The 56,863-nt window shown below is 65.0% G+C and carries 48 protein-coding genes and 1 riboswitch (2 of these 49 running past the window's edge); of the genes, 25 read left to right on the plus strand and 23 right to left on the minus strand.

The annotated features are described in order from the left end of the window. A protein-coding gene (locus PSEST_RS16965; RefSeq protein ID WP_015278202.1) for a type IV pili methyl-accepting chemotaxis transducer N-terminal domain-containing protein crosses the window boundary here: on the plus strand, positions 1-208 show its final stretch. The gene continues 578 nt to the left of window position 1, outside the view; 208 of the gene's 786 nt are visible here — the last part of the coding sequence; its start codon lies off the left edge, out of view; its stop codon occupies positions 206-208. A gap of 102 nt (positions 209-310) precedes the next feature. After that, on the plus strand, positions 311-1,000 hold the full coding sequence (locus tag PSEST_RS16970) for a Crp/Fnr family transcriptional regulator (protein WP_015278203.1): 690 nt from the start codon (positions 311-313) through the stop codon (positions 998-1,000). A gap of 4 nt (positions 1,001-1,004) precedes the next feature. On the opposite strand, the gene PSEST_RS16975 is transcribed toward PSEST_RS16970, so the two are convergent. Then, on the minus strand, positions 1,005-1,544 hold the full coding sequence (locus tag PSEST_RS16975) for a DUF4345 domain-containing protein (protein ID WP_015278204.1): 540 nt from the start codon (positions 1,542-1,544) through the stop codon (positions 1,005-1,007). Between the two features lie 212 nt (positions 1,545-1,756). On the opposite strand from PSEST_RS16975, the gene PSEST_RS16980 reads away from it, so the two are divergent. From PSEST_RS16980 to PSEST_RS16990, 3 genes are all read left to right on the plus strand, one after another. Further along, complete coding sequence (locus tag PSEST_RS16980; RefSeq protein WP_015278205.1) at positions 1,757-2,500, plus strand: Crp/Fnr family transcriptional regulator; 744 nt, start codon at positions 1,757-1,759, stop codon at positions 2,498-2,500. 117 nt (positions 2,501-2,617) lie between these two features. Then, entirely contained in the window at positions 2,618-3,052 is a 435-nt protein-coding gene (locus PSEST_RS16985) for a DUF411 domain-containing protein (RefSeq protein WP_015278206.1), read from the plus strand. Between the two features lie 129 nt (positions 3,053-3,181). Beyond that, on the plus strand, positions 3,182-4,039 hold the full coding sequence (locus PSEST_RS16990; protein WP_015278207.1) for a neutral zinc metallopeptidase: 858 nt from the start codon (positions 3,182-3,184) through the stop codon (positions 4,037-4,039). Between the two features lie 105 nt (positions 4,040-4,144). Here the strand turns inward: PSEST_RS16990 and PSEST_RS16995 are convergent, their stop codons facing one another. The 3 genes from PSEST_RS16995 to PSEST_RS17005 all read right to left on the minus strand — a co-directional run bounded on the left by PSEST_RS16995 (position 4,145) and on the right by PSEST_RS17005 (position 6,242). After that, the gene (locus PSEST_RS16995) at positions 4,145-4,747 is read right to left on the minus strand and encodes an HAD family hydrolase (protein ID WP_015278208.1); all 603 of its coding nucleotides are present in this window, start codon (positions 4,745-4,747) and stop codon (positions 4,145-4,147) included. Next, entirely contained in the window at positions 4,744-5,613 is an 870-nt protein-coding gene (tesB, locus tag PSEST_RS17000) for an acyl-CoA thioesterase II (RefSeq protein ID WP_015278209.1), read from the minus strand. The genes PSEST_RS16995 and tesB overlap by 4 nt, the downstream gene beginning before the upstream one ends. Before the next feature lie 74 nt (positions 5,614-5,687). Continuing rightward, complete coding sequence (locus PSEST_RS17005; RefSeq protein WP_015278210.1) at positions 5,688-6,242, minus strand: GNAT family N-acetyltransferase; 555 nt, start codon at positions 6,240-6,242, stop codon at positions 5,688-5,690. Positions 6,243-6,313: 71 nt separating this feature from the next. Here PSEST_RS17005 and PSEST_RS17010 point away from each other — a divergent pair, with 71 nt between their 5' ends. The 3 genes from PSEST_RS17010 to PSEST_RS17020 all read left to right on the plus strand — a co-directional run bounded on the left by PSEST_RS17010 (position 6,314) and on the right by PSEST_RS17020 (position 10,524). Next, the gene (locus tag PSEST_RS17010; RefSeq protein WP_015278211.1) at positions 6,314-7,234 is read left to right on the plus strand and encodes a histone deacetylase; all 921 of its coding nucleotides are present in this window, start codon (positions 6,314-6,316) and stop codon (positions 7,232-7,234) included. A gap of 53 nt (positions 7,235-7,287) precedes the next feature. Next, positions 7,288-8,520, plus strand: coding sequence for a TIGR03862 family flavoprotein (locus PSEST_RS17015; RefSeq protein WP_015278212.1), 1,233 nt, complete (start codon positions 7,288-7,290; stop codon positions 8,518-8,520). 105 nt (positions 8,521-8,625) lie between these two features. Continuing rightward, the gene (locus tag PSEST_RS17020; protein ID WP_015278213.1) at positions 8,626-10,524 is read left to right on the plus strand and encodes an ATP-binding protein; all 1,899 of its coding nucleotides are present in this window, start codon (positions 8,626-8,628) and stop codon (positions 10,522-10,524) included. A 98-nt stretch (positions 10,525-10,622) separates the two neighbouring features. Here the strand turns inward: PSEST_RS17020 and PSEST_RS17025 are convergent, their stop codons facing one another. Together PSEST_RS17025 and PSEST_RS17030 are read right to left on the minus strand one after the other, a co-directional pair. Continuing rightward, positions 10,623-11,690, minus strand: a complete 1,068-nt coding sequence (locus PSEST_RS17025; RefSeq protein WP_015278214.1) for an acyltransferase family protein — start codon at positions 11,688-11,690, stop codon at positions 10,623-10,625. Between the two features lie 184 nt (positions 11,691-11,874). Then, on the minus strand, positions 11,875-13,200 hold the full coding sequence (locus PSEST_RS17030; RefSeq protein WP_015278215.1) for a DEAD/DEAH box helicase: 1,326 nt from the start codon (positions 13,198-13,200) through the stop codon (positions 11,875-11,877). 205 nt (positions 13,201-13,405) lie between these two features. On the opposite strand from PSEST_RS17030, the gene PSEST_RS17035 reads away from it, so the two are divergent. Both PSEST_RS17035 and PSEST_RS17040 read left to right on the plus strand, forming a co-directional pair. Beyond that, complete coding sequence (locus PSEST_RS17035; RefSeq protein WP_015278216.1) at positions 13,406-15,094, plus strand: cation:proton antiporter; 1,689 nt, start codon at positions 13,406-13,408, stop codon at positions 15,092-15,094. Between the two features lie 98 nt (positions 15,095-15,192). Then, the gene (locus PSEST_RS17040; RefSeq protein ID WP_015278217.1) at positions 15,193-16,005 is read left to right on the plus strand and encodes an EAL domain-containing protein; all 813 of its coding nucleotides are present in this window, start codon (positions 15,193-15,195) and stop codon (positions 16,003-16,005) included. Between the two features lie 3 nt (positions 16,006-16,008). On the opposite strand, the gene PSEST_RS17045 is transcribed toward PSEST_RS17040, so the two are convergent. The 10 genes from PSEST_RS17045 to PSEST_RS17090 all read right to left on the minus strand — a co-directional run bounded on the left by PSEST_RS17045 (position 16,009) and on the right by PSEST_RS17090 (position 31,138). Then, a complete protein-coding gene (locus tag PSEST_RS17045; protein WP_015278218.1) occupies positions 16,009-16,689 on the minus strand; it encodes a type 1 glutamine amidotransferase domain-containing protein in 681 nt (226 codons plus the stop codon). Positions 16,690-16,812: 123 nt separating this feature from the next. Then, positions 16,813-18,702: a methyl-accepting chemotaxis protein gene (locus tag PSEST_RS17050; RefSeq protein WP_015278219.1), complete on the minus strand. Its 1,890-nt coding sequence runs from the start codon at positions 18,700-18,702 to the stop codon at positions 16,813-16,815. 232 nt (positions 18,703-18,934) lie between these two features. Then, complete coding sequence (locus PSEST_RS17055; protein ID WP_015278220.1) at positions 18,935-20,395, minus strand: sodium-dependent transporter; 1,461 nt, start codon at positions 20,393-20,395, stop codon at positions 18,935-18,937. A gap of 81 nt (positions 20,396-20,476) precedes the next feature. Further along, positions 20,477-21,136 (minus strand): maleylacetoacetate isomerase, encoded by a 660-nt coding sequence (gene maiA / locus PSEST_RS17060; RefSeq protein WP_015278221.1) that lies wholly within the window; start codon positions 21,134-21,136, stop codon positions 20,477-20,479. Beyond that, positions 21,126-22,109 carry a fumarylacetoacetate hydrolase family protein gene (locus PSEST_RS17065; protein ID WP_015278222.1) on the minus strand — a complete coding sequence of 328 codons (984 nt, stop codon included), beginning with the start codon at positions 22,107-22,109 and terminating at the stop codon, positions 21,126-21,128. Before PSEST_RS17065 ends, maiA begins: the two co-directional genes overlap by 11 nt. Continuing rightward, complete coding sequence (locus tag PSEST_RS17070) at positions 22,109-23,248, minus strand: homogentisate 1,2-dioxygenase (RefSeq protein WP_015278223.1); 1,140 nt, start codon at positions 23,246-23,248, stop codon at positions 22,109-22,111. Before PSEST_RS17070 ends, PSEST_RS17065 begins: the two co-directional genes overlap by 1 nt. 164 nt (positions 23,249-23,412) lie before the next feature. Further along, entirely contained in the window at positions 23,413-24,498 is a 1,086-nt protein-coding gene (gene hppD / locus PSEST_RS17075) for a 4-hydroxyphenylpyruvate dioxygenase (protein WP_015278224.1), read from the minus strand. Between the two features lie 391 nt (positions 24,499-24,889). Next, positions 24,890-26,299 (minus strand): sodium-dependent transporter, encoded by a 1,410-nt coding sequence (locus PSEST_RS17080; RefSeq protein WP_015278225.1) that lies wholly within the window; start codon positions 26,297-26,299, stop codon positions 24,890-24,892. Between the two features lie 128 nt (positions 26,300-26,427). Next, positions 26,428-27,522 carry a Glu/Leu/Phe/Val dehydrogenase dimerization domain-containing protein gene (locus PSEST_RS17085; protein WP_015278226.1) on the minus strand — a complete coding sequence of 365 codons (1,095 nt, stop codon included), beginning with the start codon at positions 27,520-27,522 and terminating at the stop codon, positions 26,428-26,430. 145 nt (positions 27,523-27,667) lie between these two features. After that, entirely contained in the window at positions 27,668-31,138 is a 3,471-nt protein-coding gene (locus PSEST_RS17090; protein WP_015278227.1) for an indolepyruvate ferredoxin oxidoreductase family protein, read from the minus strand. A gap of 241 nt (positions 31,139-31,379) precedes the next feature. On the opposite strand from PSEST_RS17090, the gene PSEST_RS17095 reads away from it, so the two are divergent. After that, positions 31,380-31,850, plus strand: a complete 471-nt coding sequence (locus PSEST_RS17095) for an Lrp/AsnC family transcriptional regulator (protein WP_003281718.1) — start codon at positions 31,380-31,382, stop codon at positions 31,848-31,850. A gap of 236 nt (positions 31,851-32,086) precedes the next feature. Here the strand turns inward: PSEST_RS17095 and PSEST_RS17100 are convergent, their stop codons facing one another. Next, entirely contained in the window at positions 32,087-32,503 is a 417-nt protein-coding gene (locus tag PSEST_RS17100) for a DUF192 domain-containing protein (RefSeq protein WP_015278228.1), read from the minus strand. 111 nt (positions 32,504-32,614) lie between these two features. On the opposite strand from PSEST_RS17100, the gene PSEST_RS17105 reads away from it, so the two are divergent. The 5 genes from PSEST_RS17105 to PSEST_RS17125 all read left to right on the plus strand — a co-directional run bounded on the left by PSEST_RS17105 (position 32,615) and on the right by PSEST_RS17125 (position 39,096). Further along, on the plus strand, positions 32,615-33,955 hold the full coding sequence (locus PSEST_RS17105; RefSeq protein ID WP_015278229.1) for a short-chain fatty acid transporter: 1,341 nt from the start codon (positions 32,615-32,617) through the stop codon (positions 33,953-33,955). 273 nt (positions 33,956-34,228) lie between these two features. Beyond that, positions 34,229-35,620 carry a GntP family permease gene (locus PSEST_RS17110; protein WP_015278230.1) on the plus strand — a complete coding sequence of 464 codons (1,392 nt, stop codon included), beginning with the start codon at positions 34,229-34,231 and terminating at the stop codon, positions 35,618-35,620. A 115-nt stretch (positions 35,621-35,735) separates the two neighbouring features. Beyond that, positions 35,736-36,506, plus strand: coding sequence for a 3-hydroxybutyrate dehydrogenase (locus tag PSEST_RS17115; RefSeq protein ID WP_015278231.1), 771 nt, complete (start codon positions 35,736-35,738; stop codon positions 36,504-36,506). A 113-nt stretch (positions 36,507-36,619) separates the two neighbouring features. Continuing rightward, on the plus strand, positions 36,620-38,200 hold the full coding sequence (locus tag PSEST_RS17120) for a thymidine phosphorylase family protein (protein ID WP_015278232.1): 1,581 nt from the start codon (positions 36,620-36,622) through the stop codon (positions 38,198-38,200). Then, positions 38,200-39,096 (plus strand): ribose-phosphate pyrophosphokinase, encoded by an 897-nt coding sequence (locus PSEST_RS17125; protein ID WP_015278233.1) that lies wholly within the window; start codon positions 38,200-38,202, stop codon positions 39,094-39,096. Before PSEST_RS17120 ends, PSEST_RS17125 begins: the two co-directional genes overlap by 1 nt. Before the next feature lie 209 nt (positions 39,097-39,305). Here the strand turns inward: PSEST_RS17125 and PSEST_RS17130 are convergent, their stop codons facing one another. The 4 genes from PSEST_RS17130 to PSEST_RS17145 form a co-directional block, all read right to left on the minus strand. Then, positions 39,306-40,088, minus strand: a complete 783-nt coding sequence (locus PSEST_RS17130) for a DNA-formamidopyrimidine glycosylase family protein (RefSeq protein WP_015278234.1) — start codon at positions 40,086-40,088, stop codon at positions 39,306-39,308. A gap of 177 nt (positions 40,089-40,265) precedes the next feature. Further along, positions 40,266-41,654: a short-chain fatty acid transporter gene (locus PSEST_RS17135; RefSeq protein WP_232422562.1), complete on the minus strand. Its 1,389-nt coding sequence runs from the start codon at positions 41,652-41,654 to the stop codon at positions 40,266-40,268. 204 nt (positions 41,655-41,858) lie between these two features. Then, complete coding sequence (locus PSEST_RS17140; protein ID WP_015278236.1) at positions 41,859-42,743, minus strand: RluA family pseudouridine synthase; 885 nt, start codon at positions 42,741-42,743, stop codon at positions 41,859-41,861. A 164-nt stretch (positions 42,744-42,907) separates the two neighbouring features. Next, positions 42,908-43,171 carry a PepSY domain-containing protein gene (locus tag PSEST_RS17145; protein WP_038663258.1) on the minus strand — a complete coding sequence of 88 codons (264 nt, stop codon included), beginning with the start codon at positions 43,169-43,171 and terminating at the stop codon, positions 42,908-42,910. 226 nt (positions 43,172-43,397) lie between these two features. On the opposite strand from PSEST_RS17145, the gene PSEST_RS17150 reads away from it, so the two are divergent. After that, a complete protein-coding gene (locus PSEST_RS17150; protein WP_015278238.1) occupies positions 43,398-44,171 on the plus strand; it encodes a DUF899 domain-containing protein in 774 nt (257 codons plus the stop codon). A gap of 2 nt (positions 44,172-44,173) precedes the next feature. Here the strand turns inward: PSEST_RS17150 and PSEST_RS17155 are convergent, their stop codons facing one another. Continuing rightward, on the minus strand, positions 44,174-44,530 hold the full coding sequence (locus PSEST_RS17155) for a copper-binding protein (RefSeq protein WP_015278239.1): 357 nt from the start codon (positions 44,528-44,530) through the stop codon (positions 44,174-44,176). Positions 44,531-44,700: 170 nt separating this feature from the next. Between PSEST_RS17155 and PSEST_RS17160 the strand changes: the two genes are divergently transcribed. Genes PSEST_RS17160 through PSEST_RS17175 form a run of 4 tightly spaced genes read left to right on the plus strand, consistent with a single transcriptional unit; the run spans position 44,701 to position 47,301 of the window. Then, positions 44,701-45,009 (plus strand): PepSY domain-containing protein, encoded by a 309-nt coding sequence (locus PSEST_RS17160; RefSeq protein WP_015278240.1) that lies wholly within the window; start codon positions 44,701-44,703, stop codon positions 45,007-45,009. Positions 45,010-45,017: 8 nt separating this feature from the next. Then, positions 45,018-45,323, plus strand: a complete 306-nt coding sequence (locus tag PSEST_RS17165; protein WP_015278241.1) for a PepSY domain-containing protein — start codon at positions 45,018-45,020, stop codon at positions 45,321-45,323. Then, on the plus strand, positions 45,323-45,988 hold the full coding sequence (locus tag PSEST_RS17170; protein ID WP_015278242.1) for a response regulator transcription factor: 666 nt from the start codon (positions 45,323-45,325) through the stop codon (positions 45,986-45,988). The genes PSEST_RS17165 and PSEST_RS17170 overlap by 1 nt, the downstream gene beginning before the upstream one ends. Then, on the plus strand, positions 45,985-47,301 hold the full coding sequence (locus tag PSEST_RS17175) for a sensor histidine kinase (protein ID WP_015278243.1): 1,317 nt from the start codon (positions 45,985-45,987) through the stop codon (positions 47,299-47,301). Before PSEST_RS17170 ends, PSEST_RS17175 begins: the two co-directional genes overlap by 4 nt. Positions 47,302-47,306: 5 nt before the next feature. Here PSEST_RS17175 and PSEST_RS17180 read toward each other — a convergent pair whose 3' ends face one another. Next, positions 47,307-47,522 carry a hypothetical protein gene (locus PSEST_RS17180; RefSeq protein WP_015278244.1) on the minus strand — a complete coding sequence of 72 codons (216 nt, stop codon included), beginning with the start codon at positions 47,520-47,522 and terminating at the stop codon, positions 47,307-47,309. A 325-nt stretch (positions 47,523-47,847) separates the two neighbouring features. On the opposite strand from PSEST_RS17180, the gene PSEST_RS17185 reads away from it, so the two are divergent. The 4 genes from PSEST_RS17185 to PSEST_RS17200 form a co-directional block, all read left to right on the plus strand. Next, on the plus strand, positions 47,848-48,720 hold the full coding sequence (locus PSEST_RS17185) for a WYL domain-containing protein (RefSeq protein ID WP_015278246.1): 873 nt from the start codon (positions 47,848-47,850) through the stop codon (positions 48,718-48,720). Positions 48,721-49,764: 1,044 nt separating this feature from the next. Further along, entirely contained in the window at positions 49,765-51,000 is a 1,236-nt protein-coding gene (locus PSEST_RS17190; protein WP_015278248.1) for an exonuclease SbcCD subunit D C-terminal domain-containing protein, read from the plus strand. Next, complete coding sequence (locus PSEST_RS17195; protein ID WP_015278249.1) at positions 50,997-54,650, plus strand: AAA family ATPase; 3,654 nt, start codon at positions 50,997-50,999, stop codon at positions 54,648-54,650. Before PSEST_RS17190 ends, PSEST_RS17195 begins: the two co-directional genes overlap by 4 nt. Positions 54,651-54,818: 168 nt before the next feature. Then, a riboswitch (cobalamin riboswitch) is annotated at positions 54,819-55,034 on the plus strand. A gap of 96 nt (positions 55,035-55,130) precedes the next feature. Beyond that, positions 55,131-56,863, plus strand: partial view of a TonB-dependent receptor domain-containing protein gene (locus PSEST_RS17200; protein ID WP_015278250.1) — the 5' portion only. It continues 130 nt past the right edge of the window; only the first 1,733 of its 1,863 coding nucleotides appear in the window; its start codon is at positions 55,131-55,133; the stop codon falls past the right edge of the window.

Consider the following 56,863-nt stretch of genomic DNA (forward strand, 5'->3'; position numbering starts at 1 on the left):
ACTGCAGAAAGCGCCGCAGAACACCGAGCAGATCAGCCGCCAGCTCGACCAGATCGACACCCAGTGGCGTTTCGCCCGCGCGGGATTCAGCCTGGCGGATGACTCCCGCTTCGTGCCGACCGTGATCGTCACCACCAGTGATTCGCTGCTGCGCAAGATCGAGCAGCTGACCCTGGACTACGAGCGCCTGGCTGGCAGCGCGCGCTGAGGGTCGACTACCTCTCCTGCTCAGAAAGAGGTATGGCTTAGGGGAAATGGGATAGCGGCACTGTGCAACCTAGCATGCCCTCCATCTAAGGGAGGGGTAGCCATGCTGACGGGCTCTGCAGTGCTGAATACCTTGCGTCGTCATCATCTGTTCAGCGGGCTGGCAGAAGCGGCGCTGCAGGATATTGCGGCGCATACCACGGTGAAGCGCCTGCCAGCGGGTTGCACGCTGTTCCATCAGGGCGATGCCGCCGAGCACTTTCACGTGCTGATCAATGGGCAGGTCAAGCTGCACCGGGTCACCTGCGATGGCCAGGAGAAGGTCATCGAGGTGGTCCGTCCCGGCGAGGCCTTCGCCGAGGCGATGCTGTTCAACAAGCTCCCCGAGCATCCGCTGAGCGCCACCACGCTCAAGGAAAGTCTGGTGCTCAACGTGCAGAACAGTCATTACCTGCGCCTGCTGGAGACCCAGCCGCAGCTGTGCATGCAGCTGCTCAGCAGCCTCAGCGCACGCCTCAATCAGCGCCTGCACCAGATCGATAACCTGACTTCATCGAACGTCTGTCAGCGCGTCGTGCGTTATCTGTTCCAGGAACTGCAGGCCGCACGCAGCGGCGTGATCGACCTGGACCTGCCCAAGCGCCTGATCGCTTCGCAACTGGGTATCCAGCCGGAGACGCTGTCACGCATCCTGCATCGCCTGACCGATGCCGGGCTGATCGCGGTGCAGCGCCGGCGCATCGAAATCCTCGACCAGCACAGCCTCTCGGCCTACCTCGAAGCCGCGGCGTGAATGCCTAGGCGGCAGGATCGCCACGCCGGAACGGCTGTGGCGCCGCTTCCGCCGGAGACGGCTCGACTGGCGGCGGGCCATCGCCGAGCTTGAACGGTTGCGGCGGCTCGCTGACCAGCCTGCGGGTGGCGGGCGCCATGCGCTGCGGCTCGGGCTCCGGGCGCTCGCGAATGACGTGCCAGGCAAACCCGGCGAGCAACGCCGCCAGCACCCGGTAGATCAGCGAGGCCAGATCGAAGCCGACCAGCGCACCGCCGTCCAGCCAAAGCGACACCAGCCTGCCCAGCACCAGTGCCGCCATGGTGATCATCAACATCATCAACGCCGGTCGCGCGCGCTCCGGTTCACGCGCGGCCCACAGCAGGAACAGCGCAAGGCCCAGCTGCAGCCCGCCGTAGTAGACCCGCATATGACTGACCGAGGCGCTCTCCATCAGCAGCATGCCGTTCAGATTGGCCATCTCGTAGGGCCAAAGCCAGTAGGCGAGGCTCAGGCAGGCCATGACCAGCGCCTGCGCAAGCAGAACGAAACGGGCAAAACGCATCGAAAACTCTCCTGATGTGCGACTCGGTATCCCGGTAGGTCAGAGACTGTTTCAAACGCACTTGGTTCGCCCGGCCAGCCGCCAGCGATGCGCTGTGACGCTCGACCGGCTCACCGGCAATCGCTTCTACCTCCTACGAAGGTGATACCCCATCGGCAGGATCGACCGGCTACCTGCCACTTACTACCATCCGACCTCGGAGGTAACTGATCATGTCCAAACAGTCCACACACCTGGCCGTGCTTCGCAACCATCCGCTGTTCAACGGGCTGCCTGAATCGGCGCTCGACGAGCTTGAACAGGCAACCTGCAGCAGACGACTGCAAGCCGGCCAGACCCTTTATTACCAGGGCGACAGCGCCCAGAACTTCTTCATCCTTGTCCACGGCCAGCTCAAGCTGCACCGCCATAGCAGCGACGGCAACGAGCATGTCCTCGGCATCGTGCGTCCCGGTGGCGCACTGGGCGAGACGCTGCTGTACGACAGGCGGCCGAGCCATCTGCTCACCGCCACGGCACTGCGCGACTCGCTGGTGATCCAGATACACAACGCCAGCTACCGCAACCTGCTCGAGCGCTACCCGCGACTGGCGCCGGCGCTGCTCGCCCGGCTGAGCGAGCGGCTCAACCAGCGCCTGGAAGACATCGACAACCTGGCCACGTCCAGCGCCAACCATCGCGTTGCGCGCTTCCTCATGCTTCGGCAGAAGAGCAACAGCGGCGTGGTCGAGCTGGACATACCCAAGCGGCTGATCGCGTCCAAGCTGGGCATCCAGCCGGAGACGCTGTCGCGCATCCTGCATCGCCTGTCCGATGCCGGACTGATCAGCATGCAGAGCCGGCGCATCGACATTCTCGACCAGCGCAAGCTTGCGGCCTTTCTCCACGATTCGGTCGATCAGCGCTGCCATCCAATGGGCACCGGCAGCCTGACCACGCTGCGCAAAGCCGGCTGATGCCGTCCGGCGCCGACCGTCGGAACCTGCAAACGCTGAAACATGTGGCACGCAGGAATTGCGGCCCGGCCGCCGGACGAGCGCTATGCTGCACACCTCGCCTGTCGGAGTAATCCTATGCGCCGCCTTCTGCTTCTGCCCGTCCTGTTCGCCGGCTTTGCCCAGGCGGCCGAGCCCATCGCGATCGACGTCTACCGCGACCCCAACTGCGGCTGCTGCGAAGCCTGGATCGACCACCTGGAAGCCAACGGCTTCACGGTGACCGATCACGTGGTCAACGACATGACCTCGGTAAAGATGGAGCACCGTGTTCCGCATCGCCTCGGCTCCTGTCACACCGGCGTGATCGACGGCAAGTTCGTCGAGGGCCATGTGCCGGCCGCCGACATTCTCAAGCTACGCGCACAACCTGACCTGATCGGCGCCGCGGTGCCGGGTATGCCAGTCGGCTCGCCGGGTATGGAAATGGGCGAGCGTAAGGACGCCTTCAAGGTCATCGGCGTCAGCAAGCAGGGCAAGGAAAGCGTGCTTTCCGAGTACCCCGGCAACTGATCAATCAGTCCCATCGCCAGGGCCAGCCGTCGCACCTGCAGCTTTTTCGCGCCGAACGGGTCTGAGTGGAAAGCAGCGGCCGCTTCGATGCGGCCGCGATCTCCCGCAAAACCGTTAGAGGATCAACTCATGCGCTGGAATCGTGCCCGACGCAGCGACAACGTAGTGGACGCCCGGGGCCGCAGCGGCATGCGCCTCGGCGGCGGCCTGGGCCTGGGTGGCATTGCTATTGTCGTGATCATCGGCCTGCTCTCCGGCCAGGACCCGTTGCAGATTCTCGGTCAGCTGGCCAGCCAGAGCGGGCCTCCGGTTACCCAGCAAAGCCAGCGGCCGGCCGGAGATGACCCGCAGACCGAGTTCGTCCGGGCCATCCTCGGCGACACTGAAGACACCTGGCGCGCCCTGTTCCAGCAGCACGGCACGCAGTACCGCGACCCGACCCTGGTGCTGTTTCGCGGCGGCGTGAATTCAGCCTGCGGCTTCGCCAGTTCGGCGGTGGGCCCGTTCTATTGCCCGGGCGACCAGCAGGTCTACCTCGATCTGCAGTTCTTCGACGAAATGGCCCAGCGCTTCTCAGCCTCCGGTGACTTCGCCCAGGCGTACGTCATCGCCCATGAAGTCGGCCACCACGTGCAGACCCTGCTCGGCGTTTCGCAGCAGATGCAGGCCGCACGCCAGCGCGGTGCGAAGATGGAAGGCGATAACGGCCTGCTGGTGCGCCAGGAACTGCAGGCCGACTGCTTCGCCGGGGTCTGGGCCTATCACGCGCAGCAGCGTCATGACTGGCTGGAGGAAGGCGACCTGGAAGAGGCACTGAACGCCGCCAACGCCATCGGTGATGACAACCTGCAGAAGCGCAGCCAGGGCCGCGTGGTGCCGGATGCCTTCACCCACGGCACCTCGGCGCAGCGGGTACGCTGGTTCCGCGATGGCTTCGAACACGGTGACCCGACACGCTGCGACACCTTCAAGGCCGCGCGGCTGTAGGGACGACAGGCTCGGGTCAGGTCACTCCTGCGGGCTCGTTATGGTTTACGGCCGGGTGGGTACGAAGGGCGCCGACGCGTGTCGTCATCATCCGCAGTGCCGCGTTCAAGCCTCGCCCGAAGACAGCAGCCCGTGCAGAACCCGGCAATCCCGCGCGTACAGATCGGTCAGCTCCGGCCATTCGTTGTGCGGCACGTTCACCAGCACACCGCGCGCGCCCGCTGCCCTGGCGCATTCCAGATCGAAGCGGTAGTCGCCGACCATCAGCATCGCCGCCGGGGCCACGCCCCAACGCTGCGCCAAATGCAGCAGTCCGCCCGGATGCGGCTTGGGCGGCGCTTCGTCGCGACCGAGAATGTCCTCAGGCAGAAAGCAGTCGCCCATGCCGACCGCATCCAGGGTCACCTTCGCCAGCTCGTGGGCATTGCGGGTGAGCACGCCAAGCCGGCAGCCACGCTCGCGCAGCGTGTGCAACAGCTCGCGGGCGCCTTCTGCCGGGCGCGCGGCATAGGCCAGTTCACGCTCGTGTTCGAGCAACCAGGCGTGCTTGGCCGCCGCTTCCTCGGCCGGCAGCGCCGCCAGGTGATGGAGGATGTCGTCTTCCTCGGGGATCTCCAGCGCACGGCGGATCGCGGCGAAATCGTGCACGGCGATGGTCAGGGTGCCGTCCATGTCGAACACCCAGTGCCGCACCTCGGCGATCCTCACATCCAGTCCTCGCGCACGCGGATCAGGCCTTCCTGCGCCACCGAGGCGACCAGCTGGCCCTGGCGGTTGAAGATGCTGCCACGGGCGAAGCCGCGCGCATTGCCGGCCCAGGGGCTGTCGATGGAATACAGCAGCCAGTCGTCCATCTTCACCTCGCGGTGGAACCAGATGGCGTGATCGAGGCTGGCCAGCTGAATGAACTTGCTCCACGAACTGACGCCATGGGGCTGCAACGCGGTGCCGATAAAGCTGAAGTCCGAGGCGTAGGCCAGCAGGTACTTGTGCAGCGCAGGGCTGTCGGGCAGCGAGCCGTCGGCGCGGAACCACAGGTGGCGCACCGGTTCGATCGGCTGCGGATTGGCCGGATCGACCAGGGTCACCGGGCGGATCTCGATGGGCTTGGGCCGACGCAGCTTCTCCATCACCCGCTCGGGCACCATCGGCGACAGCTTGTGCAGCAGCTCCCACTCGTTGGGCAGGTCGTCCGGCCCAACCACGTCCGGCATCGGCAACTGGTGCTCGTAGCCGCTCTCCCCGGCCTGGAACGAGGCGATGCCGGTGAAGATGGTCTGCCCCTTCTGAATCGCGCTGACCCGGCGCGTGGTGAAGCTGCCGCCATCGCGCACCCGATCGACGTCGTACACCACCGGCTGGTGCGAGTCGCCAGGACGCAGGAAATAGCCGTGCAGCGAATGCACATGGCGCTCCGGCGTCACCGTCTGGCTGGCAGCGGAGATCACCTGGCCGAGGACCTGGCCGCCGAACAGCTGGGGAAAGCCGAGATCCTGGCTGGCACCGCGGAAGAGGTTTTCCTCGATGCGTTCCAGGGTCAGCAGGTTGACCAGCCCGTCGAGTATCTGAGTCATGTCGGCTTCCTTGATAGGGGGCATGCAGGCGCGCCATGTTACGGATTTCGCCGAAATCGCTCCAGCAACAGTGCTTATTGTCGCCAATCGTCCCGCTGCAGGCGGTAGAGCACCTGCAAATGCAGAGGGTGTTCAGGCGCCAGATCGGGATGGCCGAACGAGCTTGCGTGCTCCGCGCGCATGCCGAGCCCTTCCAGCAGCTGCGTGGCCGGCTCGTTGATCTGCGCCGCACAGGCGACCACCTCGGGCAGGCCGAGCTCGCCAAAGGCGCAGTCAAGTACAGCTTGCGCGGCCTCATGGACCAGACCCTGCCCCCACTGATCGCAGGCCACAGCCCAGAGCAGCTCGAGCGCGGGCGTCGGCGAAGGCAAGGAACACGAGGCGAGCCCGCAGTAACCGATGAACGCCTTGCTGTCCTTGCGCTCCAGCGCCCACAGGCCGAAGCGGTGACGCACGAAGTGCAAGCGACTGCGCACCATCAGCGCCGCACAGTCGTCACGCGACATCAGCGCCGAGCAATAGCGCATCACTTCCGGGTCGGCGCACAGCCGCGCCAACAACTCGAGATCGTCGTCATGCCAGTGGCGCAGCCTGAGCCGCGGTGTCTCAAGTGCGATTCGTGCGACCATCCCTGCTCCCTTGAGCGCTCCGACGGCCAGCCTGCATACTGCGGCGCACATCCATCGAACACGCGTGGTTCATGTCGCTTCCCCTGGTCTTCCACGATGATTACAGCCCGCCGCTGCCACCGGGCCATCGCTTCCCCATGGAGAAGTTTCGTCTGCTGCGCGACCATCTGGTCGCCTTGGGTTTGACCACAGACGCAACGCTATTGCGCCCCGAGCTATGCGGCCACGACATTCTGGCGCTGGCACACGACCCTGACTACGTCGCGCGCTACTGCAGCGGCGAGATGGGCCGCGACGAGCTGCGCCGCCTCGGCCTGCCCTGGAGTCCGGAGCTGGCGCAGCGTACGGTGCGCGCCGTGGGCGGCTCGCTGCTAGCGGCCGAGCAGGCACTGCAGCACGGCCTGGCCTGCCATCTGGCGGGTGGCACGCACCATGCCCACCGAGACCACGCCTCGGGTTTCTGCATCTTCAACGACTTGGCGGTGATCGCGCTGTATCTGCTGGAAAGCGGGCGTGTCGGGCGCGTGCTGATCTTCGACTGCGACGTGCATCAGGGCGACGGCACCGCGCGCATCCTGGAAAACATACCCGATGCGGTGACCGTCTCGCTGCACTGCGAAAAGAACTTCCCCACGCGCAAGGCCCACAGCGACTGGGATATCCCGCTGCCGCCGGGCATGGGCGACGAGGCCTATCTCAAGGTGGTGCACGACACGCTGAACTACCTGCTGCCAATCTACCAGCCAGACCTGGTGCTCTACGATGCCGGTGTGGATGTGCATCGCGACGACGCCCTCGGCCTGCTCTCGCTCAGCGATGCAGGCCTGGCGGCGCGCGACAGTGCCGTGCTGGATCACTGCCTCGGCCGTGATATTCCGGTGGTTGGCCTGATCGGCGGCGGCTACGACAAGGACCGCGCCCTGCTCGCCCGCCGCCACGCGACCTTGCATGTCAGCGCCCACTCGGCCTGGCAGCGCCACGGACTCGGCTGAGCAACCGTCAGCGGCTACAATGCGCGCCCCGTGATGTTCGCCAGGCTATCGCCATGACCCCGCCCGCCCCTTCCTACCGTGTCGCCATCATCGGCGGCGGCCCCGCCGGGCTGATGGCCGCCGAAGTGCTCGGCCAGGCCGGGGTCACCGTCGATCTGTACGACGCCATGCCGTCGGTGGGGCGCAAGTTCCTCCTTGCCGGGGTCGGCGGCATGAACATCACCCATGCCGAGGACTACGCCGCCTTCGTCAACCGCTACGGCGAACGCGCCGGCGAGCTGCGCCCGCTGCTGGACGCTTTCACACCCGCCGCGCTGCGCGAATGGATTCACGGGCTGGGCATCGACACCTTCGTCGGCAGTTCCGGCCGGGTGTTCCCTAGCGACATGAAGGCCGCGCCGTTGCTGCGCGCCTGGCTCAAGCGCCTGCGCGAGAGCGGCGTGCAGCTGCACACCCGCCAGCGCTGGCTGGGCTGGGACGAGCACGGCGCGCTGCGTATCGCCGGGCCGCAAGGCGAAACCCGAGTCGCGGCGCACGCCACCCTGCTCGCCCTCGGCGGCGGCAGCTGGGCGCGACTGGGCTCGGATGGCGCCTGGGTACGGTTGCTGCAAAACCGCGGCATTGCCATCGCACCGCTGCAGCCGGCCAATTGTGGCTTCGAAGTGGCCGGCTGGAGCGAGCACCTGCGCGAGAAATTCGCCGGCGCGCCGCTGAAGACGGTGAGCCTGGCGTTGCCCGGCGAAGCCCCGCGCAAGGGCGAGTTCGTGCTCACCGCCACGGGTATCGAGGGCAGCCTGGTCTATGCGCTGTCCGCGCGCATCCGTGAGACGATCAATCGCGACGGCGCCGCGACCGTGCTGCTCGACCTGCTGCCGGATCGCAGCCAGGTACAGATTGCCGACGCTCTGGCCAGACCGCGCGGTTCGCAGTCGATGGCCAAGCATCTGCATCGCCAGCTGAAGCTCGATGGGGTCAAGGCGGCACTGTTGCGCGAACTGACCGATGCCACCACGTTCCATGACCCGCAGGCGCTGGCCGCGGCGATCAAGGCGCTGCCCATCCGCCTGCTGCACCCGCGCCCGCTGGACGAAGCCATCAGCAGCGCTGGCGGGGTACCGTTCGAGGCACTGGATGCCAACCTCATGCTGCGTCAACTGCCCGGCGTGTTCTGCGCCGGCGAGATGCTCGACTGGGAAGCACCCACCGGTGGCTATCTGCTGACCGCCTGTTTCGCCAGCGGAAGAGCCGCGGCCGAGGGCATGCTGCGCTGGCTGCGCGACCACTAGTCACTCGCCGGTTGCCCCGTGCGCTGCTAGCTTCAGTTGCAGAGCGCGCGCCGCAAGCAGTACCCCGTTTGGCGCGCGAGGACGAACACGCGCGAGGGAACATCGATGGCCGTCAACGCAATCCCGGTGGATCAACGTGTCATCGACATCGACTCCAGGCGCTTCGCTTCGATCGAGAAGGCGCTGGTCGAACTGATCACCAACAGCGACGACAGCTACGCCCGACTGGAGGCAGCGGGTGTGGCAGTTTCCGGGCAGATCCTCGTGCAGTACGAGCGTCACAGGCGCGGTGCTCTGCTGGCCGTCACCGACCAGGCCCAGGGCATGCCGTTCGCCGCGGCCTGCTCGATTCTCAGCTATGGCGGCGCACACAGCCCGCTGGCGCAGGGCACCGGTGGCGGGCGCGGTTATTTCGGCCGTGGCCTCAAGCAGGCGATCTTCGGCCTTGGCTACGGCTGGCTGGAAACCATCCATGGAGGACGGCTGTCGCGGATCGAACTGTTCCGCGCCGAGAACGGCGGCTATCTCTACGATGACGGTGGCCAGGATCGCACGGTGACCGAGCGCGACCGGGAGCGCCTCGGCATTGCCGGCAACGGCACGCGCGTCGCCATCATCATCGAAAGCAGCCAGGTGCGTATTTCCCAGTTCAGCGCCCTGAGCGAGTCGCTGGCCAACAACATCTATCTGCGCGACGTGCTCGGCCGTCGGCACATGGAGATGGCGCATCTGCGTGACGGCGTCGAGATCGAGCGCAGCGGGCGGATCAGTTTCGAGGAACCGTCGTCACTGTTGTTGCTCGGCCCGGACCTGGCGGGCGAATTCCACTGCGACGGCCAGACCTTTGCCTTCCACCTGACACTCAAGCGCGCGCTGGACGCGCAACTGGTGCCGCGCGGTGACGAGCGCACCAGCGGCCTGCTGGTGCTTTCCGGCACGGCGGCGCTGGATTGCCAGCTGTTCGACTACGAGAACCAGGTCGGCACCGAATACCTGTTCGGCACCGTCCGCTGCCCGGCGCTCAGCGAGCAGCTCGGCCAGGGTGTCGCGGTGATCAGCGACGAACGCGCCGGGCTGAACCTGAAGACACCATTGGTGGCGGCATTCGCCCGGGCGGTCAGCCAGTTGATCGCCCCGTTCGTGATGGCCGAGCAGGAAAAACTCAGACACCTGGAACGCGCCACCACCTCCGGGCGCACCGCACACATGATCGAGCACCTGTTGCAGCGCATGAGCCAGGCGGCGATCCACGATTTCGGCATCGTGGCGCCGGCCAGCGCAACGACAGTCCCCTCGGACACCGATGCGCAACCGGCTGCGCTGCGCTTCAGCACGCCGTTCTACTATCGCCAGCCGGAGCGCCCATTTCACATCCGCTTGCTGCTCGATCCACAGCAACTGCCACCGGACACGATCCTGCAGGTGGACGCCAGCCTCAGCGAAGGGCTGAGCATCGATCCGGCGCCCGCGCCTGTTCCGCTACAGGCGCTACGCGACAAGCCATGCATGGAGTGGACGGTCGCCGGCCAGTCGGCGGCCGCTCATGGCGAGATCGTCGTGCGCGCCGGCAACTACCTGGCCTGGTGCGAGATTGTTATCGCCGAGCACGCGTCGACACATGCTCACCACCACCCCGCGGGGCAACACCATGCCACTGCGCACCGCCCTGCGCGCGATCACGGTGAGGCCATGTTCACCGGCTACGAGTTCCGCTATCTCGGCGAAGACCGGGATCGCGCCGTCTACAGTCCGGAAGAACGCAAGATCCTGATCAATACCGCGGCACCCACCGTGCAGCTGTACGTCGACGGCCACGGCAACTTCCGCGATTCGGCACGCCTGCTGCTGGCCGAGCTGTTCATGGACGTGATCGCCGAGGAACTGGCGCGCCGGAAGCTGGGCAAATCGGCGCTGGCCGACGACGTCGCCGCGTTCCATGCGGCCAAGCGCGAGATCATTCGCCGCTACGGCAGCGACATCCACCTGACCTTCATGGGCGGCTGACGGCGCCAGTCGGTAGCGCAGAACTCAGCGTGTTGCGCGGCACGTGTCGCCCGTGGGAGGCGATGCCGCTTGCGCAGCCGGCAGCCTGTCGCCGTCTGTCAGCGAGTCAGCCGGGTGACCGTCGCCTGCATCGCGCCGGCAAACGGGCGCGACGGCAGGTAACGCCTCAGGCGCAGCGCCGGGCGCTCCACCAGGTGGAACGACAGCACGCCCATGGCCAGGCTGGCGGTCATGCTCAGCGCGATGAAGCCGTACAGCGAGAGCTGTTCGGTGCCGAGCCAGTGGATCAGCAGCTGTTGCAAGGGAAAACCGAAGAGGTAGATACCGAACGAGAAATCGCCATGGCGACCGAAGCGCGCCAGCCGCGGAATTCTCGCAAAAGCTAAATATACGACCAGATAGGGCAGGGTCAGCATCGCCGCGACGCCCCCAACGCCAGCACCGATGCCGACCGCCAACACCACGGCCAGCGCAAGAGCCAGCACGCCGCCGCGCGGAACCCTGTCAAACAACAGGTACAGTGCCACGCCCGCGTAAAAGTAGGCACCGAGCCGGATCAGGTTGACCAAGCCACGGCTATCCACGTCGAGCAGTGTCAGCAGGCCGATGTTGAGCAACATCAGGGCAAGAGCGCCAACCAGCACCGTCGAGCGCCGCAGAAGGCCGCTCAGGGCCAGGCCGACGAGCGAAAGGTCCATCAAGATTACGAACGGCAGCGTCCAGATGGAGCCGTTGACCGTATGCGGAAAGGGGTTGGCCGCAAACACGCCGGGCAGTCGATACTGGCCCCAGAAGAACAGGTTGGACAAGTAGCCCCAGGTCTGGCTGTCGCTGTAATAGCGGCCAAGCGGCAGATCGGTCGCCAGCGGCCCGACTACCAGAACGGTCAGCAGCGTCACCACCGTCAGGGCCGGCAAGATCCGCAGCAGCCGTTTGGCAAAGAACGCGAAGACCTGCTGGCTGTTCTGCCAAGACGCGGTGATCAGGAATCCGCTGATCACGAAGAACATGTAGACGGCAATCGGACCGATACCGAACTGCCCCCCAGCTACCGCCAGCGGATTGCTGCGTTCATACAGCCAGAAGCTGTGACTGACCACCACCATCATCGCCGCGAGAAAGCGCAGAAAGTCGAAATTGTTTTCGCTGCGTGCCGGATGCTCCATCTGTTGCTCCCTGTCCCTTTCTCCAATTCAAAGCGCCACCCTGGACAATGTTCGGCCCAGTGACAGACGGCTAACTTCGTCCCGCATCGGCCCAGGTAGTTCCCTCGCAAAAGACAGGTTTATTGTCCGTTCGTCGCCCACGGACGCAGCGCAGAAGCCTGACGCAGCCGGTCCGCGCGGACACTCAGCGCTTTTTCGCCGGTTTGCCGCCGCCCAGGCTCGGTACCTTGCGAATCGGCTTGGCGTTGGGCTTTTCGCTCTCGTCGAACCAGTTGCCGAGATGGATCTTGCCCTTGCCGCCGGCATCCTTGGGCTTTTTCGGTTTCTTCGGCTTCTTGATGATCTGCCCGCCCAGTGTGGTGGTCGGCACGCGGTGGTCCGGCACGAAGCCCAGCTCGTCGTGGCGCGGCAGCACCTGGTTGATCAGGGTTTCGATGGCGGCGAGCTGATCGACTTCATCGGCACTGACCAGGGAAACCGCTTCGCCCGTGGCGCCGGCGCGACCGGTACGGCCGATGCGGTGTACGTAATCCTCGGCGACGATCGGCAGGTCGAAGTTGACCACCTGCGGCAGATCATGGATGTCCAGCCCGCGCGCGGCGACATCGGTCGCCACCAGCACCTGCACTTCGCCCGCCTTGAAGCGCTCCAGCGCGCGCAGCCGCGAGGCCTGTGGCTTGTCGCCGTGGATCGCATCGCTGGAAATGCCCGCAGCCTGCAGCTCGTCGACCAGCTGATCGACGCCCTTGCGCGTCTTGACGAACACCAGCACCTGGCCCCAGCGCTTCTCCGCCAGCAGGTGCAGGAACAGTTCGCTCTTGCGCTTCTTGTCCACCGGCACCAGCCACTGTTTGACCGTCTTCGCCGCGGCGTTGCGCGGGCTGACCTCGACCGACAGCGGATCGCGCAGCAGCTCGCGGGCCATCTGCCGGATCGCCTCGGAGAAGGTCGCGGAAAACAGCAGCGTCTGGCGCTTCTTCGGCAGAGCGGAGAACAGCTGATCCAGCTCGTCGGCGAAACCGAGGTCGAGCATGCGGTCAGCCTCGTCCAGCACCAGCGCCTGCAACTGGTTGAAGCCCACCGCGTTCTGCCGGTAGAGGTCGAGCAGGCGACCGGGCGTGGCCACCAGCACGTCGATGCCCTTGCGCAGCGCCATCATCTGCGGATTGATGCTGACCCCGCCATACACCGCATAGGTGCGCAGCGGCAGGTTCTGCCCGTAGACGCGAAAACTCTCGTGCACCTGCTCGGCCAGCTCGCGGGTCGGCACCAGTACCAGCGCGCGTACCGAATTGCTCGCCACCTTGGCGCCTTCCATGGTCAGGCGCTGCAGCAATGGCAGGGCGAAGCCAGCGGTCTTGCCGGTGCCGGTCTGCGCCGCCGCCATCAGGTCGCGGCCCTTGAGCACGGCGGGAATGGCTTCGATCTGCACCGGCGTCGGCTTGCGGTAATCGAGGGTTTCCAGGGTCCGCAGCAGCGGATCGATCAGGCCCAGGGAGGCGAAGGTCATGGCAGGCTCGCAGCGCCGTTTCGGCGGGATGAAAAAGGGCGGATTCTAGCAGCAGCGCGGCAGCGCTCGCTCGGCCGCGCCTCATGGCGAACGCCGTTCGAGCGGATTTACGTTTTGCCATAACCGGCGGTGGCGGCGAACAACGCACTGCCGCAGGATAGGCGCGGCGCCACGGCGTCAAACCCTCACCTTCACGGAGACATCGATGGAAGCGCTGCTTGCCCACGGCCCCTTCGCCGAATTCGCCATGCTGCTGATCATCTCGGCGGTGGTCGGCGCGATTGCCGTGAGCCTGCGCCAACCCTTGCTGATCTCCTACATCGTGGTCGGCATTCTGCTCGGCCCGGCGCTGTTCGGTCCGGTCAATGCGGCTGAGCAGATCCACCTGCTGGCCGAAATCGGCGTTGCCGTGCTGCTGTTCGTGGTCGGGCTCAAGCTCGACCTCGCGCATATCCGCAATATCGGCCCGGTGGCGCTGGCTACGGGGCTGGGGCAGCTGACCTTCACCATCATCTTCGGCTTCGCGCTCACCCTGCTGATGGGCAAGAGCGCCATGGAAGCGCTTTACATCGCGGTGGCGCTGACCTTTTCCAGCACCATCATCATCGTCAAGCTGCTCTCGGACAAACACGAGCTGGACTCGCTGCACGGGCGTATCGCGGTCGGCTTTCTGATCGTTCAGGACCTTGCCGTGGTGCTGGCGATGATGACCATGAGTGCCCTGCGCGGCGCCGGCGATGCCGGCTGGGCCGAGGTCTCCGGCTCGCTGCTGATACGCCTGGCCGGCGCGGCCATCGTGATGTATGTGCTGATGCGCTACATCCTGCCGAAGCTGGTCAGCCGCATGGCGCGCTCGCAGGAGCTGCTGCTGATCTTCGCCATCGCCTGGGGCACCGGGCTGGCTGCGCTGGGCGACTACGTCGGTTTCAGCAAGGAGGCCGGGGCCTTCGTCGCCGGCTTCTCGCTGGCCTCGACGGCGTATCGCGAGGCGATGAACGCGCGCCTAACCGGCATCCGCGACTTCATGCTGCTGTTCTTCTTCATCGACCTGGGCGGCAGGCTGGATTTTTCCACCCTCGGCAACGAGATCCTGCCGGCCGTCGTGCTGGCGTTGTTCGTGCTGATCGGCAATCCGCTGATCGTCATGGCGATCATGGGCTACATGGGTTATCGCAAGCGCACCGGCTTTCTCGCCGGACTGACGGTGGCGCAGATCAGCGAGTTCTCCATCGTCTTCGTCGCCATGGGCATCACCCTCGGCCATGTCGGGCCGCAAGCGCTGGGGCTGACCACGCTGGTCGGACTGGTGACCATCATGCTCTCGACCTACATGATTCTGTTCTCGCAACCGCTCTACGAACGGCTGGCGCCCTGGCTCGGCGTGTTCGAGCGCAAACGCCCCTATCGCGAGCTGGAAGTGGAGGCTCTGGGGAAGCCGCAGGGCCATCCGCGCATCATCGTCTTCGGCCTGGGCCGCTATGGCTCGCGCCTGTTGCAGCAGCTGGCGGCGGCGCGAATGCCGGTGCTTGGAGTTGATTTCGACCCGGAAGCCGTGCGCACCCTGCGCCGCAGCAAGCTACCGGTCCGTTTCGGCGATGGCGAGGACCCCAGCTTTCTCGAGTCCTTGCCGCTGCAGCATGCCGAATGGGTGGTCACCAGCTTTCCGCAGTGGGAGGCCAATCGCGCCTTCCTCCACGCGCTCAAACATGCCGGCTTCCAGGGCAAGATCGCCGGGGTGGTGCGCGATGACCAGCATGGCAAGGCGCTGGATGCAGCCGGCGTCGCGCGCGTACTGAACCCCTTTACCGATGCCGCCGATTTCGCCGCACGCAGCCTGATCGAGGAGCTCGGCACCAAGCCCAAGCCACCAACGCACCCAGTCGCGAAGCGCTGAAAGCGGCCATGTGTGCCGCGCTGGCAGACCAGCGGACTTCAGCAAGAGGCCGTTCCGCCGCTAACCTGCCATCAGTCCGGTCCCCATCGAGTGCGTCCATGAGTTCAAGCAACACCCGCAACGCCCCAGCTGCCGATGCCCATGCCTGTCATGGCGCCAGCGAGCACGGCGCCTGCCCCAGCTGCGCCAGCGGCGAACGCCTGGGCTTCGGCTTCAGCTACGCCTTTCAACCGATCATCGACCTGCGCAGCCGGCAGATATTCGCTCATGAGGCGCTGGTGCGCGGCGTCGGCGGCGAGCCGGCCCCCACCGTGCTGTCTCAGGTCAACGAGGACAATCGGTTTCGCTTCGATCAGGCCGGCCGGGTCAAAGCAATCAAGACCGCTGCCAAACTGGGCATGCAGAGCAAGCTGTCGATCAATTTCATGCCCAACGCCATCTACCGCCCCGAGCTGTGCATCCGCTCGACGCTGGAAGCCGCCCGCGCCCATGACTTTCCGATCGAGCGGATCATCTTCGAGACCGTCGAAGGCGAACGCATCAGCGATGGCAAATGGCTGACCGAAGTGTTCCGCGAATACCAGCGCATCGGCTTTCTCACCGCCATCGACGACTTCGGTGCGGGCTTTGCCGGGCTCAACCTGCTGGCCGACTTTCAGCCGGACCTCATCAAGCTGGACATGGACCTGATCCGCGGCATCGACCAGAGCCGTCCGCGTCAGGCCATCGTGCGGGCGACGGTGGCGATGTGCGAAGAGCTGGGCATCCAGGTGATTGGTGAAGGTATCGAGACCGCCGACGAATGCAGCGCCCTGTTCGACCTGGGCATTCACCTGATGCAGGGCTATCTGTTCAGCCGGCCGCTGTTCGAGGCCTGCGGCCAGGCGGAACAGCTCGCCTGGCCGCAGTAATCATCAGGCGCGCAGCAGCTTGAGCAGTTCCTGCGCCGCCGCTTCCGATGAGGCGGGGTTCTGCCCGGTTACCAGCAAGCCGTCGACCTGCACGTAGGGCTTCCAGTCCGCCCCCTTGCTGTACTGGCCGCCCCGCTCGCGCAGGCGGTCTTCGAGCAGGAACGGCACCACTTCGGTCAGCTCCACACCGGCTTCCTCGCCATTGGTAAAACCGGTGACGCGCTTGCCCTTGACCAGGTATTCGCCATCCTTGCCGCGAACCTCGGTCAGTGCAGCCGGTGCATGGCAGACCGCGGCCACCGGCTTGTCGGCTTTGACGAAGGACTCGATCAGCGCGATGGAAGTCGGGTTATCCACCAGATCCCACAGCGGGCCATGGCCGCCGGGGTAGAACACCGCGTCGAAATCCTCGGCCGTGACCTGATCCAGCCGGTAGGTATTGGCCAGCAGGGTCTGCGCCTCGCCGTCGCCGTTGAAGCGCTCGGTGGCCTCGGTCTGGGCGTCGGGTTCGTCGCTCTTCGGGTCGAGCGGCGGCTCGCCACCCTCGGGCGAAGCGAGTACCACCTGCGCGCCGGCATCTAGGAAGACGTAGTACGGCGCAGCGAATTCCTCCAGCCAGAAGCCGGTCTGTTTGCCGGTGTCGCCCAGCTGGTCGTGGGACGTGAGCACGATAAGAATTTTCATGGAGCCTCCTTGTTGAAGCGCGACGTGAACAGTTGAGACTGCCCTCACGGGCACATTGCTCCGCGAGCAAATCACATCCATGAAAAAGGGCGCCGCAGCGCCCTTCTAAAACCACCGTTCCGGTCAGATACGGAAGCTGTCCACCAGCTGCTTGAGCCGGCGCGCCTGCTGGTCCAGGTCGCCGCAGGCGCGCAAGGTCGACTGCAGGTTCTCCACGCCCTGCTGGTTCAGCGTGTTGATCTCGGTGATGTCCATGTTCAGTGACTCGATCACCGCGGTCTGTTCCTCGGTGGCGGTGGCCACCGACTGGTTCATGCCGTCGATCTCGCCGATGCGCTGAGTGACCTCGCCGAGGCGCTCGCCGGCGCGGTCGGCGATGGAGACGCTGGACTCGCTCTGCCGCTGACTCTCGGTCATGGTCTGCACCGAGGCGCCGGCGCCGACCTGCAGCTGTTCGATCATCTGCTGGATTTCCTGCGCCGAACTCTGCGTGCGGTGCGCCAGGTTGCGTACCTCGTCGGCGACCACTGCGAAGCCGCGGCCTGCCTCACCGGCCCGTGCCGCTTCGATGGCGGCATTCAGCGCGAGCAGGTTGGTCTGCTCGGAAATGCCCTTGATCACCTCGAGAATCTGGCCAATGTCGACGGTCTTGGCGTTGAGCGCTTCGATCTGCGCACAGGACGCGCTGATCTTCGCCGACAGCTCGCGCATCGCGGCGATGTTCTGCTCGACCACCTGACGACCGTCCTCGGCCTGATGCCGCGCACCGCTGGCCTGCTGCGAGGCATCGGCCGCGTTGCGCGCGATCTCCTGCGCGGCGGCGCCGAGCTCGTTGATCGCTGCCGCCACGCTGTTGGTGCGGCTGGCCTGCTCATCGGAGTTGGCCATCGACGAGTTGGACGCTGCCAACACCCGGGCGGCAACCTCATTGACCTGCTGCGTCGCGGAGGACACTTCGCGGATGGAGGTATGAATACGCTCGACGAAGCGGTTGAAGGCCGAGGCCAGTTCGCCGAATTCGTCCTTCGACTGCACCGCCAGTCGCCGGGTCAGATCGCCCTCACCTTCGGCGATGTTGGCCATGGCGCGGCCCATGTCGGTGAGGGGACGCATCAGCACGCGCATCAGCATGCCGAGCAACAGCAGGATCACACCAACGGCGGTCAGTGCCGCGACCACAGCGGAGGTGCGGAAGCTGGCCAGGGCGGCGTAGGCCTTGGCCTTGTCCAGCGAGATACCGACGTACCAACTCACCGAGGGCAGGCCCTGCACGCGGCTGAAGCTGAGGATGCGGGTCTGTCCGTCCAGTTCGGCCTCGCTGTAGTTGGCGTCCAGCGACGGCGTGTGCCCCGGGAACAGTTCGCCAAGCGACTTCATCACCTTGCTGCCGTCCGGGTGCACCAGGATCTTGCCGTCGCCGCTGACCAGGAAGGCATGGCCCATGCCGTTGAAGTCCAGCGCGTTGATGATCTCAACCAGTACCTTGAGCCCCAGATCTCCGCCGACGACGCCAATGTTCCGACCGTTCTGCTGCGCCGGGGTGGCGATGGATATGACCAGCTCGCCGCTCGCCGCATCCACATAGGGTTCGGTCAGCGTCGAGCCGCCGGCGGCTATCGCGTCCTTGTACCAAGGGCGCGCGCGTGGATCGTAGTCGGCGGGCATCTCTTCGGCAGGCCGCATGAGGAAGCTGCCATCCTGCCCACCGAGGTAACTGAACATGAAGGTCGAAGCCAGTGCCTTCTGCTCGAGCAGCTCAGCTACTCGGGCTTCGGCGTCGTCGCTGCCGATGCTCTGCGCGGCGCTTTCCACCAGCAGGATACGGCCGGACAACCAGTTCTGAATGTTGTGCGCGGTGACGTCGCCCATCTCATCGAGGTAGCTGTTGAGATTGTCGCGAATGGCATTGCGCTGCAGATAGTCGTTGAACAGGGTGAACAACGAGAAGGTCGCAATCACGATCAGCGATGCGGCCAGAAGGATCTTGTGGCTGAACTTCAGGTGCTTGGGCATGGCGTGGTCCGCAACGGTTCGGGCAAATAGAGCGTCCGTGTTCCGTGCGCCAGATCCCTGGCTCTCAGTCAGGGTGTCGGCCAAGCGCAGCCGAACTTTACAATTGCATGACGTAGAGCAACTCGTGCACCAGGCCTGCCGGCGAACGGTCGGCACCGTGCACGCCGTAATCGCAGCCGCAGAAACGAAAACGCCAGCCTCGCGGCTGGCGTTTCCTGTCGCGCCGATGAACTCAGCGCCCGGCCAGCGCCGGCATCACTCGCGGGCGCAGCAGCTCGCCGACCAGGGTGAGTGCACCGATCGCGCCGGCGATCCAGTACCAGCGCTGCAGCGGGTCGAAGCCCAACCAGCCGAGGGCGTGCAGGAACACCATCAGGATCAGCACCGGGCAGACGTAGCGGACCATGAACAGCCACAGTGCGTAGCCCAGCGGCGGCAAGTTCAGCTCGTCGCGCATGATCTCGCTGCGCAGTGCGTAACCGGCCAGCAGCACGGTGAAGATCCCGCCCAGCGGCATCATCCAGCGCGAGGTCAGGTAATCCAGCCAGTCGAAGAAGTTCTTGCCCATCGGCGTCCAGCCGGACATGAGGTTGAACGAGAGCATCGCCAGCATGCTGATCACCAGCAGTACCGCACCCGAGCCCATCGCCGCCTTCAGGCGCGAGATGCCGTGCTTCTCGTTGAGGTAGGCAACGGTGGCTTCGATCATCGAGATCGCCGAGGTCAGCGCTGCGATCGATACCATGGCGAAGAACAGCACGCCGAACGCAGTGCCGAACGGCATCTGCTGGAAGGCCAGCGGCAGGCTCATGAAGATCAGGCCAGGGCCGGCGGTCGGGTCCATGCCATTGGCGAAGATGATCGGGAAGATCGCCAGGCCCGCCAGCAGCGCGACGCAGGTGTCGGCGATGGCGACCATGAAGGTGGTGCGGGCGATGGACTGGTCATCCGGGATGTACGAGCCGTAGGTGAGGATCGCACCGGAAGCCAGGCTGAGGGTGAAGAACGCGTGGCCAAGCGCGGCCAGCAGCGCCTCACCGGTGATCTTCGAGGTATCGAAGCTGAACAGGAAGGCGAAGCCCTGATCGAAGCCGCCACTGGTCACCGCGTAACCCACCAGGATCAGCAGCAGCACGGCCAGGCCCGGCATCATCCAGCGCACGGCGTTCTCGATGCCCTTCTGCACACCCTTGGCGACGATCCACAGGGTCAGCAGCGCTACCAGCAGACTCCAGCCGCCGAGCTGCCAGGGGTTGGAGTTGTGCGCCTCGAATACGCCGCCCAATGCCTCGACGCTGGTCGCGGCCAGGGAGCCGTCGAGCATCTTCACCGTGTAGGCGAAGGCCCAGCCGGCAACCACCACATAGAAGCAGAGGATCAGGAAGCCGGCCGTCATGGCCATGCCGCCGACCGCCTTCCACAGCGGGTTGCCGTTGTTCTCGCGGACCACCCGGCCGATGGCGTCGATCGGGCTGCCACGGCCGCGGCGACCGATGGCGATCTCGCACATCATTACCGGTACGCCGATGGCGAGGATGCACAGCAGGTACATCAATACGAAGGCACCACCGCCGAACTCGCCGGTGATGTAGGGGAATTTCCAGATGTTGCCCAGGCCCACGGCGGAGCCGGTTGCCGCGAGGATGAAGCCCCAGCGCGACAGCCAGAGGTTCTTCGGTTTTTCACGAGTCATACGTCACCTGTTTGTTGTTATCTGTGACGGGATCGGGACCGTCGCGCAGGGCGCGGCGGCGTGCAAGGCGGATTCAGTCGTTCATTGAGCGTCGGGCTGCACCTCCGGCGCGGCCTGCTGGAAGGCCGGAAGCGTCTCGCAGCGGGCAACGATCTCGAGAATGCGTGGATACGCCGCGAGGTCACAGGCAAAACGGCGCGCATTGTATACCTGCGGCACCAGGCATGCCTCCAGATAACCTGGCCGATCGTTCAGGGAAAGCTTGTCACCAAAGGTTTCCAGGCCCTGCTCCACCGCCGCCAGCCCCTGGCTGACCCAATGCCGATACCAGGCATTCTTCGCCTCGTCATCGACGCCCAGTTCGGCGCTGAGGTACTGCAGCACGCGCAGGTTGTTCAGCGGATGGATCTCGCAGGCGATGTGCATGGCCAGCGAGCGCACCTGGGCGCGCTCAACCGGATCGGCCGGCAGCAGCGCCGGTACCGGAAACACCTCGTCGAGGTACTCCAGGATCGCCAGCGACTGGCTGATGCGCGCGCCGCCATTGCCTTCGTCCACCAGCAGCGGCACCAGCTGCTGCGGGTTGAGGGCGCGGTAATCGGCCGCACGCTGCTGGCCGCCATCCTTGACCAGATGCACCGGCACCTGGCGGTAGGCCAGGCCCTTCAGATTCAGCGCGATGCGCACCCGGTAGGCGGCACTGGAGCGCCAGTAGCCGTAGAGCGTCAGCTCAGTGCCCATAGCGCTCCACCTGCTGATCGATGGCACCAAAGATGCTCTGCCCGGCGGCGTCGAACATCTCGATGCGCACCCGGTCGCCGAACTTGAGGAACGGCGTCTTCGCCTCGCCGTGCTCGACGACCTCGAGCATGCGTTTCTCGGCCAGGCAGGACGAGCCGGCGCTGCGGTCGTAGTTCGACACCGTACCCGAACCGATGATGGTGCCGGCGCCCAGCGGACGGGTGCGCGCGGCATGGGCAACCAGGGTCGGGAAGTTGAAGGTCATGTCGGTGCCGGCATCCGGCTGGCCGAACAGCTCGCCGTTGATGTGCGAGACCAGCGGCCGATGCACCTTGCCGTCGCGCCAGGTTTCGCCTAACTCGTCCGGCGTCACCGCCACCGGCGAGAAGCTCGACGACGGCTTGCTCTGGTAGAAGCCGAAGCCCTTGGCCAGCTCGCCGGGGATCAGGTTGCGCAGCGACACGTCGTTGACCAGCATCAGCAGCTGGATGTGCGAGGCCGCCTCGGCCGGCGTCGCACCCATGGGCACGTCGTCGGTGATCACCGCCAGCTCGCCTTCCAGGTCGATGCCCCAGGCCTCGTCGGCCAGGCGGATCGGGCTGTGCGGCGGGATAAAAGCATCGGCGCCGCCCTGGTACATCAGCGGGTCGTGCCAGAAGGATTCCGGCATCTCCGCACCACGCGCCTTGCGCACCAGCTCGACGTGGTTGACGTAGGCACTGCCGTCGGCCCAGTGATAGGCACGGGGCAGCGGGCTGTGGCAGGCGGTCTGGTCGAAGGCGAATGCGCCCTCCTCCAGCCCGTCGTTGAGGCGCTGGTAGACCGCTTCCAGCTTCGGCTTGCAGTAGTTCCAGTCATCCAGCGCGGCCTGCAGCGTGGCGGCGATCTGCGGCACTTTCACCGCCTGGGCGAGATCACGGGAGACCACGACGAGCACGCCGTCGCGGCCCTGGTTGAGGGTTGCGAGTTTCATCAGGATTCCTTGCCCGGCGCACGCCAGGAGTTGACGTATTCGGGGACATCGACGGCGGCGGCAGCCTCGCCGACTTCCAGCGCGCGGCGGGTGTCGATCATCACTGCCACCTCGTCGGCAAAGGTCGCCGGGTCATCCTGCGCCTTCTTCAGCGCCTTCGGATGCGGCCCGTGGGGGAAGCCGCAAGGGTGGAAGGTCACCATGCCCTGCTCGATGTTGTCGCGGCTGAAGAAGTTGCCGCGGTGGTAGAACAGCACTTCGTCGTAGTCATCGTTGTTGTGGAAGAACGGCACCTTTAGCGCACCCGGATCGGATTCCACCGGCCGCGGGGTGAAGGTGCAGACCACGAAACCGTTGGCGACGAAGGTGGTGTGCGCTGACGGCGGCAGGTGGTAGCGATGGCTCATCAGCGGGCGGATGTCGCGCCAGTTGAGCCGTACCACGGTGTTGTCGCCATGCCAGCCGACCACGTCCAGCGGGTTGTACGGGTAGGTCACGGTGGTGATCTGGTCGCGCCGCTTGATGCGGATCTGCCAGGGGTTCTCGTCCTGCTGCGCACGGAAGGCGTCGTCCAGGCGCGGATGATCGAGCACCGCGGCGTCGAAGATCGCGTGCGGGCCGACCAGGCCCTTGTCCGGCAGCTGGTAGGCGCCGTCGGTGTTCTCGATCAGCAGCATGAACACCGGCTGCGTCGCCTCGATGCGCCAGGCGGTGCCGCGCGGGATCATCAGGTAGTCGCCGTCGCGGAATTCCAGGTGGCCGAAGTCGCAGTACAAATGCCCGGCGCCCTCATGGATGAACAGCAGCTCGTCACCGTCGCCGTTGCGCACCAGATGACGCATGGCGCCGTTGGTCTTCCACAGGCGCAGCTTGACGTCGGCGTTGTGCAGCGCCAGCGGCGCCTGCAGCGGGCAGTCGCCTTCGCTGGGGATCTGATTGAAGTTGAAGGCGTGCGGACGCAGCGGGCCTTCCCAGTCGATCCAGCCGGTCGGCGGATGCTTGTGATGCAGGTGCGAAGCCGGGCCGAAGAAGCCTTCCCGGCCCATTTCGCGCTCGTAGGTGCCCTGCGGAAAATCGCAGTGCGCCTGACGCGAACTCTCACCCTCGCGGATGGGGAAACTGATCCATTTGCGGCTCATGTGCCTCTCCTCGTGATACCGCGTGATCTGAATGGCGCTGCGGTGGTTGCCGATGCGTAGGGTGGAAGACTGCGAAGCATCTTCCACGCGTCTGTGTCAGGCCGACCGAACACGTGGATGTGCTGCGCGACATCCACCCTACGCAAACCACCTCGGCCCCGAACTTACTCGTCCGCCTTGATCACGCCGCGGCGCAGCTGGTCTTCCTCGATGGATTCGAACAGCGCCTTGAAGTTGCCTTCGCCGAAGCCCTGGTTGCCCTTGCGCTGGATGATCTCGAAGAAGATCGGACCGATCACCGTGTTGGTGAAGATCTGCAGCAGAATGCCGTCATCGCCCGGTGCACCATCGATCAGGATATTCAGCTCACGCAGCACGTCGGTCGGCTCGCCGTGGCCGGCGACGCGGGTGTCGACCTTCTCGTAGTAGGTGTCCGGGGTGGTCATGAAGTCCACGCCGTTGGCACGCAGCTGGCGCACGGTGGCGTAGATATCGTCGGTGGACAGCGCGATGTGCTGGATGCCCTCGCCGTGGTACTCGCGGATGAATTCCTCGATCTGCGACTTGTCGTCGGCCGACTCGTTGATCGGGATGCGGATCTTCCCGCACGGTGCGGTCATGGCGCGGGAGAACAGGCCGGTCAGCTTGCCTTCGATGTCGAAGTAGCGAATCTCACGGAAGTTGGCGATGCGCTCGTAGAAGCCGGACCACACGTCCATCTGCCCGCGCATGACGTTGTGGGTCAGGTGGTCGATGCACATCAGGCCGACGGCGTTGTCATTCGGCGTGCGCCCTTCGATGTACTCGAAGTCGACGTCGTAGATGCTCTTGTCGCCGTAGCGATCGACGAGATACAGCAGCGAGCCGCCGATGCCTTCGACACAGGGGATGTTCAGCTCGCCGAAGTTGGCGTGGCTGCCGACCAGCTTGGCGCCCTGGGATTCGACGTAGGCCGCCGCCTGGGCGGCATTCTTCACCCGGAAGGCCATGGCGCAGGCGCTCGGCCCGTGCTTTTCGGCAAACGCATGCACATGCCCGGTGGGGCTGCCGTTGAGCACGATGTTGATGTCGTGCTGCTGGAACAGCCAGACCTCCTTGGAGCGGTGCTTGGCGGTTTCGGTGAAGCCCATCTGGGTGAACAGCGTGCGCAGCTGCTCGATGCCTTCGGCATTCGGCGCGGTGAATTCGACGAACTCGAAGCCGTCGGTACCAATGGGATTGTGTTGCTCGATCTTGTTCACGGCGTTCATATCGCCTCCTGATTATTGTTGTGAGGACTGCCGCTGCACGGCTTGGCTGGCCCCATCACACCCCAGGGCCGAGCGCCGAACAATGCTGTTTACGGGTACGGCAAGCAGCCGACGCCATCCCTGCTGTCAGGTTTTCCTTACAGCGCCTGTTTCGCTGAAAAGCCTGGCCCGGCGGCTTGCCAGGCGTAACGAAAAGCTGACAGAGCGGTGCGACAACCTGCCGCACATGTCATCTCCCGCTTAACCTGGCGCATAAAAAAGGTGGGCTGAAGCCCACCCCATGAAGGCCTGCGTCGGCCTTCCGATAGGATGGACCTGAGCCCACCAAAAGGACTTCGATAGAAGCCCGCAGCATTCTTGTAGAGTGGGCTTCAGCCCACCAGGCGACCCGCTAGATCAAGCCGAGCAGGTTGAGAAACACCAGCACGATGGCCACTGGCGTGCCGTAGCGCAGCAGGTTCCACCAGGCCTGGAACAGCCCGGCGTTGCGAATGCCGATGGCCTCGCTGACCACCTGACGCTGCAGCACCCAGCCGGTGAACAGCACGGTGCCCAGCCCGCCCAACGGCATCAGCCAGTTGGTGGTGAGGTAGTCCAGGGTGTCGAAGAAGGTCTTGCCGAACAGCTGGTAGTCCGCCCAGTGATTGAAGGAGAACACGCTGCCCAGGCTCAGCAGCCAGAGCACCAGACCGCTGCCCAGCACGGCCTTGGTCCGGCTGATACGGAAGCGTTCGGTGAGCCAGGCGATGCTCGGCTCGGAGAGCGAGATGGCCGACGTCAGCGCGGCGATCACCAGCATGATGAAGAACAACCCACCGACGACCTGCCCCAACGGCATCTGGCCAAAGGCTATCGGCAGCGTGACGAAGATCAGCCCCGGCCCGGCACCCGGCTCCAGGCCGTTGCCGAACACCAGCGGGAAGATCGCCAGGCCGGCCAGCAGCGCCACCGCGGTATCGGCCAGCGCCACCAGAATCGAGGTCTTGGCGATCGAGGTGCCTTCCGGCAGGTAGGAGCCGTAGACCATCATCGCGCCGCAGCCCAGGCTCAGGGTGAAGAAGGCATGGCCGAGGGCGATCAGCACGCTCTGCGCGGTCAGCGCGGAGAAATCCGGCACGAAGAGAAACTGCAGCGCCTGGGCGAATTCGCCTTCGATGGCGGCGTAAACGACCAGCACCAGCATCAGCACGAACAGCCCTGGCATCAGAAAGCGCAGCGATCGCTCCAGCCCGCCGCGCACGCCGAAGCCGACGATCAGCATGGTCGCCGCCAGCACCAGCGTGGCGCAGACCACCAGGCGCAGCGGGTCCGCCAGCAGCGCGCCGAACAGCTCGCCGCTGGCCTCGCCGCTGACCCCGGCGAAGCCGCCGCTGAAGGTCGCCGGCACATAGGCCAGCGCCCAGCCAGCCACCACCAGATAGAAACTCAGGATGAGAAAGCCAGTCAGCCCGCCGAGCCAGCCGACCACGCGCCAGCGCGAACTGGCTCCGGCTTCACGGGCCAGCCGAGCGACGGCGCCATCAGGATTCGCCCGACCGCGACGGCCGATCATCACCTCGGTCATCAGCAGCGGAATGCCGATCAGCAGGATGCAGGCGAGATACACCAGAACGAAGGCACCGCCGCCGTTCTGCCCGGTCACGTAGGGGAATTTCCAGATATTGCCCAGGCCCACCGCCGAGCCGGTGGCGGCGAGGAAGAACACCCAGCGCGACGACCACAGGCCGCGGCTGGCGTTGTCTTGGATGCGTGCGCGCGCGCCGGCGAAGGTGCCGGCCGCGAGGCTGGTTTTATCGGACATTGCGGATTCCTGCTTGTTGTTTTTGTCAGGGATGGTGCGAACGAACGGAGCGGGCGCAGCGCTGGCATTCAGAGCCCGCCGCCCCGCTCAGCGAAGGCCGGCGCACTCAGGCGGCCGGCCGGGATCACTCATGAAGCCTGGCGCTTGAACGCTTCGGTTTGCGGCACGCCACCGGCGTGCAGCCGCTCCAACGCCAGGCGATCGGCGATCACCGAAGTCGGTTCACCGCTGGCAGCGGAGCGGGTGAAGATCTCGCCCAGCGTGTCGCCGATGGCTTTCACATGGGCGTCGATCTGCGCGGCGCTGCCGCCGGTGCGCTGGTAGTAGACGTCGATGATGCCGCCGGCGTTTATCGCGTAGTCCGGCGCGTAGAGCTGGTTGCGCCGCTGCAGTTCGATGCCGATCTCGGCGGTTGCCAGCTGGTTGTTCGCCGCGCCGGCGATCACCGGGGCGCGCAGCACTTCCAGGGTCTGCTCGTTGAGGATGCCGCCCATGGCGCAGGGCGCGAAAACGTCCACGTCCAGGCCGTAGATGTCCTGCGGACGCACCACGTTGGCGCCCACTTCCTCCATCGCCTGCTTGACGTTGGCATCGAAGATGTCTGCCACCCACAGCTCGGCGCCGGCAGCTTTGAGGTGCCGCGCCAGGCCCAGGCCGACATGGCCGACGCCCTGGATCGCCACCTTCAGCCCGGCCAGGTCATCGCGACCGAGGCGCTGACGCACCGCTTCCTTGAGGCCGACGAACACCCCGTAAGCGGTGGATGGCGAGGGGTCGCCGCTGGCGATACTGCCATCCAGCGTGGTGCGCGGCGTGGCGCCCACCACATGGCGGGTGCGCTGGGCAAACGCCTGCATCTCGGCATCGCCGGTGCCGGAATCCGCAGCGGTGATATAGCGCCCACCGAGGCTGTCGACGAAGTCGCCCATCGCATGCAGCAGCGTCTGGCTCTTGCCGGTGTGCGGGTCGCCGATGATCACCGCCTTGCCGCCGCCGAGCTTGAGTCCGGCCAGCGAGGATTTCAGGGTCATCCCGCGCGACAGCCGCAGCACATCGCGCAGGGCGTCGTCGTCATTGGCATAGGGGAACATCCGGCAGCCACCCAGCGCCGGACCGAGGCGCGTGTCGTGGATGGCGATAATGGCTTTCAGACCCGACGCCTGGTCATGGCAGAAGACCACCTGTTCGTGGCGATCGAAGTCGGGATGAGCGAAGACGGACATTTGGGTTACCTCGTTCTTGTTGGTCTGGTTCCCTGCCGCGGGCAGGGCTACTTGTCTGGTACCGGGGCCACCGCTATTCGGGCGATCCGGGCCGCGAAAAACTGGCAGGCGTTACTCCTGCGCCAGTAACTTCGCGGCCATCGCGCTAGGCCGCAGGCTGGAACAGCCGCACGCTCTGCACCTCGTCGCCCTTGGCCAATTGCTCGCGGAGCAACTTCTCCTGCTGGCGGGCCTTGGCGATGGAGCGCTCCTTCACCGGGCCGTAGCCGCGGATCTGTTCCGGTAGCGCGGCGATGGCCACGGCGGTGCGGTAGTTGGTCGGCTTGAGCTGGGCCAGCAGCTCGTCCACGGTTTTCTCGTACTCGCTGATCAGCTGGCGCTCGACGCGGCGGTCGTGGCCATAGCCGAACGGATCGAGCGGCGTACCGCGCAGGAAGCGGAACTTGGCCAGCACGCCAAACAGGTTCAGCACCCACGGCCCCAGCTCGCGCTTGCGCGGTTCACCGGTTACGGGGTCACGCTTGGCCAGCCAGGCCGGGGCGAGGTGGAACTGCAGCTTGTAGTCGCCCTCGAACTGCGCTTCGAGCTGCTGGCGGAATTCCGGCTCGCTGTACAGCCGCGCCACCTCGTACTCGTCCTTGTAGGCGAGGAGCTTGAAGTAGTAGCGCGCGACGGCCTTGGATAGCGCCAGATCATCGGCGCTATCGGCGTCGCGCACGCGCTCGACCAGCTGGCGATAGCGGCGCGCCAGCCCGGCACTCTGGTAGCGGGTGAGGAAATCCACGCGCCAGTCGACGATCTCTTCCAAGGTCTTGCAGATCGGTTCGACCATATCGACGGGGCGTGCCAACTGCTCCACCGCTTCACGCTCGAGCACGGCACGGCGGCCCCAGCGGAAGGCCTGCAGATTCAGCTTGGCCGACACGCCGTTGAGCTCGATGGCCTTCTCGATGGCCTCGGCGCTGATCGGCAGCAGCCCCTGCTGATAGGCGAAGCCGAGCAGGAACAGGTTGGTGGCGATGCTGTCACCCAACAGCCGCGTGGCCAGGCGAGTGGCATCGACGAAGTGGGTCTTGTCGGCACCGACCGCATCGCTGATGGCCTGGCGCATAGCCGCGCCGGGCACCTGCGCATCCGGGTTGCGGGTGAACTCTGCGGTGGCCGACTCGTGGCTGTTCACCACGGCGTTGCTGATCTGCTCGTTGAGCCGGGTCAGTGACTCGTCACCAGCGGCGACGATCAGGTCGCAGCCCAGCAGCAGGTCGGCTTCACCGGCAGCGATGCGCACGGCATAGATGTCGCTCTGCTTCGCGGCGATGCGCACGTGGGTGGTCACCGGGCCGAATTTCTGCGCCAGACCGGCCTGGTCGAGCACCGTGCAGCCCTTGCCTTCCAGATGCGCGGCCATGCCGAGCAGCGCGCCGAGTGTGGTCACGCCGCTGCCACCGACGCCAGGAATCAGCACGTTCCATGGACGATCCAGCGTTGGGTGCTGCGGCTCGGGCAAAGTCGCCGCCTCGATACCGCCAGCTACTGCTTCGGGTTTGCGCAACCCGCCGCCATGCACGGTGACGAAGCTCGGGCAGAAGCCCTCGACGCAGGAGAAATCCTTGTTGCAGGCGTTCTGGTCGATCTCGCGCTTGCGCCCCAGTTCGGTTTCCAGCGGCAGCACGGCGAGGCAGTTGGACTTCTCACCGCAGTCGCCGCACCCCTCGCAGACCGCCGGGTTGATGAAGGCGCGCTTGGCCGGGTCTTCCATCTTGCCGCGCTTGCGCCGGCGACGCTTCTCGGTGGCGCAGGTCTGGTCGTAGATGATCACCGAGACGCCCTTGAACTCACGCAGCTCACGCTGCACGGCATCCAGTTCACGGCGGTGGTGGAAGCTGGTGATCGGCGCGAAGGTATCGCGGCTCGGGTACTTGTCCGGCTCGTCGCTGACCAGGGCGATGCGCTTGACGCCCTCGTGGAAGATCTGCCGGCTGAGCTGGTCGACGCGCAACTCGCCGTCGATCGGCTGGCCACCGGTCATGGCCACGGCATCGTTGTAGAGAATCTTGTAGGTGACGTTGACACCTGCTGCGACGGCGGCGCGCACCGCCAGGCTGCCGGAGTGGAAGTAGGTGCCGTCACCGAGGTTCTGGAACATGTGCGGGGTGTCGGTGAACGGCGCCTGGCCGATCCAGTTGACACCCTCGCCGCCCATCTGGGTAAAGGTCTCGGTGCGTCGGTCCATCCACTGCACCATGTAGTGACAGCCGATGCCGGCCGAGGCGCGGCTGCCCTCGGGCACCTTGGTCGAACTGTTGTGCGGGCAGCCGGAGCAGTAGTGCGGCGTACGCACGGTGCTGTAGCTGCGCGCGGCCAGGGCCTTCTCCTTGGCGGCCAGGAAGGCCAGACGGGCCTGGATGCTGTCGCTGGTGTAGATCGGCGCGAGGCGCTTGGCGATCACCCGCGCGATCATCGCCGGGGTCAGTTCGGAGAGGTTCGGCAGCAATGAATTGCCCTGCTCGTCGAACTCGCCAACCACCCGCGGACGCTTGCTGACGGGCCAGTTGTAGAGCTGCCCGGTGAGCTGGTCCTCGATGATGCTGCGCTTCTCCTCGACCACCAGAATCTCGTCCAGCCCCTGGGCGAACTCGTGCACCGAGACCGGCTCCAGCGGCCAGCTCATGCCGACCTTGAGCACGCGCAGGCCGACCGAGGCGCACAGCGCTTCGTCCAGGCCCAGGTCATCCAGCGCCTGGCGCACATCGAGATAGGACTTGCCGGTGGTGATGATGCCAAGCCGCGGATTCGGCGAATCGAGCATCACCCGGTTCAGGTTGTTGGCCCGGGCAAAGGCGCGAGCAGCGTAGATCTTGTACAGGTTGAGGCGCTTTTCCTGAGCCAGCGGCGGGTCCGGCCAGCGGATGTGCACGCCGTCCTCGGGCAGCTCGAAGTCTTCCGGAATGCGCGTCTGCACGCGCAGCGGGTCGACTTCCACCACGGCGGAGGAGTCGACGTTCTCGGCAATGGTCTTCAGCGCCACCCAGCAGCCGGAGTAGCGCGACAGCTCCCAGCCGATGATGCCGTAGTCGAGAATTTCCTGAACGTTGGCCGGGTTCAGCACCGGAATCGAGGCGGCGATGAAGGCATGCTCGCTCTGGTGCGGCAGCGTCGAGGATTTGCAGCCGTGGTCGTCACCCGCCAGCAGCAGCACGCCGCCCTGGGGCGACACACCCGCCGCATTCGCATGCTTGAACACGTCGCCGGCGCGGTCGACGCCCGGGCCCTTGCCGTACCACATGGCGAACACGCCGTCGTACTTGGCGCCGGGGAACAGGTTGGTCTGCTGGCTGCCCCACACCGCGGTGGCGGCCAACTCTTCGTTGACGCCGGGCTGAAAGTGGATGGCGTGTTGCTTGAGGTAGTCGCGGGCTTCCCAGAGGCTCTTGTCCAGCCCGCCCAGTGGCGAGCCGCGATAGCCGGAGATGAAGCCACCGGTATTCAAACCACGGGCCTGATCACGCTGATGCTGCAGCATCGGCAAGCGGGTCAGCGCCTGGGTGCCGGTGAGGTACAGATGACCGGTTGCAAGCCGGTACTTGTCGTCCAGACGGATCTCGGCCAGAGACATGGGGCGCTCCTAATTTGTTGTTATCGGAGTCAGGGCAGCGTTGTTCGCTACCCGCCTGACGCAGTCATGGAGAAACCGCACGGTTGTTTCTCGATGCTGGCAATCGGCAGGGGATCACCCCACCGTCGCGTGTCGATTAACAGTCTGGCCGTGACGAAGAGAGATTTTCTTTCTACTTTTGCGGTAGAACAGTGCTTCTGTGCATGACCCATTCGCTAACAACAAGAAAACAGGCACGACCATGCAGACTTCGCCACTAAGCAGCATCGATCGCAAGATTCTCCTGCTGCTGCAACACAACGCCGATCTCTCCGCGGCGGAAATCGCCGAGAAGGTCGAACTGTCGCAATCGCCGTGCTGGCGACGCATCCACCGCATGCAGGAAGAGGGGCTGATCGAGCGCAAGGTCGCCCTGCTCAACCCGAAGAAACTCGGGCTGAACATGACGGTGTTCGTCAACATCAAGCTCTCGGCCCACGGGCGCAGCAACCTCGACGAGTTCGAGCGGGCCGTGGTCGGGTATCCCGAGGTGCTGGAGTGCCACACCATGGCTGGCGAGTCGGATTACCTGCTCAAGGTGGTGGCGCGCGATATCGACAGCTACGAGCGCTTCCTGCGTGACCAGCTTTTGCAGCGGCCGCACGTGCAGGAGGCGCATTCGCATATCGCCATGAGCGAGGTGAAGCGCACCACGGAGTTGCCGCTGGATTAAGCGTTAAGACTGGCGGGACGTTCGCGGCAGGCGGTGGATAAGGCGGAGCCGTGATACAGCCTACGGGCGAAGCAGCCGCCACGAGGGAATGAAAGCGTAGGGTGGAAAACGGCCAGAGCCTTTTCCACGCGTCCACCAGGATCGCCTCCGACACCGTCCAGGGCACCCGCATGCGTCGGGCCTGATTGCGGTGGATAAGGCTTCGCCGTTATCCACCCGACACACCGCTTGCACGCCTACTCCTGCGGTATCCCTTCCAGACGCGCGTCCCGTCCGATCTGCCGCTCGGCGAACCAGCCCTGGTTCATCTCCAGCGCATAACGCGCGGGCCGCTTCGAACATCGTATTTCGGTGTTGAATGGCTCCAGGTCGAGCACATCGACCAGAACGCCGTCCTCATCGAAGAACGCCGCGGACAGAGGCAGCGGCGTGTCCTTCATCCACAGGCAATGCCGGCGCACTTCGTCGAAGCGGAACAGCATGCCGCTGTCGGCGGCCAGTTCACTGCGCCCCATCAGGCCGCGTTCGCGCCGGGCGACGGTCTGCGCGTACTCGGCGTGCAGTTCATGTCCATCCAGACGCAGCCGCAATGGCTCATCGGCCTGAACGGTGCCTGCAAGCACCAGCAGTGACAGCAAAAGCGCAACAGGCATCGAGCAACCTCCTCAAGCGGAGCGCAGCGGGAACAGCCGGCCGCCGCCGCACTCATAAGCGAAGCGCCGCACCTGCGCGGCGACATAACGACAACAAGGGAGAACCCCATCGTGCTCAACAGAATAACCGCCGCCAGCGTCTATCTGGTGCAACGCTTCCTCCCCTCGCCCTTCGTCTTCGCCATCCTGCTCACGCTGATCGTGCTGATCGCCGCCATGCTCAGCACCGGCCAGGGCCTGCCGGCGATGGCGCAGCACTGGGGCAACGGCTTCTGGAACCTGCTGGCCTTCACCATGCAGATGTCGCTGATCCTGGTCACCGGCCATGCCCTGGCACGGGCGCCGGCAATCAATCGCCTGCTCGACCGCATGGCGCGCATCCCGCAGTCGCCCGGGCAGGCCATCATTCTGGTGACGCTGGTGGCGCTGGCCGGCTCCTGGATCAACTGGGGCTTTGGCCTGGTGATCGGCGCGGTGTTCGCCCGCGCGCTGGCGCGCCAGGTGCGCGGCGTTGACTATCCGCTGCTGGTGGCCTCGGCCTACTCAGGCTTCCTGATCTGGCACGGCGGCTTTTCCGGTTCGATCCCGCTGTCCCTGGCCAGCGGTGGCGCCGATCTGGAAAAGATGACCGGCGGCGCGCTGACCGAAGCCATCGGCGTCGGCCAGACGCTGTTCGCCTCCTACAACCTGATCATCATCGCCGTGCTGGTGGTGGGCCTGCCGCTGTTGAACTGGGCTATGCAGCCGAAGACGCCGAAAGTGGTCGACCCGGCGCTGCTGGAGGAACCCCAGCCGAGCGACATCCCGCGGGAAACCGCCACCCAGCGCCTGGACGACAGCCGCATCCTCGGCCTGATCATGGTTGCCCTGGCGGTGCTGTTCTTCTACCAGCACTTCAGCAATAACGGTCTGGCACTGAGCCTGAACATCGTCATCTCGATCTTTCTCTTCGCCGGCCTGCTGATGCATGGCACGCCGGAGCGCTACATGCGCGCCATCGAGGAAAGCATTCGCGGCATCGCCGGGATCGTCGTGCAGTTCCCCTTCTACGCCGGGATCATGGGCATGATGGTCGGCGCCAATGCCGCTGGTGTGTCCCTCGGCCGCCAGGTCACCGACACCTTTATCGCCTGGTCGTCGGCCGAGAGCTTCCCGGTGCTGGCCTTTCTCAGCGCCGGGCTGGTCAACGTCTTCGTGCCCTCCGGTGGCGGCCAGTGGGCGGTACAGGGGCCGATCATGCTGCCGGCTGGCGCCGCGCTCGGCGTGGCACCGGAAGTCACGGCCATGGCGATCGCCTGGGGCGATGCCTGGACCAACATGATCCAGCCGTTCTGGGCCCTGCCGCTGCTGGGCATCGCCGGACTCGGGGCGCGCGACATCATGGGCTACTGCCTGCTCTGCCTGGTGTTCTCCGGTGTGGTGATCGCTGGTGGGCTGTACTTCCTGACCTGATACGCCTCTGCATTCCGGACCGCGCTGCTGTCCGGAATGCTGGACCGCACTGTCCAGCATTCAAGACATCGATACCGTCCACCATTTTGGACAGCCTGCAGAAACCCTATCGAAATCAGTGAGTTGCATATCTGGCACGGAACTCGCTAAATCACGGTGCGGCCTGTCCGCAGCCGAAACAAGAAAAACAATGCGCCTGCCGTGCAGCAGCGAGTCCCCGAATGCCCTCGGCAGCGTTCGGTCGTGCCGCACGGGGCCAGGAGATCGTCCCCGATGAGCGTCGTCATCGCCCTTGCTGCATTGGCCCTGCTGATGCTCGCCGCCTACCGCGGCTACAGCGTCATTCTGTTTGCTCCCATCGCCGCCATGGGTGCGGTGCTGCTCACCGACCCGTCCGCGGTGGCGCCGGCGTTCACCGGCATCTTCATGGAGAAGATGGTCGGCTTCATCAAGCTCTATTTCCCGGTATTCCTGCTCGGTGCGGTGTTCGGCAAGCTGATCGAAATGTCCGGCTTCTCGCGCTCCATCGTCGCCGCGGCGATCCGCCTGCTCGGCACCAGCCAGGCGATGCTGGTGATCGTGCTGGTCTGCGCGCTGCTGACCTACGGCGGCGTGTCGCTGTTCGTCGTGGTGTTCGCGGTGTACCCCTTCGCCGCCGAGATGTTCCGCCAGAGCAACATGCCCAAGCGGCTAATCCCGGCGACCATCGCCCTCGGCGCGTTCACCTTCACCATGACCGCCATTCCCGGCACGCCGCAGATCCAGAACATCATCCCCACCACCTTCTTCAACACCACCACCTGGGCTGCGCCCTGGCTGGGTCTGATCGGCACCGTCTTCGTCTTCGGCCTGGGCATGCTTTATCTGAAGTGGCAGCTTGGCAAGGCCATGGCCGCCGGCGAAGGCTACGGCACCAACCTGCGCAACGAGCCGGAAACACCCGCCGATATTGCCCTGCCGAACCCCTGGCTGGCGCTGTCGCCGTTGATTCTGGTGCTGGTGGCCAACCTCTTGTTCACCCGCTGGATTCCCGAGTTCTACGGCACCAGCCATAGCCTGCAGCTACCGGGCATGAGCGCGCCGCTGGTCACCGAGGTCGGCAAGCTCACCGCCATCTGGGCGGTGGAAGCGGCGCTGCTGCTGGGCATTGCCCTGGTACTGGCGACCAGCTTCGGCACCCTGCGCGGCAAGCTTGCCGAGGGCAGCCGCACGGCGGTCGGAGGCTCGCTGCTGGCGGCGATGAATACCGCCTCGGAATTCGGTTTCGGCGCGGTGATCGCCTCACTGCCAGGCTTCATCGTGGTGGCCGATGCGCTCTCGGCGATTCCCAACCCGCTGCTCAACGAAGCCATCACCGTCAACCTGCTGGCCGGCATCACCGGCTCGGCCTCCGGCGGCATGAGCATCGCGCTGGCGGCGATGGCCGACAGTTTCGTCGCTGCGGCGAATGCCGCGCAGATTCCCCTGGAAGTGCTGCACCGGGTTGCCTCGATGGCCTCCGGCGGGCTCGACACCCTGCCGCATAACGGCGCGGTAATCACCCTGCTGGCGGTCACCGGGCTGACCCACCGCGAATCCTACAAGGACATCTTCGCCATCACCCTGATCGCCACGGCCGCGGCCTTCTTCGTGATCGGCGTGTACTACGCTACCGGCATCGTCTGATGGTGGCGGCTGCTCGCCGTTATCGGCGAAGCGCCGCGCCATCAGCGATTGCCTTCCGACAACAAAAAAAGCAAAGGCACCGTCCTCGGGCGGTCGCCGCCAAGCGGGAGAAACCATGAACCTCACAGGCAAGACCGCACTGGTCACCGGCTCCACCAGCGGCATTGGCCTCGGGATCGCACTGAAGCTGGCCGAAGCCGGCGCCGACCTGATCCTCAACGGTTTCGGTGATGCCTCGGCAGCGCTGGCCGAAGTCGGCCGCCATGGCCGCAAGGTCGGCCACCACGGCGCGGACGTGTCCGATCCGGCACAGATCGCCGAGCTGTTCGCCTATGCCGAGCGCGATTTCGGTGGCGTCGACATCCTGGTCAACAATGCCGGCATCCAGCACGTGGCGCCGGTGGAGGAGTTTCCGGTAGAGCGCTGGGACGCGATCATCGCCATCAACCTGTCCTCGGCGTTTCACACCACACGCCTGGCCCTGCCCGGCATGCGTCAGCGCGGCTGGGGGCGGATCATCAATATCGCTTCGGTGCACGGGCTGGTGGGCTCCGAGCAGAAGGCCGCCTACGTCGCCGCCAAGCACGGCCTGGTCGGGCTGACCAAGGTGGTCGCGCTGGAAACCGCCACCACGCCGATCACCTGCAACGCCATCTGCCCCGGTTGGGTACTGACCCCACTGGTACAGCAGCAGATCGACGAGCGCGCGCGGGAGAGCGGCGATGAACAGCAAGCCCGCCACGACCTGCTGGCCGAGAAGCAACCCTCGCTGGACTTCGTCACCCCCGCGCAACTGGGTGCCATGGCGCTGTTTCTCTGCAGCGAGGCCGGTGACCAGGTGCGCGGTGCGGCATGGAACATGGACGGCGGCTGGGCGGCGCGCTGAATACGGTTTTTGCTGACCTGCGGCAACGCACCAGGGCAAAACGCGCGCGGCCGCTTGGCAAGCGGCGCTACGCTGAGGCTAGATAGCCATCATCCCTCCAGCGATGCGCGCGCATGACCACCATCAGCAGTGAAACACCGATCAATGGCAAGTCTCCGGTGCACCTGGCGCTGCGCCGGGTTGCGATCGATACCTACCGGGAAAACGTCGCCTACCTGCACCGCGACTGTGCCGCCTGCCGCGCCGAAGGTTTCCAGGCGCTGGCCAAGGTGGAGATTCGCGTCAACGGCAAGCGCATTCTGGCCAGCCTCAATCTGGTGGACGACCCGGCCATCGTCGGCTGTGACGAGCTCGGTTTGTCCGAAGATGCCTTCGCCCAGCTTGGCGCCGAAGCCGGCGTGCCGGCATCGATTTCCCAGGCTGAACCGGCGGCATCCATTCCCGCCCTGCATCGCAAGATCGCCGGCGAACGCCTGCGCCGCGAGGACTTTCTGGCGATCATGCGCGACATCGCCGAGCATCGTTATTCAAAGATCGAGCTGACCGCCTTCGTGGTCGCCTGCAACCAGGGCGAACTGGACCGTGAGGAGGTGTTCTTCCTCACCGACGCGATGATTCAGGTCGGCCGCCGCCTGGACTGGCGCGAGCACCCTGTGGTCGACAAGCACTGCATCGGCGGCATCCCCGGCAATCGCACGTCGATGCTGGTGGTGCCCATCGTCGCCGCCCACGGCATGCTGTGCCCGAAGACCAGCTCGCGGGCGATCACCTCACCGGCCGGTACCGCCGACACCATGGAGGTGCTGGCCAACGTCGAACTGCCGTTCGAGCGCCTCTGCGAGATGGTCCGCGAGGAACGCGGCTGCCTGGCCTGGGGCGGCACCAGCGAGCTGTCGCCGGCCGATGACGTGCTGATCGCCGTCGAGCGGCCGCTGTCGATCGACTCGCCCGGGCAGATGGTCGCTTCGATCCTGTCGAAGAAGATTGCCGCCGGCTCCACTCACCTGCTGCTGGACATTCCCATCGGCCCGACGGCCAAGGTGCGTTCGATGGCCGAGGCGCAGCGCCTGCGCAAGCTCTTCGAATTCGTCGCCTCTCGCCTGGGCCTGACCCTGGACGTGGTGATCACCGATGGCCGCCAGCCGATCGGCAATGGTATCGGCCCGGTGCTGGAGGCACGCGACGTGATGCAGGTGCTGCAGAACGATCCGGCGGCGCCGATCGACCTGCGCCAGAAGGCGCTACGCCTGGCCGGACGCATGCTGGAGTTCGACCCCGACGTACGCGGCGGCGACGGCTATGCCATCGCCCGCGACATCCTCGATTCGGGCCGGGCGCTGAAGAAAATGCATTCGATCATCGCCGCCCAGGGCAGCAAGCCCTTCGATCACAACCATCCACCACTCGCCCGCCTCAGCTTCGACGTGCTGGCCGAGCGCAGCGCGGTGGTCACCGGCATCGACAACCTGCAGCTGGCACGCATTGCGCGGCTGGCCGGCGCACCCAAGGTGCAGGGTGCCGGCGTGGACATTCTGCGCAAGCTCGGCGAACCGGTGCAGGCTGGTGACTGTCTGTATCGCGTTTACGCGGATTTTCCCGCCGACCTCGCCTTCGCCCGCCAGGCCACCGAGCGCGCCAGCGGCGTCAGCCTCGGCAGTGCCGACCAGGTTCCCAGTGTTTTCGTGGAGTTCTGATGCAAAGCCAGCTGCTGTATTTCGATGATGAGCGCGCCGCCGCCCTGCGCCTGGCCGAAGCCTGCGGCCTGACCGCGGCGCAGATCGAGCGCCACCGCTTTCCCGATGACGAACTGCGCCTGCGCCTGCCGCTGGCCGACGGCGAAGCGATCGCCGAGCAACTGGTGATCTACCGCGGCCTCGATCATCCCAACGAGAAGCTGGTCGAGCTGCTGCTGATCGCGGGCGAGGCGCGCCGCCTGGGCGCCAAGCGACTGGTTCTGGTCACGCCTTATTTGGCCTACATGCGTCAGGACATCGCCTTCAACCCGGGCGAGGTGGTCAGCCAGCGGGTCATCGGCCAGCTGCTGGCCGGGCAGTTCGACGGGCTGATCACCGTCGACCCGCACCTGCACCGCGTTGCCACCCTGCAGGAAGCCGTGCCGCTGGAAGATGCCGTCACCCTCTGCGCGGCCCCTGCACTGGCACGGCTGATCGCCGAGCGCCATCCCGATGCCCTGCTGATCGGCCCGGATGCCGAGGCGCTGCAGTGGATCGAAGCGGCGGCCGCCGAGCATGGCTTCGCCCATGGCGTCTGCAGCAAGGTCCGCCACGGCGACCATCAGGTGGAGATCGCCCTGCCGGAACTGCAGTTTGCCGGACGCCATGTGGTGCTGCTCGATGACGTCGCCAGCTCCGGCCGCACCCTCGCCCAAGCCGCGGAGAAGCTGCTCGCTGCCGGTGCCGCCTCGGTCGACGTGGCCGTGACCCATGCGCTGTTTGCCGGCGATGCGCTGCAGGTGATACGCGACGCCGGCGTCGGCCATGTCTGGAGCACCGACTGCATCGCCCACGGGAGCAACGCCGTGAGCATGGCGCCGCAGCTGGCCGAAGCGCTCAGGCCGCTGTTGCGCTGAGACGCTAGGCAACGCACAGCAGAGCCCGACCGCGACGTGGACAAGGCGCTGCCGTTGTCCACCCTACGAGCATCCTGCACCGGCGAACCATCTACGCCTCAACACCACGCCGCCGTAGGGTGGAAAACACGCAGCTTTTTCACCGAGCCGGGCGACCACCTCGGCGGCGGCGGAACAACCGCGTGGACAAGGCTGCGCCGTTGTCCACCCTACCCCTCATCCACCGCACTCGGCTCCTCGGGCACGAGCTGTGATGAATCACCGTAGCGCTTTTGGCAGCGCTCGCAGAAGAACGCCCGCCGCCTGCTGCGCCCCAGTTCTTTCACCTTCACCAGCGGAATATGGCAGCGCACGCAGGCCGTCTTGCCATGGGCCAACCAGTGCGCCTTGAGCACGCCGGCCTGTTTCCACTCGAGAAACTCGAAGCTGTAGCTACGCGCCTCGCGTACCAGTTCGCGCAGCTTGGCTGGCGGCAACTCGCCGATCAGCGACAGCGGATGCACACGAATCCGATAGAGCACCTCGTTCTTGATGATGTTGCCGGAGCCGGCGAACAGCGTCTGGTCGAGCAGCGCATCGCAGGCCAGCAACCGTGGCCGTGCGCGCAAACGCTTGAGCGTCGTGCGCGGGCTCCAGGCATCGCTCATCACATCCATGCTCCAGTCATAGGCCGCACCCAGCGGCCCCTCGATCAGCTGCACGGAGCAGGCATAGAAGTTCAGCTCGCCATTGGCAAAAGCCAGGCTCAGCCGTGCGGTGGCGTCCTTGCGTTCGTTGATGCGGTAACTGCCGAACAGCAACAGATGGATGCGAACGGCGACGTCTTCCAGCTCGATCAGGAAATGCTTGCCCCAACTATGGAAGCCGCGCACCGCCTGACCGACGAGGCGAGACATGTCGATCTTCGCGCTGCCTTCGGCACGCTCGACGGTGCGCCCGCTGAATGCCGCGACTTCTTCACGCAGGATAACGATGGAGGGACCTTCGGGCATGGCGGTATCGCTTCTGCTGGAGCAATACCGATATCGACTGAAGCCTGGCCTGAAGGTGCGATGGGGGTGACCGAATGACCCGAGCCGACTCGCAAGCTGGCTAGATCACCCGGCCAACGCTGCCGCAAGGATGACGATGGCAGGACAGGTCTGACGTCCCAGGGCTAGCTGTGGCCCTCAGGCAGCAAGGTAGCCCCAGATCCAGATAGTGCCGCTAAAGATGAGTCCCAGATAGCCCAGGATCAGCACCATGTAGCCCATCACATCGCGCAGTTTCAGCTTGGAAATTGCCAGCGCCGGCAGTATCCAGAACGGCTGAATCATGTTGGTCCACTGATCGCCGACCTGCACACCCAGTGCGGTTGCCGCCAGGGACGCATTCAGCTCGCGCGCAGCCTCGATCACAACGGGCCCCTGCATCGCCCACTGACCACCCCCCGACGGCGCGAGAATATTGATCAGTCCACCGCTGATGAACGACCAGATCGGCAGCGTTTCGGCAGTGGAAATCCGGACGAACAGCTCGGCGAAGGATACAACCAGCCCCGAACCAACCAGGACGCCCATGATGCCGGCGTAGAACGGGTACTGGATGATGATCCCCGAAACGATCTTCACCCCTTCAGCCAACGCCGCCAGATAGCGGGCCGGCGAAGCGAACAGCAGAATCCCGAGAAACACGAAGATGAAATTGACCGTGTTCAGATCCAGCGAACCACCATCGGAGAAGCGCAAGCCGACATAGAACAATCCGAGCGCGCCGATGACGATCCCGGTCACCTTGCTGTGATTCATCCGATCAGCCAGGGTCGCCTCAGTGTTTCCTGCCAGGCTCGGCTCGAACGGGATGGCGACCGTTGTCGGATCGATTTCAACGATCTGCCTGGGGTTCTTCGGATGAAGCCAGGCGTTGAACAGCGGTAGCGTCAGCACAACCAGTGCCGATGCGATCAGCAGCGGAGCGCTGAAGATGGTCTCCGAAAGGGGTATCAACCCCATGCGGTCCTGCAGGAAATGCCCTTCGGTCGCGATCAGCAGCGGGACACTGCCAGACAAACCGATACCGTAAACCGAGAACCCGGAAAACGCTGCCGCGATTACCAGCGGGTAATGCAGGCCCGGCACCTTCAGTGCCAGCTTCTGAGCGACGATGCTGCCAATCACCAGGCCGAACCCCCAGTTCAGCCAGCTGCCGATCGTACCGACCAGGGTGGCGACGACAATGGCGGCAAACGGCGTACGTACAGTGCCGGCGATCCGGTCTAGCAAACCGTCGACGAGAGGGGTGCGAGCCAGTATGTAACCTGCCAGGAGGATGACCGTCATCTGCATGCTGAACGCCAGCAGGTTCCAGAAACCACCGCCCCAGTAGCGCGTAACGTCGAGCGGGCTGCTGCCTTCGACAAGCACCGCAAGGAGCATGGTTAGAACCGTGAGCCCCATGGCGATGACCAACGGGTCCGGCATATAGCGATTGACTAGGCGTGTGAAGAAGTTGGCTAACGCATTCATGGGGCCTCCTGGCCGTTGTTTTTCTGGACGGCGACGGTAGACGGCCTGGATCAAAGCCAACAATCCGATAATCGAGTAACGGTTCGTTTATCGAACGCTTTCGATTGGACGCACGAAGCCTCAGCCGTGATGGAATGAGGCAAGGGATGCATTGATCACTGAGAGAAGCGAAACCCGGGCGGCTGGGGCGCGCCGCCTTGTGCGCAATGGCGGTACGAAGCTCGGCCCTGATGCTCTATGGAACGAGCAACCCGCGGATCACCACTCGAGCTGCAGCATGCTCTCGAACTCGCGCAGCGCTCCGCTCAACGGGTCGCGAAAGCGCAAGCCGCGTGCCAGCAGCTTGAGCGGGCGTGCGTAGTCGTCAGCGTCGCGCTGGCTTCGCTCCAGCAGCTGCGGGTAGAAGGGGTCGTTGCAGATGCCGGCGCCGAGCGTGGCCATGTGCAGGCGCAGCTGGTGCTTTTTGCCACTGATGGGTGAAAGCCCATAGCGCCAGAAGTCGCCGCGCCTTTCCAGCACCTCGATCAGTGTCTCGCTGTTCGGTTCGCCATCGCCTTCGCGCATGAGGAAGAACGGCTCACCCGGCACCATGCACAGGCGTCGGCGCATGGGGAACTCAAGCCCAGGCAGCGCCGGGCAGATCGCCTCGTAGCGCTTGTTGATCTCTCGCTGACGAAACAGCGCCTGGTAGGCACCGCGGCTCTCGCGGTTGGCCGAGAACAGCACCAGCCCGGCGGTGAGACGGTCGATGCGATGGATCGGCACCAGATCGGCGTTACCCAGCCGTTTGCTGAGCCGCGCCAGCAGGGTTTCGTTGACGTACTCGCCGGCGGGCATTACCGAAAGAAAGTGCGGTTTGTCCGCCACCACCAGATGCTCGTCGACATGCAGGACGCGCTCCTCGAACGGCACCGGCGTCTCGTTCGGAACTTCGCGAAAGTAATGGATGCGCATGCCGACCCGATAGGCCTGCGCGGCATCGATCGGCTGCATGTCGGCATCCAGCACCCGGCCACGGGCCATGCGATCGAGCCAGGTGTCGCGACCGATCGCTGGAAAATGCGCGCACAGGCAGTCGAGTACCGTAGGCCAGTCGCCTTGGGGCAGATGCAGGGTGCTGGGACGGGAGTTGGAAACGGACATGGAAGCAGCTACGCGGCGCGACGAGGAGCTGGATGATACCCGCTCTATCAGTGGCTGCCTCCCGTTGCGGGAGTATCGCCGCAGGTGCCCGCTGAGCGCAGCGCCGCCTCAGCAAGGCGATGCATGCGCTCAGCGTAAACGTCAGTTGCGCGGTGGATGCAGCATCAGTCTTCCTTTTCCTTGGTCACTTCGCCGGTGCGGCCGTCGATGCTGAACTCGTACTTCTTGCCGTCCTGCTTCATGCCCTCGCCTTCCCAGCCGTCGTCATCGGCTTCGATGCCGTGCAGTTCGGTATAGCCGGCGGCCTTCGCCTTCTCCACAGCTTGCTCAAGGGTGATCCAGTCGGCGCCGGGCTTGTCGGCTGCAAAGGCAGCGCCAGAACCCAGGATGGCAACAGCGAACGCGGCGGTCAGTGTCTTGTTATACATCTCGTTTTCCTTCTGCGAGCGGAACCAGATCGGGCCATATGAATAGGCCCCTGCCTGAATTACGAGCGCAACGACGGCCGCTAAGTTCAACCGCGGCACCGCCAGCTGCCGGGCATGTGCAGGTCCGATGTCGATTTCGCCTGGCGCCAATCGACTCTGCCACAGGGCCATCGCCACGCGACGCTGGCTCCGCGCACGCTCCCCAATTCGCGCCCCGGAGGTTCCCATGGCAACGCACAAGGTCGTATCCGATCAGGACTGGCTGGCTGCTCACAGCGCCCATCTGCAGGAAGAAAAACAGCTCACCCGCCAGCGCGATGCGCTCTTCGAGAAGCGCCGGCAATTGCCCTGGCGGCGCATCACCCAGGACTACCACTTTCACGACGCTGGCGGCCCGGTTCGCCTGAGCGAGCTGTTCGAAGGGCGCAGCCAGCTGGTGATCAAGCACTTCATGTTCGGCCCGGACTGGACCGAGGGCTGCGTCGGCTGTTCGTTCGAGGCCGATCATATCGGCGGCGCGCTGCTGCACCTGCTGCACCATGACGTCAGCTTTGCCGCTATTTCCCGCGCCTCGTTCGACCGGCTGGAGGCGTTCCGCCAGCGCATGGGCTGGTCATTCCGCTGGCTGTCGTCAGCGGGCAGCACGTTCAACCGTGACTTCCACGTGTCCTTCGATGCCGAGGACATCGTTGAGGGCAAGGTCTTCTACAACTTCGCCTGGCAACCCTTCGTCTGCGAGGAGCTGTCGGGCTTCAGCGTTTTCTACCGGGACCGGCAGGGCAAGATCTTCCACACCTTCTCGGCCTATGGTCGTGGCGCGGAAGAACTACTCGGCACCTATGTCCTGCTGGACATGACGCCCAACGGGCGCAACGAAACCGGGCCCCAACACAACCTCACCGACTGGGTACGCCTGCATGACCGTTACGACAGCGACGATCGCGTTGCCCCGACCGGTCGCTCCGAGCCCGCTGGCTGCTGCCATGAGCAGCGACGCTGAGGCTACTGCCGTCGAATGAAGACGATCTGCGGGTCCATCTCGCCGTCGGTGAAGCGAAACTCCACCGCATCGCCCACGGCCAGCCCGCGGAGCTGTGCGGCGTCCACCGTGAACGGCATCACCATCGCCGGCCACTTCAATTCCGGCACGGGCCCGTGGGCGATGGTGACGCTGCCCTGCTGCGCATCGATGGCACGGATCACGCCTTCAGCCCGGTAAGCGGTCTCGGCCTCCAGACTGTTGCCAGCCGACACATCATCGACCGGCGGCGGTGTGGTGGAGGGTTTCAGCAGGTCTTCGGCTACGGCGTGCCCCGCCAGGCAAAGCGTGACAAGCAGCGCGACAAGTGCGGTCTTCATGTGGCTCACCCCGATCGATTCGGTGCGACGTGCTGGATAAGCCTAGTAGGCCTGGTGGCGTTCGCCCTCGCCCGAACGATGCATTTGCCACGGCTGAATGACATTAAGTTTCGTTTAAGCCAGCCCCCGTAACCTGTGAATCGTCGAAACCAACCACAGGAATCAACACCATGAAAACACTGACTACGCTGTTCACCGCTGCAACCCTCGCCCTCGGTGCCAACCTGGCCATGGCCAAGGACATCGGTCCGGACGAAGCACTGAAGCTGCGCGATGCCGGCACCATTCAGTCGTTCGAGAAGCTCAATGAAGCAGCACTGGCCAAACACCCCGGCGCGACCATCGAGGAGACCGAGCTGGAAGAAGAGTACGGCCGCTACGTCTACCAGCTTGAATTGCGCGACGACAAAGGTGTGCAATGGGATCTCGAACTCGACGCCAAGACCGGCGAAGTGCTGAAGGACCATCAGGACGACTGAGGCCAGCCATGCGTGCCCCATTTCTCGCAACGCTTCCACTCGCACTGCTGCTCGCTGCCACTCCGGCAGCGAGCCGCGACCTCGATCAGGACGAAGCCCTGCGGCTGCGCAATGAGGGCCTGATCGTGCCGCTGGAAACGTTGATCCAGCGGGCGCTGGAGCGCTATCCCGGGGCACGGCTGCTGGAGGCGGAGCTGGAAGAAGACGACGATATCTACGTCTATGAAATCGAATTGCTGACCACCCAGGGCGTTGCCCGCGAGCTGGAGTTCGATGCTCGCGATGGCCGCCTGATCAAGGACGAGGAAGACTGATGCGTCTGCTCTTGGTCGAAGACAACGTTCCGCTGGCCGACGAACTGGTCGCCAGTCTCAGCCGCAACGGCTATGCGATCGACTGGCTCACCGATGGCCGCGATGCCGAATACCAGGGCTCAAGCGAGCCCTACGACCTGATCATTCTCGACCTCGGCTTGCCTGGCAAACCGGGGCTGGAGGTGCTGCGGGCCTGGCGCGCCGGCGGCCTCACCACACCGGTGCTGATCCTCACCGCGCGCGGCTCCTGGGCCGAGCGCATCGATGGCCTCAAGGCCGGCGCCGATGACTACCTGACCAAGCCCTTCCACCCCGAAGAACTGCTGCTGCGCATCCAGGCACTGTTGCGCCGTGCCCACGGCCTGGCCAACCAGCCCATGCTGCAGGCCGGTGGTCTGGAGCTGGACGAATCGCGCCAGTGCTGCCGCAAGGACGGCGAGGACATTGAACTCACCGCCGGTGAGTTCCGCCTGCTGCGCTATTTCATGCTGCACCCTGGCCAGCTGCTCTCCAAGTCACAACTGACCGAACATCTCTACGACGGAGAAACCGAACGCGACTCCAATGTCATCGAGGTGCACATCAACCGGCTGCGCGGCAAGCTCGGCCGCGAGCTGATCGAAACGCGCCGCGGTCAGGGCTATCGCTTCGGCGGCCAGGTGTGAAGTCGATCCAGCGCAGCCTCGGGCTGGCACTGATTGCCACGTTGTTGCTGGTGGCACTGGTATTGGTACAGACCAGCCTGTGGCTGTTCGAGTCGGGACTCAGACGCAGCCTGGAGACAGACCTGCGCGAGGAGACCGAAGGCTTGCTGATCGCCCTGGTGAAGGGGCCGAACGGTGATCAGCTGGACCTGAAGCGCCTCAATCCGCGCTATCAACGGCCCTTTTCCGGCCACTATTTCAAGATCGAGCTGCCCGGGCGCACCTGGCGCTCACGCTCGCTGTGGGATGCCACACCGCAATGGCCAGACCGTGCGGGGCTGGCAGACGAACTGCTCGACGGCCCCCAGGGCCAGCGATTGCTCGGCTATCGCGCCGAGTACCGCCGCGATGGTCAGCCGATCATCATCAGCGTGGCGCAGGACTACACGCCTATCCTCGACAGCTTTGCCCGCGTGCGGCTGAGCGGTCTGGGTCTGGTCGGCTTCGCCCTGCTCGCTCTGCTGCTGTTGCAACGCTACGCCATGGCCCTGGCACTACGACCGCTGGAGCGCGCACGCCAGCAGATCGCCCAGCTGCAGCAGGGCCAGCGCCAGCAGCTGGACCAGCAGGCGCCCGTCGAACTGCAGCCGCTGGTGGAGCAGATCAACCATCTGCTCAGCCACACCGAGGAGACACTGCAGCGCTCGCGGCATGCGCTGGGCAATCTCGGCCATGCGCTGAAGACGCCGCTGGCGGTGCTCGGCAGCCTGGTACAACGCGAGGAACTGGCCGCCCATCCCGAACTGCAGGCCAGCCTGCAGGAGCAGCTGGAGCAGATTCAGCAGCGCGTCAGCCGCGAACTTGGCCGCGCACGGCTCTCTGTCGACGTGCTGCCCGGCGCCCATTTCGATTGCGACGCCGAACTGCCGGCGCTGTTCGACACCCTGGCGATGATCCACCGCTCCGACCTCGAGCTGCGCTGGCATGCCCCAGCCGACTGCCGTCTGCCGCATGATCGCGAGGACATGCTCGAGCTGCTCGGCAACCTGCTGGACAACGCCTGCAAATGGGCCAGCAACCGTGTCGAGCTGAGCATCGAGCGCAGCAGCAACGGCTTCGTTCTGCTGGTGGACGACGACGGGCCGGGTATACCCGCGCAACAGCGGGAAAAGGTCATCGACCGCGGTGTGCGACTGGACGAGACGGCGGAAGGTCACGGCCTGGGGCTGGGAATCGTCAGCGACATCCTGACGGCCTGGCGTGGGGAATGGAGCCTGGAGGAAAGTCCGCTGGGGGGCTTGCGTGTGCGCGTCGCGCTACCCGCGATTCGTTGAGGCGATTACCGCGGACGTGCCAGCTCGTTGCGCATGTCTTCGAGAATGGTTTCCACCAGTAGTGTGTTCTGTACCTGATGTCCGGCCACGATCCGCGTCGCATGGGTGCCATTGATCGGATAGCCGACATGGACTTCCAGCCTGCCGTCCGCCTGCGGCTCCACGCGGGTGCGGTATTGCGAAGTGAAGGTATCGGCCAAATGACGGGACAGAGTCTTCATGGAGCATCTCTAGCAGTGAGCCTGAGACAAAGACCCGGTTCTACGCTCGGAGATTCCAGCCGTCCATCGGGAAGCCTTCGATCTTCAACAAACTGTAACCCTCCTCGTCATTTGCGATCGGCATCGGCATAGGCCAGCCATGCCAGCAAAAGCATCGCGACAAACGCCGCACAGGACATCACCAACGCATTGATCAGCAGGCTCATGTCAGGGTCTCCTCATCCACCGGATCGAGTTGAAACATACCCCGAATATATGTAGCGTTGCGCGACACGTCGACGTGCTCGACATAGGCATGTAAATCTTTGGAACAGGTGCAGAGGCGATGAAACGCAAGCAATCGATCAGTCAGATTCGCTGGGACCTGGCGCTGCGCTACCGGCTGATCGAGACCATCGCCTGGTGGGAAGGCCGCCTGACCACGGGCCACCTGATGCAGAGTTTCGGCATCAGCCGCCAGCAGGCATCGAAGGACATCAACACCTACCTGAACGAACATGCGCCCAAAAACCTGACATATGACCGCCACCTGAAGGGCTACAAGCCGACCAAAGTCTTCCAGCCGCTGTTCATCGACGGCAGCGCCAGCGCCTACCTGCACCTGCTTGACCAGAACCGCGTGCGCGCCCCGCATATCGAGGGCCTGGCGCTGGCCTACGCGCATACCGAAGTACTGCAGGTGCCGGACCGCAGCATCCGTCCGGAGGTACTGCGGCCGATCCTGCAGGCCTGCCGCGAGGGCCTGCGCCTGGAGAGCGAGTACGTCTCGCTGGCCAACCCGGAGGTGGAAATCCGCGTGATGGCGCCGCACACGCTGGTGTTCACCGGCATGCGCTGGCACGTGCGCGCCTACTGCGAGAAGAATCGCGAGTACCGCGACTTCGTCCTCAGCCGCTTCCGCGGCGAGCCGGACCTGATGGACGCAAGCGACCACACCCGCGAGCAGGACGATGCGTGGAACACGCCGGTGACTGTGCTGATCGAGCCGGACGCGCGATTGAGCCCGGCGCAGAAGGCGATCATCGAGGTGGACTTCGGCATGCTCGACGGCCACCTACCGGTGGAGACGCGCGGGGCGCTGGTGCAGTACGTGCTGCAGCGCTTCGGCATCGACCCGAATACCGTGCAGGCGAATGCGGCGGCGCAGCAGCTGCAGGTGGGGAATCTGCAGGCGTTGAAGGGGTGGTTGTACTCGTGAGGGCTTGTGGGGGTGGTCTTGGCCGTGAAGGGCATCGGCGCGGATTTCGGTATGTGAGCGCCGCGCTTTGCTTGGCATTTAGCTCAGGTTTCGCCCTGCTGGGCGACTCACTTTTCTTTGCACGCGCAAAGAAAAGTAAGCAAAAGAAAGCGCGCCCCTACATCCGGCCCTGCGCTACGCGCAGGGTTCGTTCGCTCCATCGCCGCTCCAGGGGTCGGCTTACAAGGGCCATCCATGGCCCTTTAAGCCTTTCGCCGCATCCATGCGGCTCACCCCCTTGCGCAACGATTCCGCTCTCCCTACTGAAGGGGAATCTGGTGCTGCCTGTCAGGCCGCGCATGGAAACGCACAAAGCAAAGTCAACTGCGAAGCAAAGCGAAGTCAGCCTTCGATCCATCAGGCGGCCCGGACTGGAATCCTCTTCAGGAAGCCGAACGCAGGCGTTGCGCAGGGGGACGCAAGGCGTTGACGCCGAGCAAGGAATGACGGAACAGGAACGTCCCGTCATAACATGTCCCCAGAGCAGCGATGTAGGGTGGAAAACTGCGCAGCATTTTCCACCGCAGGCTTCAAGCAAGTTTTTGCCGGGCCACGGCGGGTCACTTTGCAAACCGGTAGGTAAGCTTCGCGTTACCCGCCCATCCCTAATTGCACGACCTTTCAGGCAACACCAAACGCCCCTTTCAGGAGGCCGAGCGCAGGTGGCGTGGAAAGGGTTGAGCGGCATGGATGCCGCGAGAGCTGCGATGGACCAGGGATGGCCCTTCGCAGCGGACCCTTGGAACGTCACCGGAGCGAGGGAACCCCGGCGCAGCCGGGGCCGGATGCAGGGGCAAGAGTTTTTGGTTCCTTTGGGCGGGGCCGGCCATCCGGCGACTGCTAAAAGGAACTCGCCCAGCAGGGCGAAACCAGCGCGTCAAAACAGCACGATAAGTGACAGCCACATCCGACCGCGCCCACAAGCCTTACATCCGACGCAACTGCCCGCCGCACAAACCAAGCCAGTGGTTCGCCGCTGCGTCCGCACACAATGAGCCTGAGCCCATGCGCCTGATCCACACCTCCGACTGGCACCTCGGCCAGACCCTCCACGGCCAGGACCGCGACTACGAGCACGCGCAATTCCTCGCCTGGCTGCTCGACCAGCTGGTAGCCCACCGCGCCGACGCCCTGCTGATCGCCGGCGATGTGTTCGACACGGTCAACCCGCCACTCAAGGCACAGGAGCGCCTCTACGACTTCATCGTCCGCACCCACGAAAAGCTCCCGCAGCTGGACATCGTGATGATCGCCGGCAACCACGACTCGGGCGGGCGCATCGAACTGCCGGCGCCGCTGATGAAGCGCCTCAATGCCCATGCCGTCGGTCGTATCAGCTGGGTCGCCGAGGGCCAGCTCGATCACCAGCGGCTGCTGGTGCCGCTGCATGACGCCAATGGCAACACCGCCGCCTGGTGTCTCACCCTGCCCTTCCTGCGTCCGGCCGAAGTCACCGGCATGGAGCTGGGCGATGACTACATGGCCGGCATTCGCCAGGTCCACGAGCGGCTGATCGCTGCTGCCGAAACCGCACGCCAGCCCGGCCAGGCGCTGGTCGCCATGAGCCACGCGCACATGGCCGGCGGTGCGGTGTCGGAGGAATCCGAGCGCAACATCGTCATCGGCAACGCGGAAGCGCTGCCGGCCAGCCTGTTTCCCGAGTCCGTCGCTTACGTCGCGCTTGGCCATTTGCACAAGCCGCAGCAGGTCGCCGGGCAGGCGCGCATCCGTTACAGCGGCTCGCCGCTGCCGCTGTCCTTCGCCGAGGTCAATTACCCGCATCAGGTGCTGCTGGTCGAACTGGACGGCGACCAATTGAAAAACGTCGAACAGCTGCCGGTGCCGCGCGCGGTGGAGATGATCCGTATCGGTCGCGCGTCGCTGGCCGAGGTGATCGCCGCGCTGGAGGCGCTGCCGCCCACCGGCCTGTTCGACGACAACCTGCCCTGGCTGGAGGTACGCGTGCTGCTCGACGAGCCACTGCCGGACCTGCGCCAGCGCATCGAAACCGCGATAACCGGCAAGGCCTGCCGACTGGTGCGCATCGCCAGCGAATACGCCGGCAAACGCGGCGAGGCGGAATCGGAAGTATTGCTCGGCCTGGACCAGATCAGCCCGCAGGAGCTGTTCGCGCGCGCCTGGGAAGAACAGTACGGCAACCCGGCGGACGAACAGGCGCTGGACGATTTCGCCACGTTGCTGCAACGGGTCGAGTTCGCCCATGAGGAGATTGAGCGATGAAAATCCTCGCCATCCGTCTGAAGAACCTGGCCTCACTGGCCGGCGAACAGGTCATCGACTTCACCACCGAACCGCTGGCCAGCGCTGGCCTGTTCGCCATCACCGGGCCGACGGGGGCCGGCAAGAGCACCATTCTCGACGCCCTGTGCCTGGCGCTCTTCGGCAGCACACCGCGGCTCGACAGCGTCTCCCCGCTGAACAAGGTCCCCGACGTCGAAGCCGAGATCGGCGGTGGCGACGAACGCAATCTGCTGCGCCGCGGTTGTGGTGCAGGGTTCGCCGAGGTGGATTTCGTCGGCGTCGACGGCCACCGCTACCGCGCCCGCTGGGAGGTCAAGCGCGCCCGCGAAAAGGTCGACGGCCGCCTGCAGGCCAGCAGCCAAAGCCTTACGGATCTCGACAGTGGCACACTCCTGGCCAGCGGCAAGAAGCGCGAATTCAAGGAGCTGCTCGAAGCCCGCCTGGGGCTGACGCTGGCGCAGTTCACCCGCGCCGTGCTGCTGGCGCAGAGCGAGTTTTCCGCCTTCCTCAAGGCCGACGACAACGAGCGCGGCACGCTGCTGGAAAAGCTCACCGACACCGGTCTCTACAGCCGACTCGGCCAGGCTGCCTTCGAGGCCGCCAAGCAGGCGAAGGAAAGCCTCACCCGCCTGGAACAGCAGGCTGGCGGCTTGCAGCCGCTGGAACCCGAGCAGCGTGACGTACTGGAGCGCGAACATCAGGCCCAGCTCGAAGAATTGAAGAAGCTGCAACAGCAGCTCAAGGAACTGGAAGCCCAGCGGCAATGGCTCAGCGAACTGCAGCGCCTGGAAAACGAGCGCGAAGCGGCACGCCAGCAGCTGCAGGACGCCGAAGACGAGCGTGAAAGCCTGACCGCGGCCCGCCGTATCCTCGACCTGTTCGAACTGCTCGCGCCGCAGCGCCATCGTTTTCTGCGTCAGCAGGAACTCGAACCCCTGCTCGGCAAGGCCGCCGAAAGTCTCACTCGCCTGCAGCACGAGGCGCAAAGCCTGCAGCAACGTCTCGACAGCTTGCAGAGGCAGTGCGAAGCCGCTGGCAACGACCTGCGCGCAGCCGAACAGGCGCGGCAGACGGCCGAGCCGAGGCTTGCACAAGCGCGCCGCGAAGAGGAGCGCCTCAGCCATCTGAACGCCGACCTCGCCTCGATCCGCGAAGAAAGCGCCCAGGCCGATGCCGCGGCCAGCGCCGGCGAGGCAACGCTCAAGCAGCTCGGCGATCAGCAACAGCGCGCCGCCGAACAGCTGGCGACGCTGACGCAGCAACTCGAGACCAGCGCAGCGCTGCAACCGCTCTGTGTCGCCTGGGGTGGCTACCGCCCGCGCTTGCAACAGGCGGTTCAGCTGGCAGCACGCTTGCAGCAGGGTCAGAGCGAACTCCCCGCGCTGCAAGCGCAGGCTGAGGCCGCGGAGTCGCAGCAAAGCCTGGCACGCGAGGCGCTGGATAATCTGCAACGCGAGCGCGACAGCGAACTCGGGCTGGCCGAACAGCTGGCCGGTCTGCACCGACAACTCGATGAATGGCGCCAGGCCGAGCGCGAAACCGATGCGCTGCAACAGCTCTGGGCGCAGCAGCTGACGCTCACCGCCAGCCAGCACGAACTGAGCAACGCCAACAGTCGCCAGCAGGCCGAACTGGACAGCCTGGTGCCGCTGGGCAAACAGGTCCGCAATGATCGCGACGCTGCCGAGCAGGCGCTCAAGGTCACCCTTGCCCTGCTCGAACGCCAACGTCTGGCACGCAGCGAGAATGTCGAAGCGCTGCGCGCGTCGCTGGTCCCGGGCGAGCCCTGCCCGGTCTGCGGCAGCGACGAGCATCCCTGGCAGCAGACCGACGCGCTGGTCGCCAGTCTCGATCGCCACGACGACAGCGAGGCCGCGCACGCGCAGCAGGCGCTACAGGAACAGGACCAGCGCCTGCAGGAGCTGCGTGACCGCCACGTCGCGCTCAGCACGCAGTTGCGTCAGACGCAACAACGCCAGAGCGAAGTCGAGCTGCAGCTGCAGGCCCTAGCACCGCGCCTGCTCGCCCTGCCCGTCCACACGCGATTGCTTGAGCAGCCGGAAGCCGAGCGTTCGCAATGGCTGGAAACGCAGCTGACCAATCTCAAAGACCAGATCGCCAGCGCCAGCCAGCGTCAGCAGCAGTTGCTCGCCCTACAACAGCGCAGCGAAACCCTGCAGCAGGCCTGGCAGGCCGCGCGCGAAGCCTGTGTCGAGGCGACGCAGCAACTCGCCCGCCAGCGCGACGCCCTTGCCCGCGACAGCCAACAGCTCGACGAGGAATTGCTGGCCTTTGCCGAGCTGCTGCCCGTCGAACAGCTGCAGCGCTGGCGCGAAAACCCGGCGCAGACCTTTATGCAGCTGGACGCCAGCATCGCCACGCGACTGCAGCAACTGCAGGCGCAAACCGAGCTCGCCGAGGAGCTGCGCCAGTGCGAGCAGCGCCGCAGCGACGAGCAGTTGCAACAACGCCATCGTCAGGAGAAACAGGCTAGCTGCAGCGCACGACTGAGCGAGCGCGAGAAACTGCTGCTGGCCTGCCAGCAGGCGCTGCGTACCAGCCTTGGCGAGCAAAGCAGCGCCAGCGCCTGGCAACAGCAGCTAGATGCGGCAATCCAGACCGCCCGCCAGGCGCAGACCGCGATCGATCAGCAGCTCAACGAGAGCAAGCTCGGCCTGACGCGCTTGCACAGCGAGCAGCAGAACTGCCGCCAGCGCCATGCCGAACTGGCGCAGGAACGCGATGCGCTGAACGCCGAACTGGCAAGCTGGCGCGCCGACCATCCGCAGCTGGACGACGCCAGTCTCGCCCAGCTGCTGCATATGGACGACCAGCTGATCGCCGAGGCGCGCCAGCGTTTGCGAGAGAACAGCGACAGCCTGACCCGCTGTCGCGAGCGTCTCGACGGTTGCCTCAACCGCCTGAACCTGCACAAACAGCAGCAGAGCGACGCCCCGGATACCGAGCAGCTGCAACAGCGCTATGCCGAGCAGCTGCAGCAGTGCGAGCAGGCCGATCAACGCTGCGCGGAAACCCGCGCCCAGCTGATCGACGACGACAAACGCCGCAGTCAGAGCCAGGCGCTGCTCACCCAGATCGACGCGGCGCGGGCCGAGCATCAGCGCTGGGGGCGTATCGCCGCGCTGATCGGTTCCAGCGACGGCGGCGCCTTCCGCAAGATCGCCCAGGCCTACAACCTCGACCTGCTGGTGCAGCACGCCAACGTGCAGCTGCGCCAACTGGCGCGGCGCTATCGGCTCAAGCGCGGCGGCAGCCCGCTGGGGTTGCTGGTGCTGGATACCGAAATGGGTGACGAACTGCGCTCGGTGCATTCGCTGTCCGGCGGCGAGACCTTCCTCGTTTCGCTGGCCCTGGCGCTGGGCCTGGCATCGATGGCGTCGAGCAAGCTGAAGATCGAATCGCTGTTCATCGACGAAGGCTTCGGCAGCCTCGACCCCGAGTCGCTGCAGATCGCCATGGACGCGCTGGATTCGCTGCAGGCCCAAGGCCGCAAGGTGGCGGTGATCAGTCACGTCGCGGAGATGCACGAGCGCATTCCGGTGCAGATCCGTGTACGGCGTCAGGGCAATGGGCAAAGCGATCTGCAGATTGTCGGGGGGCCTTCATAAAGGTCGGCGTCGAACGCTAGACATCCCGCTGCGCGCAACTCCATCGCGTTTTTTGCGCAACCTGTGAGCAGCCCTGGAGCGCGGCTTTGCTCGGAAACCACAGGCGCTGGCAGCCCTTGCGGCCATTCGTCCGCTTGTGTTTCCCCAGCACCAGCCGTAAGGTTCGCGCGTTTTCTTATCCGCCCAGGTGTGCACGACCGCAAGGTCCGCATTAAACGGGAAGCCGGTGCGCTCGATGAGCAAGGCCGGCGCTGCCCCCGCAACGGTAATCGACCGCGATCCTTGGGATCGCCGTCCGCTCCATAGCCACTGTGTTCCGACATGGGAAGGTGAGCGTGATGCGCGTCGACAGCCCGGAGACCGGCCTGACGGATTCGACTGGTGTTGCGGAGGGCAGCACCGTCAAGCGCTGCTGCCCGTAATCCCCGCGCTTGTTCCTGCCCTCCTCAAAAGTCTGCGATCTTTTGAGGAATTCCTAGAATGAAACTGTCCCGACTTGCCTTGGCCGTGGCGCTGCTGCCTGGCGTGCAGGTGTTTGCTGCCGATGCCGAGCAGGAACTGCCGAGCATGCTAATCACCTCGGCCCGCCAGGCCGAGCCCCGCGCCCAAGCCACTGCAGCCAATACTGTCTTCACTCGCGCCGATATCGAACGCCTGCAGGCACGCAGCGTGCCCGAGCTGTTGCGTCGGGTCCCGGGCGTGCAGGTAAGTAGCGCTGGTGGTTTGCCGTCGCTGTCGCTGCGCGGCACCGGCACCGCGCAAACACTGGTGCTGGTCGACGGCCAACGCATTGCCTCGGCCACCAGCGGTTTCGCCCGTCTCGACTATCTGGCCATCGACAACATCGAGCGGGTCGAAGTGATCCGTGGCCCGCGCTCCTCGCTTTACGGCGCGGATGCCATTGGTGGCGTCATCCAGATCTTTACCCGTGGCGGCAAAACCGGAATAAACCCGGAAGTCCGCTTGGCCGCCGGCAGCGAGCAGACCTTCCAGCGCAGCCTGAGCCTCGCAGCCGGAACGGAGCAGACTCGCGTCCACCTCGGCGCCAGCCTCGACGAGCGCGACGGCTTCGATATCACCCGCGACAACCGCGGCGCCGACCGGGACAACGATGGCCAGCGTAACAAGGCCTTGCACCTGAAGCTGGATCACCAGTTCGATGCAAACTGGAAAACGGGCTTGAGCCTCAACGACCAGCGCGGCAAGAACGAGTATGACGATGCCAATGATTTCGAACCCGGAACGCCGCAGGACGAGTTTCGGGTCAGCAGTTACAGCGGCTACCTGGACGGTCAGTTGACCGACATGTGGAATAGCCGTCTGGAGCTGGGTCGCAGCTTCGATCGTAATCACGCCGTCGGCGCCGGCAGCGCTTGGAATAACACCCTGTTGGAGACCACGCGTCATTCGGCGGCCTGGATAAATCGGCTGCAATTGAGCGAGCGCCAGCAACTGAGCGTCGGCGGCGACTGGTATGAAGACCAACTCGATTCCGCGACGATTTTTGAGGAAGACAGCCGCGACAACTCGGCTTTCTTTGCCCAGCACAGCTTTCAAGGCGAGCGCTTCGGCACCGAGCTGGGGCTACGCCACGATGACAACCAGCAGTTCGGCAGCCACAACAGCTGGAATGCCGCGGTCAGCCTGCCGGTAGGTCAGTCGCAGCGCTGGATTCTGAGCTATGGCGAAGGCTTCCGCGCTCCAACATTCTCCGATCTTTACGGACCGCCGTTGTGGGGACCAAATCCGGACCTCAAGCCGGAGACCTCGAAGACCTATGAGTTGCAATGGCGCGCTGATCTGGACGCCACTCAGCTCGAAGCAGCGCTCTATCGTACCGACGTCGAAGACATGATCGCCTGGGGCGAAAACCGGATGGGGAACGTCAGCCAGGCACGGATCAACGGTTTCGAAGCCAGTGCGGCGCGCGAACTGCTGGGCTGGCAGGCGAGCCTCGGCGTTAGCATCATCGATCCACGCGATCGGGACAGCGGCCATACTCTGGCGCGCCGGGCAAAGCGCACGCTCAGCATCGACCTTGATCGCACTTTCGGCACGCTTTCGGCTGGCGCCGGTTGGCACGTTTCCAGCGCTCGTTACGACACGATCGCAAACACCCGCGAGCTGTCCGGCTATGGCGTTTTTGATCTGCGCGCTGGCTGGCAGAGCCATCCGGAGCTGCGTTGGGAGGCGAAGGTCAACAACCTGTTCGA

The organism is Stutzerimonas stutzeri RCH2 (genome assembly GCF_000327065.1).
Lineage (GTDB): Bacteria > Pseudomonadota > Gammaproteobacteria > Pseudomonadales > Pseudomonadaceae > Stutzerimonas > Stutzerimonas stutzeri_AE.

What these genes read in the sequence shown, in the direction of transcription:
- PSEST_RS17005 (WP_015278210.1), bottom strand. Translation starts at nt 6,242, where the DNA reads ATGGTCGCACGAATCGCACTTGAGACACCGCGGCTCAGGCTGCGCCAC.
- PSEST_RS17010 (WP_015278211.1), top strand. Translation starts at nt 6,314, where the DNA reads ATGTCGCTTCCCCTGGTCTTCCACGATGATTACAGCCCGCCGCTGCCA.
- PSEST_RS16980 (WP_015278205.1), top strand. Translation starts at nt 1,757, where the DNA reads ATGTCCAAACAGTCCACACACCTGGCCGTGCTTCGCAACCATCCGCTG.
- PSEST_RS17080 (WP_015278225.1), bottom strand. Translation starts at nt 26,299, where the DNA reads ATGTCCGATAAAACCAGCCTCGCGGCCGGCACCTTCGCCGGCGCGCGC.
- PSEST_RS17070 (WP_015278223.1), bottom strand. Translation starts at nt 23,248, where the DNA reads ATGAGCCGCAAATGGATCAGTTTCCCCATCCGCGAGGGTGAGAGTTCG.
- PSEST_RS17150 (WP_015278238.1), top strand. Translation starts at nt 43,398, where the DNA reads ATGGCAACGCACAAGGTCGTATCCGATCAGGACTGGCTGGCTGCTCAC.
- PSEST_RS17050 (WP_015278219.1), bottom strand. Translation starts at nt 18,702, where the DNA reads ATGCCCAAGCACCTGAAGTTCAGCCACAAGATCCTTCTGGCCGCATCG.
- hppD (WP_015278224.1), bottom strand. Translation starts at nt 24,498, where the DNA reads ATGAACGCCGTGAACAAGATCGAGCAACACAATCCCATTGGTACCGAC.
- PSEST_RS17035 (WP_015278216.1), top strand. Translation starts at nt 13,406, where the DNA reads ATGGAAGCGCTGCTTGCCCACGGCCCCTTCGCCGAATTCGCCATGCTG.
- PSEST_RS16975 (WP_015278204.1), bottom strand. Translation starts at nt 1,544, where the DNA reads ATGCGTTTTGCCCGTTTCGTTCTGCTTGCGCAGGCGCTGGTCATGGCC.
- PSEST_RS17125 (WP_015278233.1), top strand. Translation starts at nt 38,200, where the DNA reads ATGCAAAGCCAGCTGCTGTATTTCGATGATGAGCGCGCCGCCGCCCTG.
- PSEST_RS17110 (WP_015278230.1), top strand. Translation starts at nt 34,229, where the DNA reads ATGAGCGTCGTCATCGCCCTTGCTGCATTGGCCCTGCTGATGCTCGCC.
- PSEST_RS17090 (WP_015278227.1), bottom strand. Translation starts at nt 31,138, where the DNA reads ATGTCTCTGGCCGAGATCCGTCTGGACGACAAGTACCGGCTTGCAACC.
- PSEST_RS17040 (WP_015278217.1), top strand. Translation starts at nt 15,193, where the DNA reads ATGAGTTCAAGCAACACCCGCAACGCCCCAGCTGCCGATGCCCATGCC.
- PSEST_RS16970 (WP_015278203.1), top strand. Translation starts at nt 311, where the DNA reads ATGCTGACGGGCTCTGCAGTGCTGAATACCTTGCGTCGTCATCATCTG.
- PSEST_RS17055 (WP_015278220.1), bottom strand. Translation starts at nt 20,395, where the DNA reads ATGACTCGTGAAAAACCGAAGAACCTCTGGCTGTCGCGCTGGGGCTTC.
- PSEST_RS17085 (WP_015278226.1), bottom strand. Translation starts at nt 27,522, where the DNA reads ATGTCCGTCTTCGCTCATCCCGACTTCGATCGCCACGAACAGGTGGTC.
- PSEST_RS16990 (WP_015278207.1), top strand. Translation starts at nt 3,182, where the DNA reads ATGCGCTGGAATCGTGCCCGACGCAGCGACAACGTAGTGGACGCCCGG.
- PSEST_RS17100 (WP_015278228.1), bottom strand. Translation starts at nt 32,503, where the DNA reads ATGCCTGTTGCGCTTTTGCTGTCACTGCTGGTGCTTGCAGGCACCGTT.
- PSEST_RS17020 (WP_015278213.1), top strand. Translation starts at nt 8,626, where the DNA reads ATGGCCGTCAACGCAATCCCGGTGGATCAACGTGTCATCGACATCGAC.
- PSEST_RS17045 (WP_015278218.1), bottom strand. Translation starts at nt 16,689, where the DNA reads ATGAAAATTCTTATCGTGCTCACGTCCCACGACCAGCTGGGCGACACC.
- PSEST_RS17145 (WP_038663258.1), bottom strand. Translation starts at nt 43,171, where the DNA reads ATGTATAACAAGACACTGACCGCCGCGTTCGCTGTTGCCATCCTGGGT.
- PSEST_RS17140 (WP_015278236.1), bottom strand. Translation starts at nt 42,743, where the DNA reads ATGTCCGTTTCCAACTCCCGTCCCAGCACCCTGCATCTGCCCCAAGGC.
- PSEST_RS17155 (WP_015278239.1), bottom strand. Translation starts at nt 44,530, where the DNA reads ATGAAGACCGCACTTGTCGCGCTGCTTGTCACGCTTTGCCTGGCGGGG.
- PSEST_RS17025 (WP_015278214.1), bottom strand. Translation starts at nt 11,690, where the DNA reads ATGGAGCATCCGGCACGCAGCGAAAACAATTTCGACTTTCTGCGCTTT.
- PSEST_RS17115 (WP_015278231.1), top strand. Translation starts at nt 35,736, where the DNA reads ATGAACCTCACAGGCAAGACCGCACTGGTCACCGGCTCCACCAGCGGC.
- PSEST_RS17195 (WP_015278249.1), top strand. Translation starts at nt 50,997, where the DNA reads ATGAAAATCCTCGCCATCCGTCTGAAGAACCTGGCCTCACTGGCCGGC.
- PSEST_RS17160 (WP_015278240.1), top strand. Translation starts at nt 44,701, where the DNA reads ATGAAAACACTGACTACGCTGTTCACCGCTGCAACCCTCGCCCTCGGT.
- maiA (WP_015278221.1), bottom strand. Translation starts at nt 21,136, where the DNA reads ATGGGCACTGAGCTGACGCTCTACGGCTACTGGCGCTCCAGTGCCGCC.
- PSEST_RS17190 (WP_015278248.1), top strand. Translation starts at nt 49,765, where the DNA reads ATGCGCCTGATCCACACCTCCGACTGGCACCTCGGCCAGACCCTCCAC.
- PSEST_RS17130 (WP_015278234.1), bottom strand. Translation starts at nt 40,088, where the DNA reads ATGCCCGAAGGTCCCTCCATCGTTATCCTGCGTGAAGAAGTCGCGGCA.
- PSEST_RS17065 (WP_015278222.1), bottom strand. Translation starts at nt 22,109, where the DNA reads ATGAAACTCGCAACCCTCAACCAGGGCCGCGACGGCGTGCTCGTCGTG.
- PSEST_RS17170 (WP_015278242.1), top strand. Translation starts at nt 45,323, where the DNA reads ATGCGTCTGCTCTTGGTCGAAGACAACGTTCCGCTGGCCGACGAACTG.
- PSEST_RS17165 (WP_015278241.1), top strand. Translation starts at nt 45,018, where the DNA reads ATGCGTGCCCCATTTCTCGCAACGCTTCCACTCGCACTGCTGCTCGCT.
- PSEST_RS17095 (WP_003281718.1), top strand. Translation starts at nt 31,380, where the DNA reads ATGCAGACTTCGCCACTAAGCAGCATCGATCGCAAGATTCTCCTGCTG.
- PSEST_RS17030 (WP_015278215.1), bottom strand. Translation starts at nt 13,200, where the DNA reads ATGACCTTCGCCTCCCTGGGCCTGATCGATCCGCTGCTGCGGACCCTG.
- PSEST_RS17185 (WP_015278246.1), top strand. Translation starts at nt 47,848, where the DNA reads ATGAAACGCAAGCAATCGATCAGTCAGATTCGCTGGGACCTGGCGCTG.
- PSEST_RS17180 (WP_015278244.1), bottom strand. Translation starts at nt 47,522, where the DNA reads ATGAAGACTCTGTCCCGTCATTTGGCCGATACCTTCACTTCGCAATAC.
- PSEST_RS16985 (WP_015278206.1), top strand. Translation starts at nt 2,618, where the DNA reads ATGCGCCGCCTTCTGCTTCTGCCCGTCCTGTTCGCCGGCTTTGCCCAG.
- PSEST_RS17120 (WP_015278232.1), top strand. Translation starts at nt 36,620, where the DNA reads ATGACCACCATCAGCAGTGAAACACCGATCAATGGCAAGTCTCCGGTG.
- PSEST_RS17015 (WP_015278212.1), top strand. Translation starts at nt 7,288, where the DNA reads ATGACCCCGCCCGCCCCTTCCTACCGTGTCGCCATCATCGGCGGCGGC.
- tesB (WP_015278209.1), bottom strand. Translation starts at nt 5,613, where the DNA reads ATGACTCAGATACTCGACGGGCTGGTCAACCTGCTGACCCTGGAACGC.